At 54.3% G+C, this 52626-nt stretch carries 56 protein-coding genes (1 of these 56 only partly in view); 31 read left to right on the forward strand and 25 right to left on the reverse strand.

Translation table 11 applies throughout. The features are described from left to right. On the reverse strand, window positions 1-1006 hold the 5' portion of the coding sequence (locus tag ACYVHB_RS09540; RefSeq protein ID WP_461051479.1) for a glycoside hydrolase family 13 protein. It extends 869 nt beyond the left edge of the window; only the first 1006 of its 1875 coding nucleotides appear in the window; the start codon lies at window positions 1004-1006; the stop codon falls past the left edge of the window. A gap of 150 nt (window positions 1007-1156) precedes the next feature. Between ACYVHB_RS09540 and ACYVHB_RS09545 the strand changes: the two genes are divergently transcribed. The 3 genes from ACYVHB_RS09545 (at window position 1157) to ACYVHB_RS09555 (ending at window position 4653) form a co-directional block, all read left to right on the forward strand. Continuing rightward, window positions 1157-2935, forward strand: a complete 1779-nt coding sequence (locus ACYVHB_RS09545) for an alpha-amylase family glycosyl hydrolase (protein ID WP_461051480.1) — start codon at window positions 1157-1159, stop codon at window positions 2933-2935. A gap of 65 nt (window positions 2936-3000) precedes the next feature. Then, window positions 3001-3861 (forward strand): N-acetylmuramoyl-L-alanine amidase-like domain-containing protein, encoded by an 861-nt coding sequence (locus tag ACYVHB_RS09550; RefSeq protein ID WP_461051481.1) that lies wholly within the window; start codon window positions 3001-3003, stop codon window positions 3859-3861. 162 nt (window positions 3862-4023) lie between these two features. Next, the gene (locus tag ACYVHB_RS09555) at window positions 4024-4653 is read left to right on the forward strand and encodes a mycothiol transferase (RefSeq protein ID WP_461051482.1); all 630 of its coding nucleotides are present in this window, start codon (window positions 4024-4026) and stop codon (window positions 4651-4653) included. 48 nt (window positions 4654-4701) lie between these two features. On the opposite strand, the gene ACYVHB_RS09560 is transcribed toward ACYVHB_RS09555, so the two are convergent. After that, window positions 4702-4965 (reverse strand): hypothetical protein, encoded by a 264-nt coding sequence (locus tag ACYVHB_RS09560; RefSeq protein WP_461051483.1) that lies wholly within the window; start codon window positions 4963-4965, stop codon window positions 4702-4704. Between the two features lie 382 nt (window positions 4966-5347). On the opposite strand from ACYVHB_RS09560, the gene dinB reads away from it, so the two are divergent. Together dinB and ACYVHB_RS09570 are read left to right on the forward strand one after the other, a co-directional pair. Further along, a complete protein-coding gene (gene dinB / locus ACYVHB_RS09565; RefSeq protein WP_461051484.1) occupies window positions 5348-6427 on the forward strand; it encodes a DNA polymerase IV in 1080 nt (359 codons plus the stop codon). Window positions 6428-6602: 175 nt separating this feature from the next. Further along, window positions 6603-6836 (forward strand): hypothetical protein, encoded by a 234-nt coding sequence (locus ACYVHB_RS09570; RefSeq protein ID WP_461051485.1) that lies wholly within the window; start codon window positions 6603-6605, stop codon window positions 6834-6836. A 189-nt stretch (window positions 6837-7025) separates the two neighbouring features. Here the strand turns inward: ACYVHB_RS09570 and ACYVHB_RS09575 are convergent, their stop codons facing one another. The 14 genes from ACYVHB_RS09575 to ACYVHB_RS09640 form a co-directional block, all read right to left on the reverse strand. After that, the gene (locus ACYVHB_RS09575) at window positions 7026-9269 is read right to left on the reverse strand and encodes a tetratricopeptide repeat protein (RefSeq protein ID WP_461051486.1); all 2244 of its coding nucleotides are present in this window, start codon (window positions 9267-9269) and stop codon (window positions 7026-7028) included. Between the two features lie 247 nt (window positions 9270-9516). Beyond that, window positions 9517-10338 (reverse strand): hypothetical protein, encoded by an 822-nt coding sequence (locus ACYVHB_RS09580; RefSeq protein ID WP_461051487.1) that lies wholly within the window; start codon window positions 10336-10338, stop codon window positions 9517-9519. Further along, complete coding sequence (locus ACYVHB_RS09585) at window positions 10335-11009, reverse strand: Crp/Fnr family transcriptional regulator (RefSeq protein WP_461051488.1); 675 nt, start codon at window positions 11007-11009, stop codon at window positions 10335-10337. Before ACYVHB_RS09585 ends, ACYVHB_RS09580 begins: the two co-directional genes overlap by 4 nt. A gap of 36 nt (window positions 11010-11045) precedes the next feature. Beyond that, complete coding sequence (msrA, locus tag ACYVHB_RS09590) at window positions 11046-11702, reverse strand: peptide-methionine (S)-S-oxide reductase MsrA (protein WP_461051489.1); 657 nt, start codon at window positions 11700-11702, stop codon at window positions 11046-11048. Between the two features lie 12 nt (window positions 11703-11714). Continuing rightward, window positions 11715-12224, reverse strand: a complete 510-nt coding sequence (gene msrB / locus ACYVHB_RS09595; RefSeq protein WP_461051490.1) for a peptide-methionine (R)-S-oxide reductase MsrB — start codon at window positions 12222-12224, stop codon at window positions 11715-11717. Window positions 12225-12248: 24 nt separating this feature from the next. Next, on the reverse strand, window positions 12249-12944 hold the full coding sequence (locus ACYVHB_RS09600) for a phosphopantothenoylcysteine decarboxylase domain-containing protein (RefSeq protein ID WP_461051491.1): 696 nt from the start codon (window positions 12942-12944) through the stop codon (window positions 12249-12251). A 26-nt stretch (window positions 12945-12970) separates the two neighbouring features. Then, window positions 12971-14089, reverse strand: coding sequence for a hypothetical protein (locus ACYVHB_RS09605; protein WP_461051492.1), 1119 nt, complete (start codon window positions 14087-14089; stop codon window positions 12971-12973). Beyond that, window positions 14076-14810 carry an NRDE family protein gene (locus ACYVHB_RS09610; protein ID WP_461051493.1) on the reverse strand — a complete coding sequence of 245 codons (735 nt, stop codon included), beginning with the start codon at window positions 14808-14810 and terminating at the stop codon, window positions 14076-14078. Before ACYVHB_RS09610 ends, ACYVHB_RS09605 begins: the two co-directional genes overlap by 14 nt. 258 nt (window positions 14811-15068) lie before the next feature. Beyond that, on the reverse strand, window positions 15069-16019 hold the full coding sequence (locus ACYVHB_RS09615) for a carbon-nitrogen hydrolase family protein (RefSeq protein ID WP_461051494.1): 951 nt from the start codon (window positions 16017-16019) through the stop codon (window positions 15069-15071). Window positions 16020-16110: 91 nt separating this feature from the next. Further along, a complete protein-coding gene (locus tag ACYVHB_RS09620) occupies window positions 16111-17181 on the reverse strand; it encodes an NADH:flavin oxidoreductase/NADH oxidase (protein WP_461051495.1) in 1071 nt (356 codons plus the stop codon). Next, window positions 17165-17419 carry a hypothetical protein gene (locus ACYVHB_RS09625; protein ID WP_461051496.1) on the reverse strand — a complete coding sequence of 85 codons (255 nt, stop codon included), beginning with the start codon at window positions 17417-17419 and terminating at the stop codon, window positions 17165-17167. Before ACYVHB_RS09625 ends, ACYVHB_RS09620 begins: the two co-directional genes overlap by 17 nt. Before the next feature lie 79 nt (window positions 17420-17498). Then, complete coding sequence (locus ACYVHB_RS09630) at window positions 17499-18050, reverse strand: carboxymuconolactone decarboxylase family protein (protein WP_461051497.1); 552 nt, start codon at window positions 18048-18050, stop codon at window positions 17499-17501. A 391-nt stretch (window positions 18051-18441) separates the two neighbouring features. Further along, window positions 18442-18840: a VOC family protein gene (locus tag ACYVHB_RS09635; RefSeq protein ID WP_461051498.1), complete on the reverse strand. Its 399-nt coding sequence runs from the start codon at window positions 18838-18840 to the stop codon at window positions 18442-18444. A gap of 158 nt (window positions 18841-18998) precedes the next feature. Then, window positions 18999-19748, reverse strand: coding sequence for an AraC family transcriptional regulator (locus ACYVHB_RS09640; protein WP_461051499.1), 750 nt, complete (start codon window positions 19746-19748; stop codon window positions 18999-19001). 402 nt (window positions 19749-20150) lie between these two features. Between ACYVHB_RS09640 and ACYVHB_RS09645 the strand changes: the two genes are divergently transcribed. Continuing rightward, window positions 20151-20996: a DUF1206 domain-containing protein gene (locus ACYVHB_RS09645; RefSeq protein ID WP_461051500.1), complete on the forward strand. Its 846-nt coding sequence runs from the start codon at window positions 20151-20153 to the stop codon at window positions 20994-20996. 398 nt (window positions 20997-21394) lie between these two features. Here the strand turns inward: ACYVHB_RS09645 and ACYVHB_RS09650 are convergent, their stop codons facing one another. Then, on the reverse strand, window positions 21395-22909 hold the full coding sequence (locus tag ACYVHB_RS09650; RefSeq protein WP_461051501.1) for a sigma-54-dependent transcriptional regulator: 1515 nt from the start codon (window positions 22907-22909) through the stop codon (window positions 21395-21397). Beyond that, the gene (locus ACYVHB_RS09655) at window positions 22906-25254 is read right to left on the reverse strand and encodes a PAS domain-containing hybrid sensor histidine kinase/response regulator (RefSeq protein WP_461051502.1); all 2349 of its coding nucleotides are present in this window, start codon (window positions 25252-25254) and stop codon (window positions 22906-22908) included. The genes ACYVHB_RS09650 and ACYVHB_RS09655 overlap by 4 nt, the downstream gene beginning before the upstream one ends. A gap of 393 nt (window positions 25255-25647) precedes the next feature. On the opposite strand from ACYVHB_RS09655, the gene ACYVHB_RS09660 reads away from it, so the two are divergent. The 14 genes from ACYVHB_RS09660 (at window position 25648) to ACYVHB_RS09725 (ending at window position 35460) form a co-directional block, all read left to right on the forward strand. After that, window positions 25648-26121, forward strand: coding sequence for a YHS domain-containing (seleno)protein (locus ACYVHB_RS09660; RefSeq protein WP_461051503.1), 474 nt, complete (start codon window positions 25648-25650; stop codon window positions 26119-26121). 55 nt (window positions 26122-26176) lie between these two features. Further along, the gene (locus tag ACYVHB_RS09665) at window positions 26177-26611 is read left to right on the forward strand and encodes a DoxX family protein (protein WP_461051504.1); all 435 of its coding nucleotides are present in this window, start codon (window positions 26177-26179) and stop codon (window positions 26609-26611) included. An 89-nt stretch (window positions 26612-26700) separates the two neighbouring features. Then, on the forward strand, window positions 26701-27168 hold the full coding sequence (locus ACYVHB_RS09670) for a DinB family protein (RefSeq protein ID WP_461051505.1): 468 nt from the start codon (window positions 26701-26703) through the stop codon (window positions 27166-27168). Between the two features lie 13 nt (window positions 27169-27181). Next, complete coding sequence (locus ACYVHB_RS09675) at window positions 27182-27796, forward strand: LysE family translocator (protein ID WP_461051506.1); 615 nt, start codon at window positions 27182-27184, stop codon at window positions 27794-27796. A 12-nt stretch (window positions 27797-27808) separates the two neighbouring features. Continuing rightward, on the forward strand, window positions 27809-28705 hold the full coding sequence (locus ACYVHB_RS09680; RefSeq protein WP_461051507.1) for an alpha/beta fold hydrolase: 897 nt from the start codon (window positions 27809-27811) through the stop codon (window positions 28703-28705). Window positions 28706-28724: 19 nt separating this feature from the next. After that, on the forward strand, window positions 28725-29171 hold the full coding sequence (locus ACYVHB_RS09685) for a YHS domain-containing (seleno)protein (RefSeq protein ID WP_461051508.1): 447 nt from the start codon (window positions 28725-28727) through the stop codon (window positions 29169-29171). A 12-nt stretch (window positions 29172-29183) separates the two neighbouring features. After that, complete coding sequence (locus ACYVHB_RS09690) at window positions 29184-30026, forward strand: hypothetical protein (protein WP_461051509.1); 843 nt, start codon at window positions 29184-29186, stop codon at window positions 30024-30026. Between the two features lie 29 nt (window positions 30027-30055). Next, window positions 30056-30529 carry a DM13 domain-containing protein gene (locus tag ACYVHB_RS09695; RefSeq protein WP_461051510.1) on the forward strand — a complete coding sequence of 158 codons (474 nt, stop codon included), beginning with the start codon at window positions 30056-30058 and terminating at the stop codon, window positions 30527-30529. Between the two features lie 4 nt (window positions 30530-30533). Then, window positions 30534-31082, forward strand: a complete 549-nt coding sequence (locus ACYVHB_RS09700; RefSeq protein ID WP_461051511.1) for a chlorite dismutase family protein — start codon at window positions 30534-30536, stop codon at window positions 31080-31082. 33 nt (window positions 31083-31115) lie between these two features. Next, a complete protein-coding gene (locus ACYVHB_RS09705; protein ID WP_461051512.1) occupies window positions 31116-31625 on the forward strand; it encodes a GNAT family N-acetyltransferase in 510 nt (169 codons plus the stop codon). 20 nt (window positions 31626-31645) lie between these two features. Further along, entirely contained in the window at window positions 31646-32530 is an 885-nt protein-coding gene (locus ACYVHB_RS09710; protein WP_461051513.1) for an AraC family transcriptional regulator, read from the forward strand. Between the two features lie 183 nt (window positions 32531-32713). Next, window positions 32714-33076 carry a hypothetical protein gene (locus tag ACYVHB_RS09715; protein ID WP_461051514.1) on the forward strand — a complete coding sequence of 121 codons (363 nt, stop codon included), beginning with the start codon at window positions 32714-32716 and terminating at the stop codon, window positions 33074-33076. Between the two features lie 226 nt (window positions 33077-33302). After that, window positions 33303-34601: a lactonase family protein gene (locus tag ACYVHB_RS09720; RefSeq protein WP_461051515.1), complete on the forward strand. Its 1299-nt coding sequence runs from the start codon at window positions 33303-33305 to the stop codon at window positions 34599-34601. 232 nt (window positions 34602-34833) lie between these two features. Then, on the forward strand, window positions 34834-35460 hold the full coding sequence (locus ACYVHB_RS09725) for a DUF3455 domain-containing protein (protein ID WP_461051516.1): 627 nt from the start codon (window positions 34834-34836) through the stop codon (window positions 35458-35460). Between the two features lie 234 nt (window positions 35461-35694). On the opposite strand, the gene ACYVHB_RS09730 is transcribed toward ACYVHB_RS09725, so the two are convergent. Beyond that, window positions 35695-36075 carry a transposase gene (locus tag ACYVHB_RS09730; RefSeq protein ID WP_461051517.1) on the reverse strand — a complete coding sequence of 127 codons (381 nt, stop codon included), beginning with the start codon at window positions 36073-36075 and terminating at the stop codon, window positions 35695-35697. Between the two features lie 263 nt (window positions 36076-36338). Between ACYVHB_RS09730 and rbsK the strand changes: the two genes are divergently transcribed. From rbsK to ACYVHB_RS09745, 3 genes are all read left to right on the forward strand, one after another. Then, on the forward strand, window positions 36339-37259 hold the full coding sequence (gene rbsK / locus ACYVHB_RS09735) for a ribokinase (RefSeq protein WP_461051518.1): 921 nt from the start codon (window positions 36339-36341) through the stop codon (window positions 37257-37259). A gap of 123 nt (window positions 37260-37382) precedes the next feature. Then, a complete protein-coding gene (locus ACYVHB_RS09740) occupies window positions 37383-38942 on the forward strand; it encodes an ADP-ribosylglycohydrolase family protein (protein ID WP_461051519.1) in 1560 nt (519 codons plus the stop codon). A gap of 8 nt (window positions 38943-38950) precedes the next feature. After that, window positions 38951-40252: a hypothetical protein gene (locus ACYVHB_RS09745; RefSeq protein WP_461051520.1), complete on the forward strand. Its 1302-nt coding sequence runs from the start codon at window positions 38951-38953 to the stop codon at window positions 40250-40252. A gap of 100 nt (window positions 40253-40352) precedes the next feature. Here the strand turns inward: ACYVHB_RS09745 and ACYVHB_RS09750 are convergent, their stop codons facing one another. Next, window positions 40353-41345, reverse strand: coding sequence for a GRP family sugar transporter (locus ACYVHB_RS09750; protein ID WP_461051521.1), 993 nt, complete (start codon window positions 41343-41345; stop codon window positions 40353-40355). Between the two features lie 158 nt (window positions 41346-41503). On the opposite strand from ACYVHB_RS09750, the gene ACYVHB_RS09755 reads away from it, so the two are divergent. The 5 genes from ACYVHB_RS09755 (at window position 41504) to argH (ending at window position 45735) form a co-directional block, all read left to right on the forward strand. Then, window positions 41504-41947, forward strand: a complete 444-nt coding sequence (locus ACYVHB_RS09755; protein ID WP_461051522.1) for a DMT family transporter — start codon at window positions 41504-41506, stop codon at window positions 41945-41947. Between the two features lie 79 nt (window positions 41948-42026). Then, window positions 42027-42632: a PD-(D/E)XK nuclease family protein gene (locus tag ACYVHB_RS09760; protein ID WP_461051523.1), complete on the forward strand. Its 606-nt coding sequence runs from the start codon at window positions 42027-42029 to the stop codon at window positions 42630-42632. A 26-nt stretch (window positions 42633-42658) separates the two neighbouring features. Further along, window positions 42659-43918, forward strand: a complete 1260-nt coding sequence (locus tag ACYVHB_RS09765) for an MFS transporter (protein WP_461051524.1) — start codon at window positions 42659-42661, stop codon at window positions 43916-43918. 15 nt (window positions 43919-43933) lie between these two features. Then, entirely contained in the window at window positions 43934-44338 is a 405-nt protein-coding gene (locus tag ACYVHB_RS09770; RefSeq protein WP_461051525.1) for a hypothetical protein, read from the forward strand. 62 nt (window positions 44339-44400) lie between these two features. Further along, the gene (gene argH, locus ACYVHB_RS09775; protein ID WP_461051526.1) at window positions 44401-45735 is read left to right on the forward strand and encodes an argininosuccinate lyase; all 1335 of its coding nucleotides are present in this window, start codon (window positions 44401-44403) and stop codon (window positions 45733-45735) included. 25 nt (window positions 45736-45760) lie between these two features. Here argH and ACYVHB_RS09780 read toward each other — a convergent pair whose 3' ends face one another. Next, a complete protein-coding gene (locus ACYVHB_RS09780; protein WP_461051527.1) occupies window positions 45761-46630 on the reverse strand; it encodes an SMP-30/gluconolactonase/LRE family protein in 870 nt (289 codons plus the stop codon). Window positions 46631-46838: 208 nt separating this feature from the next. Here ACYVHB_RS09780 and ACYVHB_RS09785 point away from each other — a divergent pair, with 208 nt between their 5' ends. Then, window positions 46839-47048: a hypothetical protein gene (locus ACYVHB_RS09785; RefSeq protein WP_461051528.1), complete on the forward strand. Its 210-nt coding sequence runs from the start codon at window positions 46839-46841 to the stop codon at window positions 47046-47048. Window positions 47049-47104: 56 nt separating this feature from the next. Here the strand turns inward: ACYVHB_RS09785 and ACYVHB_RS09790 are convergent, their stop codons facing one another. Next, entirely contained in the window at window positions 47105-48355 is a 1251-nt protein-coding gene (locus tag ACYVHB_RS09790; protein ID WP_461051529.1) for an MFS transporter, read from the reverse strand. 31 nt (window positions 48356-48386) lie between these two features. On the opposite strand from ACYVHB_RS09790, the gene ACYVHB_RS09795 reads away from it, so the two are divergent. Further along, entirely contained in the window at window positions 48387-49106 is a 720-nt protein-coding gene (locus tag ACYVHB_RS09795; RefSeq protein ID WP_461051530.1) for a phosphoribosylanthranilate isomerase, read from the forward strand. 102 nt (window positions 49107-49208) lie between these two features. Here ACYVHB_RS09795 and ACYVHB_RS09800 read toward each other — a convergent pair whose 3' ends face one another. Beyond that, on the reverse strand, window positions 49209-49637 hold the full coding sequence (locus ACYVHB_RS09800; RefSeq protein ID WP_461051531.1) for an Hsp20/alpha crystallin family protein: 429 nt from the start codon (window positions 49635-49637) through the stop codon (window positions 49209-49211). A 342-nt stretch (window positions 49638-49979) separates the two neighbouring features. Here ACYVHB_RS09800 and ACYVHB_RS09805 point away from each other — a divergent pair, with 342 nt between their 5' ends. Then, window positions 49980-51314 (forward strand): tetratricopeptide repeat protein, encoded by a 1335-nt coding sequence (locus ACYVHB_RS09805; RefSeq protein ID WP_461051532.1) that lies wholly within the window; start codon window positions 49980-49982, stop codon window positions 51312-51314. Between the two features lie 125 nt (window positions 51315-51439). On the opposite strand, the gene ACYVHB_RS09810 is transcribed toward ACYVHB_RS09805, so the two are convergent. Together ACYVHB_RS09810 and ACYVHB_RS09815 are read right to left on the reverse strand one after the other, a co-directional pair. Continuing rightward, the gene (locus ACYVHB_RS09810) at window positions 51440-51868 is read right to left on the reverse strand and encodes a UPF0158 family protein (RefSeq protein ID WP_461051533.1); all 429 of its coding nucleotides are present in this window, start codon (window positions 51866-51868) and stop codon (window positions 51440-51442) included. A gap of 342 nt (window positions 51869-52210) precedes the next feature. After that, window positions 52211-52626, reverse strand: a 416-nt coding sequence (locus ACYVHB_RS09815; protein ID WP_461051534.1) for a transposase, incomplete at its 5' end; no start/stop codon positions are given.

Here is a 52626-nt window from a genome sequence, read left to right on the forward strand (position 1 = left end):
AGGCATCAACGCCAAACTCCTCGACCGTCCACAGCGCGTGCTGAATCAGGAAGTTGGCCACGAATGGATTACCTTGGTTCAGGTCAGGCAGAAACGGCACAAACCACCCGTCGAGCGTGACGCGCCGGTCGCTTTCGGCTCCGTGCGGGTCGGTGATGGGCTGGTATTTGTAGGAGGTATTGGTGTAAGTTGGCCACTGGTGAAGCCAGCTTTTCATGGGTATGTCTTTCAAAAACCAGTGGTTAATGCCGCAGTGATTGTAGACCGCATCCTGCACCACTTTCATCCCGGCCGCGTGCGCTTTCTGCACAAACGCTTTGTAAGCGTCGTTGCCGCCCATGCGCCGGTCAACGGCGTAGTGATCGGTGAATCCGTAGCCGTGGTAGGCTGAGCGCATAACCCCACCTTCGTTGGTGAGCGGCTGGTTATTTTCGAGAACCGGCGTAAACCAGATGGCCGTTACGCCAAGGTCTTTGAGATAATCTAAGCGCTGCCCGGCTCCGGCTAAATCGCCCCCGTGCCGGTAGAACGGATTAGCCCGGTCGGCGTTAGGATCGGCCATGTCGGCGAATTTGTCGTTGCTTTCATCACCATTAACGAAGCGGTCGGGCATGGCTAAGTAGATGAAGTCGGCGGCCGTAACGCCCTGTCCCTTCGGCGATTTGTCGCGTGCCCGCAGCGCAAACGGCTGCGTGAGGGTCTGACTGCCGCGCTTGCCCACGAGTTGGAGCGTGCCGGGCCGGGCGGTGGGCGCAATAGTGAGGTCCAGAAACGCGTAGTTCGGATTTTCGGCTTTGTGCGCCTTCACTAATTTCACGCCCGGATAATTGACCGAGTACGTCAGCGTTCCTGCATTGGGGCCGTAAACGAGCAACTGCACGGCAGGGTTTTTCATGCCCACCCACCAGTTCGTAGGATTCACCCGCTGAATTTGGGCATTTTGGGCAAAAGCCGCCTGACCGGCAACACACAGTAAAACTAAAAGGCAAAAACAGATTCGTCTCATGGCATTCGTTTTGGTTTAGTCAACCCTGACCGCTTGGGGCTAAGCCGGTTAAACCGGTAGATTAAGGCCAAGATTGACAAAAATAGCCTAAGTTTTTCGTTGGGAAAGCACCTAATTTTGCGCCACCACCAGCGCGTACGCCCTCAAGCAATGAATACAACTTCCGTTGTTCCAGTGATGGATAAATTAATTATCTACCAGATTTTTACCCGGCTTTTCGGTAACCAGAATACGACGAACAAACAAAGCGGCTCCCGCGACGAAAACGGCGTGGGCACGTTCGACGACATCAATAACGAAGCGCTACAGTCCATCCGGCAGTTTGGCGCATCGCACGTTTGGTACACGGGCGTTATCGAACACGCGACCCAAACCGACTATTCTGAATTTAGTATCCGCCCCGATGACCCAGCGGTGGTGAAAGGCCGTGCCGGGTCGCCCTACGCCATCAAAGATTATTACGACGTCAACCCCGACTTCGCCGTCAGCGTACCCAATCGCATGGCGGAGCTCGACGCGCTCGTGCAGCGCACCCACGCGCACGGTCTGAAGGTCATCATCGACTTTGTTCCCAACCACGTGGCCCGACAGTATAGCTCCGACGTTAAACCCGCCGGTGTTGTGGACTTAGGCGAACACGACGACACGACGGTAAACTTCGCCCCGAACAACAATTTCTATTACCTGCCGGGCCAGGAGTTTGTTGCGCCCAAAGTCCGGGGCAGCATCCCTGCTGTGCCAGCCGCGACAGCGGCTAATTCCGCCGATGCGGTCGGGACAGCAGGGATGCTGCCCCGGACACTGCGCGAATTTCCCGCTAAAATTACCGGCTCCGGCTCGCTTACCGCATCGCCCGATGTGAATGACTGGTACGAGACGGTTAAGCTTAACTACGGCATCAACGTGTTCGACGGAAGCCGCCAGTTCGACCCCGTTCCGGCTACGTGGCAGCAAATGCTCGACATACTGCTGTTCTGGGCCGACAAAGACATCGATGGCTTTCGATGCGACATGGCTCAACTGGTGCCGGTTGAGTTCTGGCGGTGGGCCATCAGCCGGACGAAACAACGCTACCCGCAACTGATTTTTATCGCCGAGATTTACGAGCCTGCTCTTTACCGGTCCTACATTTTTGACGGTGGTTTCGATTACCTGTACGACAAAGTGGGGTTGTATGATGCCGTTCGGCGGCTGATGGAGGGACACGGTTCCTGCTACGAGCTGACGCAGGTCTGGCAGCGTGAATCCGGCGATTTCGCGCAGCACATGCTCCGCTTTCTGGAAACCCACGACGAGCAGCGCATTGCCTCGCGCTTTTTCACCAACGACCCCTGGGCGGCCGTACCGGCCATGACGTTGACCGCCACCATGCATACCGGCCCGTTTTTGCTGTATTTCGGGCAGGAAATTGGAGTGCGCGAAGAAGGCAGCGAAGGATTCAGTGGCGACGACGGCCGCACGACCATTTTCGACTACTGGGGTCTGCCCGACTGGCAAAACTGGATCAACGCGGGGAAGTACGACGGGGCAAACCTGACCGACGATCAGCGGAACCTGCGGGCATTTTATCAGCAACTGAATCACCTCGTCAACGGGTCCGACGCGATTCAGAATGGCTACTTCTACGACCTTCAGTATGCCAACGATGTAGATCAGAGCGACGGGTATGACCCGCATCAGCTATACAGTTACCTGCGCCATACCGACCGTCAGAAACTGCTGATCGTTTGTAATTTTTCAGGCCACGTAACCTACGAAACCACCGTTCGGATTCCACGCCACGCATTCGACGCCATGCGGCTGGACCCCGCCCGAACGTATCAGTTCACCGATATTTTCCTGAGCGATGGCCAGGTCGAAGCCGTTGGACGCGAGGGCGTTGCGGTGACGCTGCCGCCCCGCAGTGTTCGGGTGCTGGAAATTAAGTAGTAGCTTAGCGATACATTTCAATCGCTGCCCCGTCATAAGTCAGGATCGAAAATGACCACCGGCGCATGACAAAACTGTTCACTCTGCTCTTCTTCTTGTTTACCGCGCTGGTGGGGCTGGCCCAGGAGTTCACAAGTCCCGATTTGCGTCAGGTGACCATCACTGGTGGCAAAACGCCCGCTCAAACGGCCGTTAACATTGGCAGGCAGTTCCTTGGTGCGCCCTATGTACCCCGTACCCTTGACGCCGACCCAACCGAGAAGCTGGTCGTTAACGTTCGCGCATTCGACTGTACGACGTACATTGAGACGGTACTGGCCCTCGCGCTGGCCCATCATCGGGTAGCCAGTGGCAATGCCCTGCCCTTCGAGGCCGCGTTTCGCAGTTACCTGACTCTACTCCGCTACCGCGCCGGTCGGATTGATGGCTACGCCAGCCGCCTGCATTACTTCTCAGACTGGCTCCGCGACAACGAGCGCAAGGGGCTTCTGGCCGACGTGACGGGCGAATTGCCCGGCAGCATGTCCGTTGCCAAGTCGGTTTCGTACATGACCAGGGCAGTTTATAAATACCCCCACCTGAGCGATCCCACCACGTTGAAACAGATGCTCCTGACTGAAGCTGCCCTGAACCAGCGGTCGTTTTCGTTTATCCCTAAAAAGAACATCCGGCTTGCCGAAGCCCAACTTCGGGAGGGCGACATCGTGATGCTCACGGCCGCCCAGCCCGGCTTGGACATGAAGCACGTGGGCTTAGCGGTGCGGCAACCCAGCGGCCGGATTCACCTCTTACATGCATCCTCCGACCAGCGCAAAGTAGTCATCACGCGTTACCCGCTGAGCAACTACCTCCTGTATCACAAACACCTGTCGGGTATCCGGGTGGCGCGGCTGCGGGGTGGTGGCATGCTGACGGCGGGGAAGTAGGGGCGAGCGTGATGGTACACGCTTGTAATGACTCAATTCAGTGAGATACCAACAGGCGTTGTCAGCCTCGGCCTATAACCGCTTAATCAAAACGTTGGCGTGTGACAGCCGCCTACATGCCATGTAGAATGCCTTAGCAGGCAATCTCAAAAACAAACAGAAATGGAAAGCAAACGATACGACCGAAGGAAATTTGTTAGCGATTTGGCCACATACGGCATTGGAGCCGGTGCTTTATTGTTGCCACGTAACGGGCTTGCAAATGGTACGGTAGTCGATGAAAACATCAACCACGTAGGTCCCAAGGTAGGCTTTACCCCCCAGATTGGCACGTTGATATCCATGCTGGACTGGGTAAGCGACAGCGTGATAAAGTATAATTCAAAGTTAACCGTCGAGCAACTGGATTACCTGCATGATAAAGATTCTAACACGATAGGATCGTTGATGATGCATTTAGCGGCTACCGAAGTTATTTACCAGGACCTTACGTATCATGATCTCAAGGATTTTTCTGAGGCTAATAAAAGTAAATGGAACGTGGCCATGAAACTGGAAGAAAATGCCAGAGAGCAGATCAAAGGAAATCCATTGAGTTATTATAAGGATGCAATTGACGAAGTGAGGGCCACTACCAAAACGGAAATGAAAAAAAGGGATGATGCCTGGCTTTTATCTGGCGAAACCAAGGATTGGGACTGGAACAATTACTGTAAATGGTTTCACGTCACTGAGCATTACGCAAATCACCGTGGACAGATGACCTGGTACGCCAAAAGGATGCCCAAGTGATAGGCGAATAGCCTATCACTTGGGCATCCTTTTGCTTATGAACGAAGATCAGAGCGACGAAAGCACAACTGAAACGTAGTTAGCGGGCATCATCAGCACGGTTAAATCACTGTCATCTGCAGTTGTATCCTGTTTATACCACGTAGCGCGGACGGCATCAAGATAGCTTTCTACATCAACCTTGCACAGACACGCATCTTTTGTGTCAATTAACCCTTCGTGGAACGCATTGACGGATAAGCCAAAGGTAATCTCCAACTCGTCCATACATCTGATGTCTCCTCCGTCGGGCAGGAATACGACTCTACACATTGCGGTGCGTTTTGTTGAGTAAATTGTGTTCTGATCCTCACTGCACTCGATTTGGCCGACTTCGCTTACTCGTTTTGCGACGGGTTTGCGTGAACTGGTAGTGTGGATAAACAGAGAACACTAAACCAGAATTTACGAAGAATCTCAGATTCTGGATTGGCAAATGCGAGATGATGTATGAATGCCCGACTGTTGACTGAGCGGACAATTCAGTGACCAAACGGGCAACGTGCGTCTGAAAATGAGCGGTTCCGTTTTCTGCGCCAACCGACTTTCCACCTGTTTGCGGGTCTAACTCATACAAAGCCTGGCTACTCAAAGCCGGGCTTTTTGTATTGTACTTGTGTTCTATATAGCAAATGCATAATATAGCGTTCTCTGTATGGAGCAACTTACTACCAGAAAGATTATTCACGTCGACATGGACGCTTTCTTCGCGTCCGTCGAGCAGCGGGACAACCCCCAGCTTCGGGGCAAACCGGTAGCGGTGGGTGGTTCCCGGCAGCGGGGCGTGGTGGCTGCGGCCAGTTACGAAGCCCGGCAGTTTGGTGTCCGTTCGGCGATGGCCTCGCTGGTCGCCATTCGCAAGTGTCCCGAACTAATCTTCGTTAAGCCTCGCTTTGAGGTATACAAAGCCGTATCTGAGCAGATACGGGCTGTGTTCGCCGAATACACCGACCTCATCGAGCCGCTATCGCTGGATGAAGCGTACTTAGATGTAACGGACAAATTAACGCCGGGGGAGTCGGCAACCCGGATTGCTCAGGCCATCAAAGAACGCATCAGGCAGGAGACGGGGCTAACGGCATCGGCGGGAGTGTCCTACAACAAGTTCCTGTCCAAGCTCGCTTCCGACTACCGCAAACCAGATGGGCTGTTCGTCATCAAACCGCATCAGGGACTATCGTTTGTCGAATCCTTAGCCGTAGGGCAGTTTCATGGTATTGGCCGGGTCACAGCCGAAAAGATGAACCAACTCGGCATTTTCACCGGTCTGGATTTACGCCAGCAGAGTGAAGCGTTTTTAACCAGGCACTTTGGCAAAGTAGGTCACCATTACTACTCCATTGCCCGCGCAATTGACGAGCGGCCCGTCACGGCGAATCGGGTCAGAAAGTCGGTCGGATCGGAGAACACTTTTGAAGAGGACCTGACCGACGAGCCAGCCCTGATCGCCGGTCTTAGTCCGCTGCTGGACGATGTGTGGGCCTATTGCCAGCGCACAGGAGTACAGGGCCGCACCGTTACGTTGAAAGTAAAATACGCCGACTTCCAGCAGATTACCCGCAGCCACACTACCCTCAGCCCTGTCACGGACAAGGCCATCCTCGAACGAATCATTCGGGAGTTACTGCACTCAGTCCTGCCCTCAGCTAAGGGCATTCGCCTGCTTGGGGTGTCGCTGTCGAGCCTGCAACCGCCCGATGGGTCGGCCAGCGGGCAGCTACGGCTGGACTTGTGAGAGGCCACTTCTGCTTGACCTGTGAGCTAGTGCGGAGTTAATTAACCGAACCAGCGTGGGTGAGAATTATACTCAAAAATCACCAATAAATAGTCGCGAAACAACGCATTTTTGAGAGGAAATCAGCGCTCATTTTGTTCTATTTGTAGACAACAAATAACCGAAAATAGCCTTAATGGAATCAACGTATATTGCCAATAAACTATCTTCTTTACCGCCCACAGCCACCACCCGTTCCCCTCGTCGCAAAGCAAATGGCTCAGCTACGGCGGCTTTGCTCATTCAGATTGCCAGTGAGTTATTAACCGCTTCGCCAACGATGCGTCACCGGGCAAACATCACGCTGACGGACTTGGCGGCTGCCGACAAGGTTCGGAAAAGCTTGCTCAAGACTAAGACAGAGTCTTGAGCATAAGCAGTTTTGGTATTTTTTTAGACTACCCGATTAAACAAAAATCCCGGATACAAATCCGGGATTTTTGTTTATACATTATTCACTATCATCTATCCAATGCATCTACGCTTAGCCATAGGAGCGCGGATGCATTGGTCGGTTCGGGTCACGAATCCAACAGGGCCAGTAATTTGCCAAAGGTTTCTAAGCTGAATAACCAACCCTTGCCGTTGGTAACTCAACCGTAAACTCGGTTCCTTGTCCGTCCTCACTCGCCACTCGTAAAGAACCGCCATGTCCTTTAGTAATAATGTCATAACTTAGCGACAAGCCTAAACCGGTCCCCTCCCCTGTGGGCTTAGTGGTGAAGAAGGGCTGGAAGATTTTCTGCTGTACGCTCTGGGGCATACCCACCCCATTGTCAGTTACCCGAATTTCAACGCCTGCCTTCGTCTTTACCGTACTCACTGTAACCGCAGGCTGGTAATCGGCCTGACCTCGCTTCTGCCGCTCCCGCACCGCGTAAAAAGCATTGCTGAACAGATTCAGCAGCACGCGGCCTATCTCCTGGGGCATGATCGTTACCTGACCAATTGCAGGGTCAAAGTGAGTTGTTAATTCACAGGTAAAGTTTTTCTCTTTGGCCCGCTGGCCATGATAGGCTAAACGAAGGTACTCATCAGCTAAAGCGTTGAGGTTAGTAGGTTGGACGTCGCCACTGCTGTTGCGGGCGTGTTCGAGCATACCCTTGACGATGTTGGAGGCCCGCTGACCATGAAGAGTGATCTTGTGCAGATTGCCTTTAAGGTCGGTCAGTAGTTCGGTTTCCAGGTCAGCGTCGCGCTGGGGCTTTTGGTGTTCATCGGCCAGTTCTGCGACCATCTCGGCACTCACTTCCGAGAAGTTGTTGACGAAGTTGAGGGGATTCTGAATTTCGTGGGCGATGCCCGCCGTCAGTTCGCCCAGCGAGGCCATCTTCTCTTTCTGAATGAGCTGAGTTTGGGTATTCCTAAGTTGCGTTAACGTCTGTTCGATCTGCTCTTTTTGCGACTGTAGCCGGAGGTTGGCTCGTTGCTTGGAACGGTAGCCGACAAAAGCCATAGCCATCAGCAGCAGGGCAACAACCAAGCCTCCCCCTAATGCCCACTGCCGCAGGCGCGACTCGGATTCAGCCGCCTGTGCCTTCGCGCTGGCAGCGGCCTGTGTTTTGGCAAATTCAAACGTCAGGTTTTGCTCGGTCACTTTGCGGATGCTTTCCCGGTTGCGGAGCGAGTCATTGAGGGTGGCCGAACGACGGAAAGCACTCAGAGCTTTTTGATACTGCCCCGTTTTTTCGTAGCAGAGAGCCATGTTGGCATACACAATGGCAGTCTTGGGATTATATAATTTAATTCCTCCCAAGCTACTGAATGCCCGCTCGTAGTAGGGCAGAGCAAGGGCGTATTTTCCCTGCTCTGTAAAGATAGATCCCATTGTCGTATACACATCATAGATGATATACGACTCCTGAAGCGAGTCGGCAATGGTCATCGCCCGTCGGTTGAGGGCTTCGGCGCGGCCATATTGTTTCTGTTCGGACAACATCCACGCGGCCGACATTAGGTATGTGACGTAGGGGCCGGTTGCGCCGATCTGCTTCGCTATACTCGCTGACCGCAGGCAATATTGGTACGCCCGGGTGTACTGCTTCATTACCTCATAGACCCTGGCCAGATTGTTACTGGCGAGCATTTCGATGTAGCGGTTACCGGCCTGTTTGGCAAAACGCATGGCGCTGAACGTATTACGCTCGGCGCGCACCGTGTCGCCGGTCTCCAGCAGAACTGTACCAATGTTTAGGTAGATACCCGCCTGGTTTTTGAGGTCCTGGCGTTGCTGCGCCATTTGCAGGGCTTTCTGAAGATAAGCCAACGCCTGCGGATAATTCGTTTGACTTTTGTAGACGGTTGACAGGTTTATATACAAACCCTGTAACAGTTCGCGGTCCTTGCTGCGTTGGGCGATGGGAATCGCTTTTCTGAAAAAGAAAGCAGCGCTGTCGGTCTGGTTCTGCTTGAGGTACAACACGCCGTAGTTTATATATAAGCGACCGAAGCGCACCGTCTCGTTCTGGGATGACAAAATCGCTCCTGCCCGGTCCAGAGCCTGGCGGGCCTGGGCAAAATTGCCCTTAAATGTATACGCCCTACCGGCCATCATGAGCGCTTTGGCCTCGCCGATTGGATAGGCGATTCGCCGGGCAAAGGCCTGGGTCCGCACAGCAAACGTAAGACAGGAGTCGTAACTAATCGCAAACAGCTCTTCGGCTATGTCAAGGCTTCTGTTTACCCGGGCCGTGTCCGTGTTGGCCTTGGCGAGCAAGTGGTTGAGCGAATCAATTTTGGGGTTCTGGGCGAAGACGGGACCCGCCAACAGGCCTATTAATGTGGCTATGCAGACGTTCTTCATATCGAAAATGGAGAGCTAAGGCATAGGCAGCAAATTCAGTACAAGCCGATGCATTGTCAGGACCTGAGAGCAACGATAAGCTAATGTACCAAACAAAAGCCAATTAGAGTCTATCAACGCGTGTCCAGTTCTACGTACTTTACCGGGCGGCACAGCCGAACCAACTAACCTGGGAGCACATTCGGTTGTTGCAGGGCGATGGCGGTAGGTATACGCTGACGTATGTAAGGCATAACCGATGGCTGAACTACGTGGTGCGAATGGCTTGCCGGATCGTGTTGTCGAGCCAGGTGTAGCTTTCCCGAAAAAAAGGCGTGATCCTATCCGTTTCGCCAATGATCGAGACGGGCAACAGGGCTCCTTTCCAGTCCGGCGCATTCCGCCACTCACCGCTTGAGAGAGCTGGGGCCGCCGAAAAATCAATGGCCTGACTGCTTTGGTAACCCGACAGGTAAAAGTACGGTTCGTCACAAACTGAATCGGCAATGGCATAGCCTGCCCAAATGGCGGCTGTCTCCTGTCCGTCGGCATTGGCCAGGGAATAATAAACGCCCGTGTCGAAGTGATGCGGCCAAATGCTGACCTCACTCGCCCGGCCGCTCCACTCATTCAGGGTGCTCAGGGCGGTGTTGGCAATGGTCCGCCAGCGGCCCCAGGTCTTCAGACCAACCGGGCGTTCGTAGGCCGTCCGGGGACTGATGGGGTCGTGGGATAACTGGTAATTCAGCCCCCGGCTGTCGGTCCGGCCCCAGGCCTGCATCTGAACGTTCCACCAGACGTGGGCATCGGCGGGGGTTCGGTTATGGGGTGAAAATGAAGCGGATACGTGCTCCCGGTCGTCAACGAAGTACAACGTAAATGTTTCCGTGTTAATGACTAACCGAACCTGTCGGCCACCGTGCCCGAACGGGCGGCCTTCCAGCCGATGCCGGTCGCTGTTCCAAGTTAGGTTGGTTTGGCTGTCGTCGGCCCGAAGCGGCAACCACTGCATGCCCGTCAAGGCAATCAACTGGGCCAGACTATGCAGGGTCTGGTCGGCTTGATTGAGTATGTTTGGGTCGTTCATCATACGTCCAGCAGGGCCGGATTGGTGATTTTGATCTGGCTTCGATCATATTCCAGCATACCAGCCTGCCGAAACTCGTTGAAGAGTTCGGTAACCGTTTGTCGGTTACTACAAATGATCTGAGAGATATCCTTGTGAGAAAGGTAATTGTTGAGGACGTTCGGTCGGCCCGGTTTGGCGTCCTTTTCCAGCCAGTCTTTCAGAAACAGCCGCAAACGGGTTCGCACGTCTTTGTACATCAGGTTGGCGTAGCTGTTTTTGAGCCGCTTAAAGTGCAGACCTACCAGTTTGGTAAACCGAACGCCCAGCGATGGATACCGCTTCATAATCTGCTCAAAGTCAGAGACCAGAAAACTACAGAAGATTACGTTATCCGACAGCACCACGGCGTACTGACTGCTGGTGTGTCGGGTCAGGGTGAACTGGCCGAACAGATCGCCCGGCCGCAACACCTCAATCAATTGCTGGTTTCCGTCGGCATCAACGTCGACGATTTTAAGCATACCGGCCTTGAGGGTAAATACCCGGTCTTCGTTAGGCGATAAATCAATGATCTGTCCTCTTAGACCGGTGCGAAAATGACTGAGGTAGCCAATTTCATTGATCTCGTTGCGCGACAATTCATCAAACAACTGATGGTTATGAAGATACCAATATTTAGTTTCGATGTTCATAGCAAGATGGGAGTTAGGGTAAAAAGACAAACGCGATCAACCTTCCCGTTTTAGCTTGCCGTGCATGGCATGGCGCAGCTTTTCGACTTTAGGCAGCGATACCTGCCGGATGTACGCTTGGTCGGGATGCAGGCGGCAGTAATTCTGGTGATAGTTCTCGGCCGCATAAAACACGCCGAAAGGCGCCACCTCCGTAACCACGGGACCGGCATACTGCTTTTGGGCGTTAACCCGTTGAATAGCAGCCACAATCGCCTGCTTTTCGGCGGGTGTGCGGTAAAACGCCACCGACCGGTAATCGCGCCCGACGTCGGGACCCTGCCGGTTGAGCGTCGTTGGGTCGTGACCGGCGAAGAACGCATCGAGCAACTCGCGGTAGCTAATTACGGCCGGGTCGTAATAAATCTGAACTGACTCCGCATGGCCGGTCTGGTCGGTGGTGACCTGCTGATAAGTGGGACGGGCAATCTGACCACCGGCGTAGCCCGAAATCACCTCCCGAACGCCCCGGATCTGGTCAAAACCTTCTTCCTGCGCCCAAAAGCAGCCTCCAGCGAAGGTGGCCACGGCCTCGCCGGGTTTGGGCCTGGGCAGGCGGGCGGGCGCGGTATCGTACTGTTGAGCCTGCGCGGTGCCCACGGGGAGCCACACGCTCAGGGTAATAATCAGGGTAATGCATTGAATGAATCGCATGATGTTTGTCGTTTACGGTTTTTTGATAAATTCTAAAGCCACGCCGTTCATGCAGTAGCGGAGACCGGTTGGTGCCGGGCCATCGCGAAAAACGTGGCCCAGGTGGGCGTCGCACACGTTGCACTGGATTTCCGTCCGCACCATCCCGTGATCGGTATCCGTTACCTCTTTCAGCACATTCCGGCGGAGCGGGGCGCTGAAGCTCGGCCAGCCCGTTCCCGACTCGAACTTGGCGGTGGAACCAAACAGGGGTTCGTGGCAGCCAACGCAGCGGTACGTACCCCGCTCGTGGTTGTGGGTCAGCGGACTACTGTTCGGGCGCTCGGTTCCCTGTTGGCGGGTCACCGCGAACTGGTCCGGCGTGAGCAGCTTTTTCCAGTCGGCCGGGGTCTTCTCCACGCGCCGGGGTGGTTTCTCGTTGTCGATGTAGTGGGCGGTCGGCCCAAAGGCGGATGCGGCCAGCAGGATGGCGCTGTAGAGTAGCAGGCCACTGATGCGCCGAAGAAATGCGGGTTTGTTCATGTTATTTAAGCGTTTATGGATGAATTAATGAGAAACAGGGGTGGCTAAAAGGGCGCTCACCTGATCGGCGATGTCGCGGGCCACGGCCCGCTTGGATTTCAGCCCGAAGCGATGAATGGCCCCATTGCGGTGAATGAGCGTTACCTGGTTTGTATCGTGACCAAAGGCGGCACCTTCGTCCCGGAGGGAGTTGAGCACGATCAGGTCCAGGTTCTTGCTGACTAATTTAGCCTGCGCGTTGGCCAGTTCGTTGTCGGTTTCCAGCGCGAAGCCCACCATGAACTGGTCCTCGTGTTTCCGTCCGCCCAGACTGGCCGCGATGTCGACGGTCTTGACAAGTTGTAGGCTAAACTCCGCTTCTTTCTTTTTGATCTTGCGGTCGGCCACCACCTTCGGGGTGTAGTCGGCCACGGCAGCGGCCAGCACCGTGAGCGTAGCCGTCGGGAAGTGGTCCAGACAGGCCGCGTACATCTCGGCCGCCGAGCGAACAGGCACGACCGTAATCGCTGGGTGCTGGGCCGTCTGGTTGGTGGGACCGCTAACGAGCGTCACCCGCGCTCCGCGTTCGGCCAGTACCTCGGCGAGGGCGTAGCCCATTTTGCCCGTTGAGTGATTGCTGATGTAGCGCACGGGGTCAATGGCCTCGTGGGTTGGGCCAGCCGTCAGCAGGACGTTCAGGCCGGTTAAATCGGTACTAATGGAGGCAAATAACGAGTTCATGTGTGCGGGGTTGATGCGTTGGTGTATCACTCTTTTTTGTCCTTCTGAATCCGTTGCCAGACGTGAACGACTTCACGTAAGCTCATGTAGGCCACCCCGCGCCGGTGATTTTCGCGGCTGATCTCATACAATACGCGCCAGTGGTGAAGCAGCACCCGCCAGGCTTCCCAGATCGAAAAGCCAGGTTGGTAGATGTGCGCCGGTTCGGCCCCCGCGCCGTTGAGTTCGAGGATGCTGATGTGCCGACCGGCGTACAGATCGGCCACACTCCGGCAGCGCAGGTCGTAGCGACCGTAGTAAAAGCCGTCAATCGGTTTGCTAATTCGGTCGAATACACGGGTCAGTTCGGGGGTAATGAGGTGGTTGGCATTCAGAAACTTGGTGCCCTTGCTGTGGTTGCCGATGCTGACCAATGTAATCGTCTCGCCCGCAGCCGGTATTTCGTGAAAACGGTGACCGTACTTCGCTGTCAGAGCCGGTAGCTGTAGAACAGCCCGCTCATTCTGCAGGATGAGTTCTTCGATGCAGTTGCGGCCGTTGCCCCGGATGGTCAGAAACTCTTTCTGAACGATGGACGAAATCACACCCCGCTCCTGACCGGGAAATCGGTAGTAAAACACGCCTAATTCGAGTGGCTCATCGACGTATTTCTGAATCAGAAAATCGACCGGACTGCTCTGCGCGTAGTTCACCAAATCTTCCCAATACTCCAGTTTCCCAACCCGCCAACCACGCTCGCCCACGTTGGGTTTGGCAATGAGCGGAAAGGTTAGATTGTGTTGGTCAAGCTGCGCAAATACGGTGTCGATGTGCGTTGGTACGGTCACGAACAGCGTTTGGGGCTTGTACTCGTCGCTGATGCGGTTGAGAATGTCCACTTTCGATTCGCCCAGCAGACCACCCGTTTCGATGGATGGGTTAGCCGCCGAAAAGAAAAACAATGAACGAGCTTTGATCGACAGATAGAGGTGATAGATGAAAACGGGGAAGTAGACGACCGCAAAAGGCCAATATTCCCACGATCGCAGCCGGATGAAGAAGGTACTGTTGAGCCGCAGCCGGGGTAGCCGGGCCAGCAGCGTTTCCCGAAGAGAAGTCGGCGGGCTGACGTTGGAACGGCGGTCGAGTGTGCTAAGCGATTGCATAAGCAGGGCGAATAGTTTGTTGGCTGAAGGTATGCTGCGTGAAATCTTCGTAGATAAAATCCACAACGTCATCTTGCCGGACAACGCTGGTTAGGCTGATGGTTAGCAGGCCGTTCCGGCGGTTCATCAGCAGGCTGTTGGCCGTGTCGCCGTCTCCACCAACCCGGTGAAACTGCCGAATATCGTTGACGGACGGACGTGGATTATGACGTACCCAGTCCCGAAACCAGCCTTTGCGCTTTTCGACCACGTCGGGCGTATAAAGCGTTACCGACGACCAGATGTGTGGCTGGTACGGGTCTTTTTCGTCGGTAAATACCTGAATGCCATTCCACTTCAACTCGATCAGCCGCCCCTTTTCAATGATAAGCAGCGTGAACGGTTCAATGCCGTTGAAATCGTAGAACTCTGTGAAGGCATCGACCGACGGATACTCAAAAAAATGAGGAATGACCAAACCCCGGCTGTGTTTGTAGGGGGGCTGGTGCTGGTGAAGGGCAAATGCCCCGTTGAGCAGACAGGCCGTCGTTTGTGCCGTTCCGAATCGGCCGACAGCTATCCACGTACCCTGACTCTGCGGGTCCTGCGGGAACGTAACGTCCTGTTCGCCAATGCGGAAAGCCTGCGGGGGCCAGGCCGCCGGACGAATCGCTTTTTCGTCACGGCTGTGGGTCAGCATAAAGCCAGTTGCGCGAAGGGGTAGGTAGGTTGCGGTACACATAAGTCGTTCACTTGATTACTTTTCTACAATCAAGGCTCGTACCAATGCTCACAAAGAACATAAAATGTTGATTTTCAATATTTTATGCTCTGATTTATGAAGACAGTCAGAAACGTATTTACGATATATCGTACTATTTCCGTTAGATCGTGATCAGTAGCGGCAATGCCATTAAGCGAGCTAATGAAATAGCCACCAGTGTACCTTGAAAAAAAGGTCGTATTTTCGGAGAACGCTGGCTTCCTGGCCCGGCCGCTTTCAAGGCTGAAAACGCACTAATTGCTGCCGTTGGGTAGTTACCGTCAGCGAAAACACATCGGGCCGGGCGTAATGACCGGAAGGGTCGAAGTTCTGCCGTTCCCGGCGTACTTCGTTGAGGTCGATGGTCGCCGTGACGATTGCTTCCCGGCCCACAATCGGTTCAATCAGCCAACGGCCATCCGGGGCGGCCAAACACGAACCACCGTCGGCCAGCACATCGGGTGCCTGCTCCCGGATGAGTTCGTGGTGCGGCAGGTCGGTGGGGATGTCTATTTTTCGCATCAGCCCCGACACCGACAGTACATACATCCGGTTTTCGAGGGCCATGTGCCGGGTTAGGTCGACGGTGTTGCGCTGATTGCCGGGCCACACCGCGACGTGCAGGTTTTCGCCCTGGGCGTACAGGGCTGTGCGGGCGAGGGGCATCCAGTTTTCCCAGCAGTTTAATCCGCCCACGGTAAAGGCCCCCAGTTCGTGTACCCGCAGGCCATTGCCGTCGCCGATGCTCCAGACTAGCCGTTCTTCGTAGGTCGGCATCAGTTTTCGGTGGCTGGACTGGATCGTGCCGCCCGCATCGATGTACACCAAGCTACAATAGATACTGTGTCCGGCGCGGTCGGTAGCCCGTTCGGCGCAGCCCACGTACACGGCGATGCGGAACTGATTGGCCAACTGGCAGAGCGTGGTCAGATCGCCCGCTTCAATGTTGACGGCCTGCGCCAGATAGTGGGCAAACAGGTCTTTCTGACGCGGGGCGTTGAAGCGGGCACCATCGGTCAGGTCGGGCCAGAAGGGGTAGCCGGGCAGCAGCGTTTCGCCAAAGCAAACCAGTTGGGCCTGCTGGGCAGCGGCCTGCCGAATAGCCTCTTCGAGTTTGGTCAGGGTCGCCCTCTTGTTGAGCCACACCGGGGCGAGCTGGGCAATCGCAATAGTTAGGGTATCGGTCATCGGGTTCGGGAACGGGCAGTAGCGGAATTAACGTTTTGTTCTGCTACAAACGTAACGGATTGTTGGGAGACCGATATAGAGTGAGCAGTCACTAACCATACGCCCGCCGGTATTGAAACGGCACGTTCGGCTCCTGACCGAGCGCAATAGCTGCGTGCGTAGCAAAATACGGATCGCGCAGGTATTCGCGGGCCACGACAACCAAGTCTGCTTTGCCCTGCCCAATTATGGCGTTGGCCAACTGGGGCGTGGTAATCATACCGACCGCGCCGGTAGGCAGGCCGGTTTGGTTTCTGATTTCGGTGGCAAACGGGGTCTGGTAGCCCGGCGAGACCTTCGACTTATCCAGAAATACGAATCCACCGGCCGAGGCCGTGATAAAGTCAACGCCCCCGGCTTTGAGTTGCTGCGCCAGTTCGACCGACTGGGTCAGCGTCCAGCCTTTCGGCTCGTCGACGTAATCGACAGCGGAGAGCCGCACCAGCAGCGGCATCCGGTCGGGGATCACGCGCCGGACTTCGGCCACGACTTCGCGGGCAAAACGGGTCCGGTTGGCGAAGCTGCCCCCGTAGTCGTCGGGGCGTTGATTGATGAGTTCGGAATAAAACTGGTGAATCAGGTAGCCGTGCGCACCGTGCAGATCAATGGCATCAAAACCGGCGGCAACGGCGCGTTGGGCGGCTTGGCCAAACTGCGTAACGATCCCCTCAATTTCGGCGACCGTCAGGGCGTGGGGTACTGACATACCCGAAAACGGGGCCACCGCCGACGAACTGACCGTTTGCCAGCCGCCGTCATCGGGCGAAAGGTATTTCAGGCCTTCGTTGGGATGCGACCGGCTGCCTTTACTGCCAAAATGCCCTAACTGCACGGCAATTTTTGCGTCCTGCGCGTGTACGAAGGCGTTAATTCGCTGCCAGGGTTCAACCTGCGCGTCGTCCCAAAGCCCCATGTCGTGGTGCGTACTGCGGCCATTGGGCGTTATGGCAGTCGATTCGGTAATAAGGAGGCCCGCGCCCCCCACCGCCCGGCTACCCAGATGCACCAGATGCCAGTCGTCGGCTCGTCCGTCGTCGCTGCTGTACTGCTGCATCGGCGACAGTACGATGCGGTTGCGAAGGGTTAGGTCGCGAAGTTGCAGGGTATCAAATAAGGTGGCCATCGGTCTGTGGTTTTTTCCAGTTTACGTACCCCCGGACGTTCATAGCCAGAAATACCAGGTTACCCAGCACAATGCCGAGGCTGTGCATCAGCCAGATACCCACCACAATCCACGTAATATTGGCCAGGGCGAAGGCCGCAAAGCCAACCCGGTTCTTGTTGCCGATCAGCCACAGGGCCAGCAGGCTCAAGACCATCGCCAGCCAGTCGAGTCCGTAGTAATTCAGGAAGACGTTCATGGAATTAATGGATAATGAACAATGGATAATGTAGAATAATCTGCACGTGTCAGTTCAGTGTACATTATCCATTGTTCATTTAAGCAGCTACCGTTTCCAATTCGACCGCTACGGGGAAGTCGATGGCGATACCGGTGATGTTATGCAGGTAGTTGGAGATGATTTTGTCGCCGATGAGCGACACCAGGTCCACCAAGGCGGCTTCGCCGAAGCCTTGGGCGGCAAACGCCTGGAGACTGTCGGTCGAGGGGTTTCCCTGGGTCCGGATGATTTCGGCGGCCAGCGTAACGATGGCCTGCAACCGGGCGTTGGTCGAGCGACCGGCGCGCAGGTCCATGATTTCCTCGTCGGTGAAGCCGTTTATTTTACCCAGCGCGGTGTGGGCACTCTGGCAGTAGCGGCAGCCGTTGATCTGACTCACGATCAGGTTGATCGCTTCGCGTTCTTTGGCTTGGAAGGTTCCTTTACTCTGTCCCTGCTGGAACGCTAAGTAGCTACCCAACGCGTTGGGCGAGTGGCCAATGTAGGCGTACAGATTCGGGACGAAGCCGAGGCCTTTTTCGAGGGTGTTGAACATGGCAACACTCTCAGGTGCTGCCGTTTCTTTAGTTGGGACTGTGAATTGAGTCATGATCGTTGTGTTTGTCGGTGATTGATTGACATGACAAAGGTATGGCGACCCTGCCCCCTTGAAAATGGCACTTTCGCCCGGTGTAATACCAATTCTGCCCGGCCCGGCATAAATTACACCCGATTGACTAATCTCATCCGCTGATGAACTACGACCCGTAACGGTTGATCTGTACGCCCGGCCCACCGTGGCGACGGACAATGCCCGAACCCAGAATGAGTTTACTATACGGTTTGGGTCAGTATGAAAACCGGGCGGGTATGATGGGAGATCACAGGCGTTGAACATCTCACGTTCCAGAGAAAACCATTCGGTGGCGGGCCACCCATTCGCCAATACTGGTCATGCACACGGGTAGGATGAGACCGTGGCATGTAACTAACCCGCTTTGCTACTGCCCGGCCTCGCTGAAGGTCAGGATGTAGCCGTTGTTATCCTGAACGGCGAATTCGGTGGCTCCGTAGAAGGTCTTGTGCGGCTCCCTGATGATCGTCGCCACTTTTTTGGCCCGTTCGTAGAAACCCTCTACATCTGTCACGGTCAGGTACAGCGTGAGACCGCCCCCAACCGATTGTGTTTTCAGCGTCGGATATTCCGCCTTCAGGTTCGTTTCTTCCTGAAACATGAGCGTAACCCCACCCGTCTGCACCATCGCCCATTGCAGCAGCTCGTCGCCTTTGTCGCTGGGTACGGAACTGACTACGGTAACGTTGAGCAGATCCTGGTAGAAGTCGACGGTTTCTTGAACATTTTTCACCATTAAGTTCGGCGATAGCGATTTTGCTTCCATTGGTTTTGGGGATTTACGGGTTTGCGAATAGGCCTGTTCGCTGGATAGTACCACCAACAGAGCAGCCAATACTGTTCGTTTGACTTGGTTAAACATGACGATTTTTTGACAAAGCTACAGGCCGATTCTGGTAGCCATTTTGTAAAAAAGCGACATGGTTAACGCGTCAGATAAGCCGTCGGTGTCAGGCCTGTAAACTCCTTGAACTCTTTGGTCAGATGCGCGTGGTCCGTGTAGCCATTGTCAAAGGCAATTCCCATCAGGCTATCGTTTTGGCCCGTTCGTAGCATCGCTTTAAGGTGCCGAAATCGCAGAATCCGGGCAAGCAACTTAGGTGAAACGCCTATATACTGCCGAAAAAGCCGTTCTAACTGACGTCGGCTTACATTGGCCTGATCGCTTACGTGATCAATGGAAATCTGACCGTTGTATTTGATCAAGTGTTGCACAACCGGCATAATCAACGGCGCTGAGTAATTTACGCGTTGTAATCGTTCGTAGAGATAGCGCTCCAGTGCCTGAAAACGGCCCGGCCAATCGTCAATTTCCAGAAGGTTGTTTTGAAGTTGAGTACCTAAGTCGGCCACTACCTCATTCATGTCGAGTTGTGCGTCGGTAAACAAATGCAAGGGAATCTTCAGAAATGGGTAAATACCACCTGGCCGAAAACGGATACCCAGCAGATCAGTAGCCGGAACGGTTGTGCTCAGTGTCCAATGGGTCATTGTGCCGACAAGTAATGGAGCAGTAAGGGTGCCGGTTAGAGCAGGTAACGGATAGATCAGGTCGCAGCAACCGTCCGGTGTAATACGTTTGGGCACCTGGTTGACGCCGGGTGAAGTAATCCAGAAGCATTCAATAAACGGCCTGAGTGCATCATTAATTGGCGTTAGCTCCTGATATGACATCGTTAAACTTCTCGTGTTGTGTTAATTATGTGATTTGATCCTCTCCTATTTTGCCGCTTGAGCAGGCGCTATAAACCGGCGTCCGTTGAGGGCAACATTATTAGCTCATCGGTTCTGGCGAACACAGTACCTTCTGTTAGTTCCTTTACTTTTTTGCTTACGGGCAGGCGGGCAGGGTAAAGTTTCCGTTGCTGGCCGGAGAACGGATGGCAAAACCGCCGATGTCAGTCCAGCCGTTGACTAAGCATCTGCCCGCTTATGGCTTTCATCACCGCATGTCTACCGTCAGCGGCTTATTCCGCAGCAAACACACAAAACATTTGTCGTTCTAAATCTATTCTATTGTTGTCAGAAGGCCAATTACGCTGAAAGCGACCTGTACTATACAAAACGATTTAGCTGATGAACTTATCCGGCATCTCCTCCCACATACCCTCGCCCCAGCCTCAATGGGTGAAGCGTTTTGCCAAGTTTGGTTTAGCGGCCAAAGGAGTTGTTTACTGCCTGGTTGGTATGCTGGCGTTTATGGCTGCTTTTGAAATCGGCGGTAGTTCAGAACGTAATCTCAATAAGCAGGGGGTCTTTCGGTTTATACTGGATCAACCGTTTGGGCAGGTTCTGCTGGCACTGGTAGCCGTAGGTCTGGTCTGCTACGCCCTCTGGCGGCTCACGCAGGCTTTTCTCGATACAGAGCATAAAGGAACCGACGCCAAAGGCATCGGTCGTCGGATAGGTTATGCCTTTAGCGGGTTGGTCTATGGGTCCCTGGCTTATGGTTCTTTCCGGATGATGCTGGGTAGCCAGAATAATCAGGGCGGGGATAGTTCGCGCCAGACCCTCGTTCGGGAAATACTGCAGAAACCGTTTGGCCAGTGGCTCGTCGGCCTGATTGGCCTGGCTATCATTGGCATCGGGTTATACCAGATCTACCGGGCCTTGTCTGGTAAATACCTGAAAAATGTTCAAACTTCCTCCATCAAAACGGAACTGAAGGAGATGATCATCCGGTCCGGAAAAATTGGTTATATCGCACGGGGAATCGTATGGGGGGTGATTGGCTACCTGTTTATAAAAGCGGCCGTGAGGGCGAATGCCAGCGAAGCCGGGGGCAGTAGCAGTGCGTTTGCTTTTCTGGAGGAAGCCAGTTACGGCTCGTTTTTGCTTGGCGCCGTAGCGCTGGGCCTAATTGGCTATGGTATATTCATGTTTGTACGCGCCCGGTACGAAGTCATTAACACCAGTAGCTAAGTCACCCAGACGAGCAAATCACGCAGACCGTCTAACAACTAATTTTGCCGATTTGTAGCGTTCAAATCGCTCTCTTCAGCATGGCTACTCCATTGGCGATTTTTCCCGCTACCTGCCTGCACACCGGGTTCAGGTGATGCTGGGTAATGTTCAACGGGTCTGTAAAGGTGCTGACCAGTCAGTTTTTGGCAAAATGCCCATCGAGCAGGCTAATCCCCAATTCATGTTCTGACAAAGAATTACAGACTTCTTCGCGGGCGGTTGGCCTTCCCGGCTGTCAATGCACCGCTATACACGGCTCCTCCATCCGGTCAAAGATCGTTATTTCAATCGCCGTCCGGTAGTCGGACTGGTTGATAAGGTGGCAATGGATTAAATAGGAAATGGATACATACTGCTTACGGCCGCTGAATGCCCAGCTTTTTCATCCGCGAATCGAGCGTGGTGGGGATCATATCCAGAATTTCGGCCGCTCCGTTTTTGCCGCTTACTTTCCAGCGGGTGTGCTCCAGAACAGCAATGATGTGGCTGCGTTCGGCCTCTTCCATCGTAATCAGGCCGGTAGGTTTGGGCGTTGAGTTCTTCCGTCTTAGCCAGTCGCCGACTTCCAGCTTTCGGCCCGATGAGATGATGAGTGAGCGTTCAACGACGTTTTCTAATTCGCGGATGTTGCCCGGCCAGTGATAATCCAGCAGGGTATCAATCACGTCCTGCGGAATGACGTCGATCTGGCGGCCGATGCCGGGGCCGTGCTTCGTACAAAAATGACGCACTAAGAGCGGGATGTCTTCTTTTCGCTCCCGCAGGGGCAGACTCATGATCGGAAACACGTTGAGCCGGTAGTACAGATCCTCCCGGAAGCGGCCTTCGCCGATTTCTTTTTCGAGGTCGCGGTTGGTGGCCGCAATCACCCGCACGTTGACTTTGAGCGTTTTAGTGCTGCCGACCCGTTCAAACTCGCCTTCCTGCAACACCCGCAATAGCTTGGATTGCAACTCAATCGGCATCTCACCAATTTCGTCTAAGAAAATCGTGCCGCCGTCGGCCAGTTCAAAGCGACCTATTTTCTGAGCCGTTGCGCCGGTGAACGCGCCTTTCTCGTGGCCGAACAATTCACTTTCGATGAGCGTGGCGGGCAGCGCTGCGCAGTTGATTTTCACCAGCGTTTTGTTTTTCCGACCGCTCCGGTTATGCACCGCCCGCGCCAGCAGTTCCTTTCCCGTACCCGATTCGCCCAGGATCAGCACCGAGGTATTCGTTGGGGCCACCTGTTCGACCTGCCGGAGTACTTTCCCAAAGGCCCGGCTCTGACTAATGATCTCCTCGAAGTTGCTGGTCTGTTTGATCTCTTCGCGCAGGTACGTATTCTCGGCCTGTAGTTTATTTTTAAGCTGCTCCACTTCGGCCAGCGCCTTGGCCAGCGATTCAGTCCGTTCGGCAACGCGGGTTTCGAGCAGGGCATTGGCGTCTTCCAGCTCGCATTGCAGGTGGCGTAACGTCAGGTGGGTATTAATACGGGCCAGGACCTCCTGTAACTGGAATGGCTTGGTGATGTAATCCACCGCGCCCATGTTGAAGCCGTTGACCTTGTCGATGGTTTCGGCCAGGGCCGTCATGAACAGCACCGGAATCGCCCGCGTCGCTTCCAGATGCTTGAGTCGTCGGCAGGTCTCAAAGCCGTCCATACCGGGCATCATCACGTCGAGCAGAATCAGATCGGGCTGGGCCAACGCGGCTTGTTCGATGGCGCTTTTGCCGTCACGGGCTACGAGCACCTTGTAGTTAAACCGGGTCAGCGTTTCGTACAACACACTGATGTTGTTGGGCATATCGTCCACAATCAGGATCGTACGGCCGGTGCCAATGCTGTCTATGTCGTCAACATCAGGGTGGTTACTGGAAAAGGCGCTCATACCGTTTTTAAGCAAGCTTGAAGGTATTTTTTGATCTTGCGCGTGTCGAACTCACCGGCGGCCTGCCGAATGTCGTCCACGAAGGGCTGGTATGCCGGATTAGCCCGCTCCACACGGGCTGTCTGGACCAGAATGCCCTGAATATCACCCAAGCGGGCCAGTTCGTACAAGGCTTCGAGTTGCGACGGCTCCGGCAGTTGAGCCGGAACCGTGTTTGTTCGGGCCAGGTTAGATTTGGGGGGAACTGAGGAATCAGTAACCGGTCGGGTTTGCCACGTCAGGTTTAAATGGGTGCCAATCTTGATCAACAGCGCGTCTAAGTTGACGGGTTTGGGGACGAAATCATCGAAACCCGCCTGTCGACTGCGTTGCTTGTCCTGCTCGAACACCCTGGCTGAGAACGCAAATACCTTAGCCACGTTCGTTGCCGGATTGGCCCGAATCTGTTTCAATGCGCCGTAGCCGTCTAAGTATGGCATCACCAAATCCAGCAGAATCAGATCCGGTTTGTGCAAAATGGCTTGTTCCACCGCTTCGCGGCCGTTGCGGGCTTCGATCACCGTGAAGCCCAGCGGCTGGAGCAGGTTGGTCAGCACCGAGCAGTTTTCCCAGCCGTCGTCGGCCACCAGGATAGTTTTGTGGATTCCGTCGTAGCCGACAATCGGCTGATCCGGTTGGGTGCCCGGAAGCATGGCCGGTAGTAGCGTTGCCTCGGGTAACGCCAATGAAAGCCGGAATTGCGTTCCCCGGCCCGCCTGACTGGATACGTATAAGTCGCCGTTCATGAGCCGCACCAACTGGTCGGTGATGGACAAGCCTAAACCGGTGCCCTCTACAAAATCATTCGATTCGCGGATTTGCTGGAACGGCTGGAAGATACTGGCTAACTGCTCATTGGCGATGCCAACGCCCGTATCTTCGATCATGAAGCGAATGGTGGGCGATGGCGTGCCTTTATCGTCATTTCCGGCGTTCCACTCGGCCCGGAACGTAATGGTGCCGGTCGGCGTAAATTTTACGGCGTTGCCCAGCAGGTTGAGCAGCACCTGCCGGAGTTTGCGTTCGTCGCCCACGACCCAGTCGGGCAGGTTCCCGGCCAGATGCGTCTCGAACAGCAAACCCTTTTGTTCGGCCCGGATTTGAGTCTGCTGGGCAATGTTGTGCAGCAGTTCGGGTAGGTAAAACACCTCCTGGAGCACTTCCATCTTGCGGGCTTCGATCTTCGAGAGGTCCAGCACGTCGTTGATGAGCGAGAGCAGACTTTCGGCGCAGTCGTGCATAATCCTGATACCTTTTTGCTGACTATCGGACAGCAGCGGGTCGCGTTTGAATAACTGGGTGTAGCCCAGAATACCGTTGAGTGGGGTGCGCAGTTCGTGGCTCATGGTGGCCAGAAAATCGCTTTTGGCCCCGTTGGCGGCTTCGGCTTCTTCTTTAGCCTCGGCCAGTTCGTGGGTCCGTTCGATGACGGTCGCTTCCAGATGCTCCTGAATTTTCAGCAGCCGTTCTTCGGCCACTTTACGCCCGATTTCCGCACCCGACCGGGCCGCCAGCACCCGCAGGATGCCAGTGTACTTGTGATGATTGGTCATGGGGCGGGTGTCGCTCACCGACAAATGACCAATCACTTCGCCCGCTTTGTCGTGAATCGGTACGCCGAGGTAGGACTCGGTGCCGGTTGCCTGGCTGAAATTCCCGGCGACGTCGGTGGGGTAGTAAAAATCGCGGTCCTTCATCACGATGTCGCAGGGCGTACCGGCCAGGTCATACTCGATGTTTTCGTGCAGGGTGTCGTTCACGCTGAAAGCCAGTGTTCGGACGCGGGTTTTCTCGACGTTGGTGCATTCGGTCACCATCGCGAACTGCACGTGCAGCGTGGCCGTCAGTTGCTGCACCAATGACTGGAAAAAGTCGATCCCAATGTCGGCGGCTGTACCTTCCGAAATCCGGCGGAGCGTATCGTCCAACTGCGAGCGTTCGGTGACGTCGCGCACGAAACAGCACAGGTAGTACTGCCCGTCGAGCCGGACAAAATTCATCCCGATCTCCGCTTGCCGAATGGTCCCGTCCTGCCGCATCTGGGGTACTTCAAGCGTCAGGGTGTGTTGCTGTTCCACGGTCTGCCAGAGTTGTTCGTACCGGGCCGGGTCATATTCAGGATGAATGTCGGGGAAGTTCAGACGGTTCATCTGCGCCGGTTCATAGCCAAGCTGCCGACCGGCCGCAGCGTTAGCTCGCTCAACCCGGCCCTGCTGGTCAAAGAGCAGGATCGGCTCCAGCGCGGTTTCGACGGTGAAGTGCGACAGGCGAAGCGTTTGTTCAGGAATGACGGCGGTTGCGTTCATCAGATCAATTAGTAATGGATTATCCGGTCGGTTGAGAACCGGCTACTATGCACAACATCATCCTGCAATTTCGGGTCCGAACCGGCTAATCTGCTTTGTTTGGGTCGATACGACCGGCATCTGGCGATTCTGTCCGTTTGCCGACACCGACTTGACTGTCAACTCCGTAGTTTTCCCCGGTTATTTCGTAAAGGTCACGAAATATCGTAACTAAATCCAGATCGTCGTTTGGCATTGGCACGGTTTGATTACCGATTTTTCGCCTTTTTTCAGCCGCTGACTGCGTTTTCGTCTGATCTGGCCCGGCTGGAACGGTATTTGGCAATTGAGTTGGCAACGGGCTGCCCGGATTTAGCAGCGTCAACGACAACGAACAACCAAACAAACTGTATCATGAAAACCCTTTCATTTTTATTCATTGCCCTTGCATTAACGCAACTGACAACTGCCACAGCCCAGCAGAACCCGGCGGTTCGGAAACAACAGTTCAACCTTGATAAAGGAATTGCCATTCAGGGCTACGACGCCGTTGCCTACTTCACCCAGAACAAAGCCGTGAAGGGATCGGCCGCCAACACGGTCAACTACAAGAACGTAACGTACCGCTTCGCTTCGGCCGCTAACCTGAAGGCGTTCCAGGAGAATCCCGACAAATACGAACCGCAGTACGGCGGCTGGTGTGCCTACGCGATGGGGGCTAACGGCGAAAAAGTGGAGGTTGACCCCGAAACCTTCAAGATCAAAGACGGCAAGCTGTTTTTGTTTTACCACACCTTCATCAACAACACGCTGACCAAGTGGAACAAGGACGAGCCGAATCTGCACAAGAAAGCCGATGCCAGTTGGAACAAGTTCACGCAATCCTAATCTTCATTTTCAACCTTTTTAAACTTCTTAATCACCCCAAAACCTCGTGTCAATCATGAATAAGCCAACGATTTATCTCCTTTGGGCCGCTCGTATTGTAGCCGCCGTCATCATGCTCCAGACCTTATTTTTTAAGTTCACCGGGGCTTCTGAATCCGTCTATATCTTTTCCACGCTGGGTGTGGAACCCTGGGGCCGCATCGGTTCGGGCATTGTCGAACTGATTGCTTCGTCGCTCATCCTGATCCCGCGCACAAGCTGGATCGGGGCCGGTTTGGCCCTCGGCGTTATGTCGGGTGCGATTCTGGCTCACCTGACCATCCTGGGTATCCCCGTTCAGGGCGATGGTGGTTACCTGTTCTTTCTGGCTTTAGCCGTAGCCGCCAGCAGTTCGACCATTCTGTTCCTGACCCGCAACCAGTGGTTGCCGGTGGTGACGGGATTGCTCGGGTCTGTCTTCGGCAAGAAACCCGTCCGCGCCAACGCCTGACCGGGTCACGCCTGACATTATTCATTACCCATTATTCATTTTTCATTAGTCGCGCCATGTCGTTGAAATCCGTTAGTACCGATAGTTTGATGCAACTCGCCGAGGTCGTCGGCCAGCTAACCGATTCCGAGTACGCCCGCCCACTGGATGTACTTTCGGGTAACACCATCGGCAAGCACGTTCGCCACATCTTAGAATTCTACGAATTGCTGGTCAACAGCGCCCAAACCGCCCAACTAAACTACGACCGGCGGCAACGCGACCTCCGGCTCGAAGCCGACACCGACGAAGCGCTCCGGCGCATCGGCACCATCGACCGGGCCATCCACCACCTCGACCTGAACCAGCCCCTGCACCTCGAAGCCGACTTGTCGGTGGCGGGTGCCGAGACGATTCAGATTCCGTCGTCGTTCGCCCGCGAGTTGCTTTACAACGTCGAACACGCCATCCACCACATGGCCTTGATTCAGGTCGCGGTTCAGAACGCCTTTCCAGCGGTCGAGTTACCATCACACTTCGGCGTTGCTTACTCAACGGTTCAGCACCAATCGCATTAACTACCCAATAGCCATGCTTCTCTTATTCGTCATCGTCAGTGTCATCAGTTTTGCCGGGTCGATTCACCCCGGTACGGTCAATCTGGCGGTGGTCCAAACGACGCTCAACCAGAGCCGTCGCGCCGGGTTGTGGCTGGCACTGGGCGGCAGTCTGCCCGAAATTGGGTACAGTGCGCTGGCGGCCGGTGGTCTGATGCTGCTGCCGATGGGGTCAATCTGGACGGTTGTGCTGTCGTACATCTCCATTCCGGTGCTGCTGGGCGCAGGCGTCGCTTCCCTTCGGCAGAAACCCGTCGTGCTGAACGCCCTGACGACGGCGGGCGCTGCCTTTCCGTTTTGGAAAGGCGTGGCGCTGGGTGGTACGAATCCGCAACTGCTGCCCTTCTGGTCGGCGGTGTGGCTCTACCTGAGTGCGCACATGCTGGTGCCGAATGGCCAGCCGGGTAGTCAGTGGGTATTCGCGCTGGGGACGGCAGCGGGGGCGTTTGGGTTACTGGTTGGGGTCGTCTGGCTGGCCGACTGGCAACGGCAGCGCGTCGTGCAGTACCTGAACGGTCCGTGGCTGAATCGCCTGACGGGTGGAATGTTTATCGGCATGGCGTTGTGGCAGATGGTGCGGGTCCTGTAAAAAATAACATTCATGCGGTCATTTTTTCTTCGCTGGCGGATGTTACTGCTCGTTTTTGTGCTGCTTGTCGTCCTGCTTCCGCAGTGTGTTTCGGTGCGGATGTCGGACGAAAAAGTGGCCGCCTACTTCGCCAACCGGCCGGTAAAGCCCACGTTTGTCACCCTTGAGGTGAATGGTCGTCTGATTCATTACGCCCGCATTCGGCATACACAAGCTGGTTCCGATACGCTGCCAACGGTGCTGTTCATTCACGGGTCGCCGGGGTCGTGGGATGCGTTTATCGGCTTTTTTGCTGATTCGTCGCTCTACAACCGGGCGCAGTTGATTTCGGCAGATCGGCCGGGTTTTGGCAAGTCGGGGTTCGGAACACCCGAACGATCCCTGAAAATGCAGGCCGCCGATCTGGCCCCGCTGCTCCGGCTGAGTGGCTCCCGACCGAAGCCGATTTTGGTCGGGCATTCGCTGGGTGGACCGGTAGCGGCCCGGATGGCGATGGATTACCCCGACGAAGTGGGCGGCCTGATTTTAGTGGCCCCGTCGATTGCACCTGAACTGGAAAAAAAGGAATGGTACCGGCCGATTGGCAACGTGTTTCCCATCCGGCACTGGTTGCCTACGGAATTAAGGGTTAGCAACCAGGAGATTCTACCGCTGAAAGGCGAATTGGAGCAGATGATGCCGCTGTGGGCGGGTATCCGGGTGCCGGTGATCGTAATTCAGGGCGAAGACGACCCGCTGGTGCCGCCGGGCAATGCGGCCTTCGCCAAACGGATGCTCGTCAACGCGCCCGTCACAATTCAGATGATTCCGAAGATGAATCATTTCATTCCCTGGAGCCGCCCCGACCTGATTCGGGATGCTATCCTTCATCAACTGACTAATCAACCAAGCAATTTGTCAACCAAGTAAACCTAACAAGTCAACAATCATGAAACTGCACATTCTGCGTCTGACCATTCTCGTCTTGTTTTCCATCACCACGGCCTTTGCTCAAAAGTCAGCCCTGTTCGCGCCAGACGGCAAAGCCATAAAAGGCTATGATCCGGTTGCTTATTTTACGGAGAGTAAACCCGTACCGGGCGATCCAAAAATTTCGTATAACTACGAGGGTGCTGACTGGTATTTTGCCAGCGAGAAGAACCGCGATGCTTTCAAAGCCGACCCCGTAAAGTACGCGCCCCAGTACGGCGGTTATTGCGCCTTTGGTGCATCGAAAGGCTACAAAGCCCCCACCGAAGCCGATGCCTGGACCATTGTGGATGGTAAGTTGTACCTCAACTACAACACCAAAGTCCGCACCGAGTGGAACAAAGACCAGCCGGGCTATATCCAGAAAGCCGATAAAAACTGGGTTGAAATCAAAAACACCAAATAACCGAACCACTCCATGAAAACCCGCCTGATCCCTACCCTACTGATGCTGAGTTTTTTATCAACGACTGTTGAAGCTGGCCCCTGGTTGCCAGGCCGCAAAAAAGGGTTTGTCCAGATTGGCTATTCGGGCCTGTATTACAACGCCGTGTATGGCTCAACCGGCACCGAGCAACCTTCGTTTCGCAACACCAGCGACGTAACCCTGCAACTCTACGCGGAGTACGGTATTTCCCAGAAGTGGGCTATCCGGGGCGTGCTACCCTACAAACTGCTGCGAACCAGCACCAGCACCGACCGAGCGGCTAATCCGGTTCCGGCGGGTACGCTGACGGGGATCGGCAACATTGGGCTGGGTCTCAAACGCGCCCTTGCCGACGGTCCCGTTAAACTTAGCGTGGGCGTCGATGCGCTGGCCAACACCTTTAGCAATAACGACCGGCTGGGCCTGCGCACGGGCTACGAAGGCTGGACGGTGCTGCCTTACCTATCGGTGGGGTCGGGCGGTAAACGCACGTATTTTTTCGCCGAAGCGGGCTATGGATTTATGACTCAGAATTATAGTAACTTTCTGAAACTAAACGGCGAACTGGGGTATAAGTTGCATCCCCGGTTGTGGGTTGCGGGGACGCTCGATTTCCGGTTACCGGCCAAAAACGGGCCGTTTTTCAACACCGAAGCCTACCAGTTCACGGGCACGTACCTCAACGATCAGATGTTCCTCGGAGCGGGTTTAAAAGGGTCGTATGACATCGTACCGGATAAAGTTGGCCTGACGGCGAGTGTCATCGGGGCGTTGGCCGGGGAGAACGTACCGTTTTCGCGGTCCTACAACGCCGGTATTTTCATCAAATGGTAATCAATTCATCACAGTAAACAATAAACACTATGAAAACGCTTGTTCCCTTTGCCTTTTTGCTCATGCTGAGCGTACTGGTCGGCTGTACGACCACATCCGAAGAAACTATCGAACCCGCTCCCACGACTGGTACGGCACCCATTTCCGGCACAACTACGGTCGGCACAACGCCACCAGTCTCAACGACCAGCCCAGCCGGACTCTTGCAGGGTATGTTCATGAGTAACGTTCATGCCACCAGCGGGACCGTAAATGTGGTCGAAACCGGCGGGAAGCGAACCTTAGTGTTCACGAACTTCCGCACGGACGGTGGTCCTGATCTGCGCATTTATTTAGCCGAAAACACGGGCCTGCGCAACTTCATCGAAGTGTCGAGACTGACCAGCACCAGTGGCAATTTTTCGGTCGAGTTACCCGCCGGGGCCGACCCTGCCCGGCAACGGTATGTCATCATTTGGTGCAAGGCCTTCTCGGTGCTGTTCGGGAATGCCGAATTGAAATAGGCGAATGGCAAACATCCCGTTTGAATTTGTTGGCGGCCACAGTGGGCAGTGGAAGGTGGTCAGCATGAGCCCAGTGGCTGGAGATGCTCTGGACCGGGTTTCGCACGTAACGATAAGGTCAGGAAGCCTGTCCGGGGCGAAAGCGGGCGTGTGGACATTGCAGGGGGTGGTGAGCAACCTGCGCTACACGGAGCGGACTGAGAAAGACGCGCTGACGACGGTTCAGGCGAATCTGGGCCGACCCGAAGCCACCTGCGCAGCCCTGATCCCAATCGGCAAAAGCGAAGCCTGGTGGAACCTGACGCAGGACGAACGCCGGAACCTGTTCGAGAACCAGTCGCACCACATCCATACGGGTCTTCATTACCTGCCCGCCATTGCCCGTAAGTTATACCACTGCCGGGACCTCGGCGGACCGTTCGATTTTCTGACCTGGTTTGAATATGCGCCCCATCACGCCGACGCGTTTGAGGAACTGGTGGCGGCTTTGCGGATCACGGAAGAATGGAAATACGTCAACCGTGAAATCGACATTCGCTTAGTACGAGCGTAAAATAAACTTCATTAACACGATAAGTAGCATACCGTGCAAAACAATATAACCGAAAACCAGGAACCGGACCCGCGTCCGATCAACGCGGCCACAATTCGACCCGTTACGTCGGGCGACGTCCCCGCCCTGAAGGCCCTGATCGACGCGCTCGGTCTGTTCCCCGGTGAAATGCTGGACGATATGATGGCTGACTATTTTACGAATCCAGACAGTAGCGATTGCTGGCTGATTGACGATGAGAATGGCCCGGTAGGGGTTGCTTACTACGCACCCGAACGACTGACCGAGGGAACGTGGAACCTGTATCTGATTGCTGTTCAGGCCGACCAGCAGGGAAAAGGGCGCGGAGCGGCTATGATGCGTTACGTTGAACAGGCGTTGCGGGAACGGGGTGAACGGCTGTTGCTGGTCGAAACGTCAGGTTTGCCAAGTTATGAGTACCAGCGGGCGTTTTACCGGCGGTGCGGCTACACCGAAGAAGCCCGGATTCGTGATTTTTACCAGGCCGGTGAAGACAAGGTTGTCTTTTGGAAAACGCTATGACCGCTTAAATTACGTATTCAATGAAAGCCTTGATTGTTCCTCAGCAATTAGAGCCACAACCGAATAATCACCGTACCCTTGATCTGAACGGTTGTTCGGTGGTCGAATCCTGTTACCATGGCGATACGATGCAGGGCAGTATCTACGTAGCCGAGCATGAACTGATCTACGTGCTTTCGGGCGAGATACACGTGCGGACAGCTTTGGGAAATGTCGTGAAAGCCGTGGCGAATGAGGCTGTCTTTTTGAAGCGAGGCAGTTATGCCGACTTCGCTAAATTGGGACGTGTTGTTGGTGCCGATTATGAAAGCGTGTTATTTTTCTTAAAAGACACCTTCGTCGAGGAGTTTATCAGCCGATACCGGCCAGCCATTCCGTGCGCGAGTGATCTGCCTTCAATCATCCACATACCCGCACACTCGCTGCTGGATAATTTTGTCCGGTCGTTGGTCCCTTACTTTAGCTCACCATTAGCCGCTAACAAAGAACTGTTACGCCTGAAAACGTTTGAGTTTCTGCTGAATCTGTCGGCCTTTGATCCCCAGCTACTGGCTTATCTATTCCATTTGACCCAACCCCAACGTACCGATTTGGTGCAGATCATGGAACTGCATTATGCCAAGAACTTGCCCCTCAGCGAGTTTGCGTATCTAACAGGTCGTAGTTTATCGACGTTCAAACGAGATTTTAACCGGACGTTTGGTACGTCACCGCACCGCTGGCTATTCGTCAAACGGCTGGCACTGGGTCATTATCTGTTAGAAAACACGGATAAATCCGTGCTCGATATCTGTTTGGAAGCAGGATTTGAGGATGTTTCGCATTTTTCAAAATCGTTTCGTCGGCACTACGGCTATCCGCCAACGGGGGTTCGGACAGGGCAATTGATTGCGAAGTCAGTATAGCCTAATCCACTTACAGCACAGCAAGGCCGAGCACATGACTCGGCCTTGCTTTTACCTGATAGTTGACTATTCGGGCAGCAAACAGTGGTAGGTTGACCCGTTTATCCAACGAACCTGAGCTATTTAGCCCCGGTCCCCATTCATGGCTCCCTATACCTTTGCTCATCAAAAAACAGCAACGGTATGAAGCGTGTAACAATTCTGTTAATTCCTGTCAGTGTCTGGATTGGCTTATTGTCCATCGTTGGCTGTCAGGACGAGTCCGGGGTCGGGGTGTCCATTGAGTTACCATCGGACTCCATCCATGTGCCTGCTCCCGGCACGAATGCGCCCACAGATACAATTCAGCGTTACGGTCGGCAATGGGTCTTCTACGCTCAGGTTGACAAAGCGGACGACTATTTCCGGCGCATGTTCATTGAACCCGCCGTGGCCGCCCAAATTGGCCCTAACGGTGACCTGCCCGATGGTGCTTTGCTACTGATGGAAACCTGGTTTGGGGCTAATCAATCAACTGTTTTTATTCGTCAGAAACGAAATGGTTAGTGGCTAAGCGGTTCGTTTTCTCCTGATGCTCCCAACTTCGCCGTTACGGTACAAAACTCGTGCAATACCTGTCATACGCGGGCGCAATCAACCGATTTGACCTACACTCGCCCACTACTGCTACGGGCGATCCGGCGGGGTGCATTTCAGCGCATCGAGTGCGATGAGCGAGGCTTTACCCCCTGCGATCTATCTGTTTATCAAGGAAATTAACCCCGAAAGACGTATGAATCGACTACCCTATTTCATCCTGATCGGTTATAGCCTGCTGACGGCTACGGTCAATGGTCAACCTAACACGGCCTATCTAAATTTCAAGGCCCGACACCTATTGGTGTTGTCCGATGCGGACATGCTGGCCTCGGCTTACGTTACCGGTGATGCTGGTCCGAAACCAGGCGGATTGCACGATGCGCTGACTATTTTGCCAATGGTTAACCAAGGCGTAACGGAGCAACGTGTCGTCTTGCCAGTTAGCAATTCGGTTAAAGCCTGGCCCAACAACCTGGCTGTTACGCCCGACGGTCGTTTTGCCTTTGTAACGGAACTGTACGGTCCGGCCCCGGCTGGGCAAACGGCCATCGGTGCAACGCCAGACGGTCATCTGGTAACGATGATTGCGCTTACGCCAAAGCCGTTTATTCGACAGCAGATACGGTTGGGCGCTCGGATTGGCGCCATTGACGTCCGGCCACAAGGGGATCTCATTGCGGTAACTTCCGGCGAAACAGGTAAAGAACTGGCCCTTATTCCGCTCAGGAACGGGCAACTGAAACAACCCCGTTACATTCGATTGAGCAACACAAATGCAGCTAATTCTAAGCTGTCGCATATCGTCTGGCATCCCTCGGGCGACTATTTTGCGGTCACGCTGAGCGACGAGCAGCAGGTTTGTTTCTTTCGCTACCAGTCGAACGGTCAGATAGAGCCGTGGGGTACGGCCGTCAGTCCGGGTAAGCTACCCGGTGTTGGTTACTTCACCCCCGATGGTAATCATTACGTCGTCACCAATTTATTCTGGGGGGAGGATGTAGCGGGTAGTTATGGAGGTTCCCAACAGGGAATGCTAACCGTTATCCGGTTTGCCGCCCAAGCGGAACCGGAAGGCCAGCCTCGTCATACAATTGTATCCACGGCCGCCACGGGTGGTAGTCCCGAAAACTTTGCCATCAGCCCCGACGGCCGTTGGGTGGTTAGCTTAGATATGGAGCAGAGCTATTTTCCGCCGAATTCTCCGTTTTATACGCCGTACAGCGCCCTGACTTTGTACCAATTCAGTCCAACTACGGGACGGTTGCGCATCGCTGATCGGGCTCGTTTCGACGGCATTCTGCCTGAGGGTATCACTTTCGACGCGGCCAGCAACTACTTAGCCGTTGCCGTTTTTGATCATCACAATCCGCAACGGGCCGGTGGCACGGTTGATTTCTGGCAACTATTCAAAGGAGATGAGCCTAAACTGCTCAAGCTCGATTACACCCTGCCGGTCATGCGGGGAGCGCACATCATTAAGCGGATTGATTAATTAAACCATCCCATGAATCGACATAGATTTCTCAAGAGTTTAGCAATAAGCAGTGGCGCATTGATGGTTATCTACTGCATGGGAAGCCTGACAGCCTGTTCCTAGAAAGCTGAACTTAGGAGAACTTTGACCTATCTGTGGCAAATGCCCAGGCAATGTCGGCTTTTCGACTTTTCCATAGTTCTCCCATAGCTAATCTTGGGTGTTCATCTAACCATAACCTAATTAACAAATGAATACTGCAAGAAAGTTACCTGTAAACAAACCGATGCTCAACCGCTTTGGCGGGTTAATCAGCCTACTGATTTTAGTAGGTGCATTAGGCTCCTGTAAACAAAAGTTCGACGCGCTGGTCGAACCCGTACCCCAGCAAAGCGACCTTTCTGCCAACGCCCGTCAATACTTTGTGCCCGATACGTTAAATCCGCCGACTGGGAATGCATTGGTTGCCACCTTTTTTGCGAAAGGAGTGCAAATCTACGAAGCAAGGCGCGGCACCACTGATCCTAACACGCTTGAGTGGGCCTTTGTCGCTCCCAGTGCCATACTGTATAACGGTCGTGGTGTTCGCGTGGGTGACCACGGTGCCGGGCCGATCTGGACGTATAAGGATGGAAGTGCCGTAATTGGCCGGGTAGTAACCCGCATTGATGCCCCGAACGCTACCCGCGACATTCCCTGGCTTTTGCTAATGGCCAGTTCCAACACGGGTACTGGCCTATTTAGTAACGTAACATTTATCCAGCGAATTTTTACGTTTCGGGGTTCAGCCCCTACAACCCCTCCTGAGGTAAGTCAGCTTGGGAAGCAGGTTAGAATACCATATACCACTATTTACCGATTCTACTCAGCCAGGTAGTGAACCAACTTTCTGTTAAGGCCAAACTGCCCTGTGATATGATCATATCACAGGGCAGTTTGATTTTATCTACCTGGCCTACGACCGCACTAAAACGCAGTTTTGCTCTCAATAGAATCACCATTGGCTCGGTCAGTCGGGTGCAATTTGAGCCGTTTAAGCATGTTAGCTGCCCGAAGAACGGACAATATCCTCACCCTGCTAATGCGCCCAGCGAACACCGATTCTGCAAGACTAAGTACATTCAAGAAAGACTTGTCGGGTTGCACCAATAATTGACAGCACTTTTTCAGGCATTTGATTGTAGCGGGCAAAGAAGGAATGCGTTGCATCAATCAGCTTTTTGATGGATTCGAATAATTCACAATGGGTCACTTCTCGTCGCCAATGCCGCCACAACATTTCTATCGGGTTGAGCCAGGGACTATAGGTTGGTGGATATAATAATACTAAACGACCAGCGGCTCCTCGGACTACGGCCTCAATTTCTCCGCCACTATGGGTATCGGCGTTGTCCCAAGCCAGGTAAATGGTTTGCACTGGATGCCTCAGCAGAAGCTGCTCGGCAATCTGCTGCTTCGGCAGTCCGATCGCGTCGCTTTCGGTTACGAACAATGACCACCGTTTCGCCTGTATGATAATTGACTGCCCCGATGCCGAACCGTTTATTGGTCTGTCCCGGCGTGGGAATCATCACCTGCTGACCTACGGGAGTTAGACAACCAAACTCCTGTTTCTGTTTATCGACGCGACTATCCGCTACATGCTGCCAGTCGTTACACAACCTAATCACTCAATACAGTTTATGTGCCAGGCGTGGTTAGTAAAATAGCCACCCGACTCCCTTTTGTAGGCATCCCCAAACCGCTCACCACCGAATGCCCGCTCAAATTCTCGTCATCGGCAGTTCCAATACCGACATGGTCGTGAAGACCAGCAAACTGCCCGCACCGGGCGAAACCGTCATGGGTGGCACGTTCCTGATGAACCCCGGCGGCAAGGGAGCCAATCAGGCGGTGGGAGCGGCCCGACTCCAGGGTGCTGTTACGTTCGCGGCAAAAGTTGGCAACGATGTATTTGGGCAGCAGGCCATTGACGGATTTCGGCGGGAAGGCATTGACACAACCTATGTTCTGACCGACGCTAATCAGCCGTCGGGCGTGGCGCTCATCAACGTCGATGCCCAGGGCGAAAACTGCATCACCGTCGCGCCCGGTGCCAACGGCTATCTCCAGCCCGCCGACGTCGACGCAGCGCTGCAATCCGCTTCATCCGATACGATTGTGCTGCTCCAGCTCGAAATACCGCTGCCAACGGTCGAACACGCCGTTCGGCAGGCGGCTGAACGCGGGCTGCGGGTCATCTTGAACCCAGCCCCGGCGCAGGAACTCCCGGCGGACCTGTTCCCAAACCTTTTTCTGATTACGCCCAACGAAACCGAAGCGGAAATTCTGACCGGCATCCGCGTAACCAATGAAGCCACCGCCGAACAGGCCGCGCTGAAATTTCACCAGATGGGCGTCGCAAACGTCATCATTACCTTAGGCGCAAAAGGGGCGTACCTGCACACCGCAACGGGCGCAACACTAATTTCAACCCCGCCCGTAACGCCGGTGGATACGACGGCTGCGGGCGACTGTTTCAACGGAGCGTTGGCCGTAGCCCTTTCGGAAGAGCAGTCGTTGCCCGAAGCCGTAGCGTTTGCGTGCCGGGCCGCGTCGGTTTCGGTCACGCGCATGGGGGCGCAGGCGTCTATGCCGACCCGCAACGAGGTAAACGACCGGATGGCAACGGCTTAATCAAACCCAATTGCCAACCGCTGGAACCGTTCCGTTGCTCATCGCCCTCCGTTAATGTATCGGTTGAACCGGGAAAAATGGCAGTCGGCGGTGTTTCGCTATATGGTCTTAAACGTACTGATTATGAAAATCCTGTTTGTCCTGCTGTTCACGCTGCTATCGGCCGCGATGCCCCCCACCAAGCCGTCCCGGACGGCTCCCAAAGCGGTTACAATGTCGAAAACGGCCCTCCAGAATAAAATCAAAGGCGGTTGGGCGGGGCAGGTTATCGGCTGCACGTTCGGTGGCCCCACGGAGTTTAAATTCAACGGCACGATGATTAACGATTACCAGCCGATTCCGTGGTACGACGGCTACATCAAAAAAACGATGCTTGAGATTCCGGGGCTGTACGACGATCTATACATGGACCTGACGTTTGTGGACGTGTTTGAGCGCAAAGGTCTCGACGCACCGGTTAGCGAACACGCCAACGCCTACGCCACGGCCGAGTACATGCTTTGGCACGCTAATCAGGTGGGCCGTTATAACATTCTCAATGGTATGAAAGCACCTGAATCGGGCCACTGGGTCAATAATCCCCACGCCGACGACATCGACTTTCAAATTGAAGCTGATTTTTCGGGGCTGATGGCCCCCGGAATGCCCAACACGGCGGTGCAGATCGGCGACCCCATCGGCCATATCATGAACTACGGCGACGGCTGGTACGGCGGGGCGTACGTAGGGGCCATGTATGCGCTGGCCTTTACGTCGAACGACGTCAACTACATCGTGAACGAATCACTCAAAACCATTCCGCAGCAGAGTACCTTCTACCAGTGCATTGCCGACGTAATTAAGTGGCACGGGCAGTACCCAACCGACTGGAAACGCAACTGGTTCGAGATTCAGAAGAAATGGTCTGACGAGGTGGGCTGCTCCGACGGCGTGTTTCGCGCCTATAACATCGACGCTAAAATCAACTCGGCCTACATCGTGCTGGGGCTGCTTTACGGCGGGGGTGACTTCACGAAAACGATGGAGATCAGCACCCGCGCCGGGCAGGACTCAGACTGCAATCCGGCGTCGGCGGGCGGCATTCTCGGTACCATGCTCGGCTACGACAAGATTCCGGCCTACTGGAAAATGGGCTTAGCCGAAGCCGAAGATATTGACTTCAAATACACGACCATATCGCTCAACGACGTGTATGCAATGGGGATGAAACACGCGCTGCAAGTGGTGGAACGCAACGGCGGCAAAGTTACCGGCGATCAGGTCATGATTGCCGTGCAGGCACCCAAAGCGGTGCGGTTAGAGCAGGCATTCACGGGTCACTACCCGGTGTTGGTGAAGGGCGTCCACAAAGATTTAGACAACGAATACACGTTCGATTTTGAGGGTATCGGCTTTGTGCTGAAAGGCGAAGCAAAGCCGAAGAATACGACGGCTGCGATGGCTTACACCTACCAGGGAACCCACACGTTCAGCGTCGAACTGTACATTGATGATAAAAAGGTTGAAACGGCGAAACTACCGGCTAACTTCACCCAGCGCCGGTACGATCTGTTCTGGAAATACCAGCTTCCGAAGGGTAAGCACACGGCCCGCATCAAACTGCTTAACCCCGATGCCGACCACGCTGTCCGAATGACTGACCTGCTGGTGTACAACGACCAGCCGGTGAAGTCGAAATTATAGCGAACATTATGAATAAACGCTGCCTGTTCTTTTTGCTCCTTCCGCTCATAGCAACCGCGCAGCGACCCGTTCCGCCCGTGCTTCACCCCGATCCGGCCGGGGCACTGACTGCCTACCGCGCCAATTTAACAGCCTGGCGGGAGGAGCACCCCAACCGGCGCACGTTACCCGATCTGAAGTTCTTCCTCTTCGGGATGGGCGACCGGCTGAAGCTCATCTACCGCGACGGGCGGTTAATCAACGCGCTGACGGGCAATATTGAAGAGCAATGGAATGTGAAACAGGCCGTGATTGTGCCATCGGAGTACTTGGTGGCTCTCGAACTGACGGGTGCCTCAATTGGCCAGCCCCAGACAGTACAGATTCGCGAAGATGAAAACGGCGTTTGGATTTTGCAGCCGGGAAAACGACCGAAACTAATTCCGGGCACCCGGAGCGCGCTGAAGCTGCCCCGTTTTACTCAAAACGCCTACGGGCCAGTGCTGCGGGTACTGCATCAGGAAGTGCTGATCAATGTCATCAACGGCCGACCCGTCCCCAACTTCATGGTGTATGCCAAACCGTGGTACCGCGATGCCGCGCTGATGGCGATGGTCCTGCGCGAAACGGGTAACCTGCGGCTGATCCGCGACTGGATTTTGGCCATTCGGGACCCGTTCGACCGCAATAATCGCGGCATTGCCGAGGCCGATAATCCAGGACAGGTGTTGTTTTTAGTCTCGCTGGTGTCGAACAAAACTCACCCGGTGGTGCCGATAGCGCTGGATTCGGTGAAACGCTACCTCTCCGCAACGGCGGTGATGCGCGGTTCCCAGCCAGGACATTCCGACCGCCCCCTGCCCCCTCTCCTTAGACAAGGCGGTCCGCCGGTGCGGGAGGGGGTATACGTCCTCGGCAAAACTGACTACGCCGAACACCCCGTTTTTCAGACCAAATGGCTTAAGTACGGCTTAAAGTCGCTCGGCCTGCCCGACCCGTACGTCATTCCTGAGCAATATGACAGCTACTCGTCGCTGTTTTGGTGGGATTACCAAAAAGAGCATGTAGTGGGCAAACTCTTCGTGGAGAAAGACAGTGATAATTACCCATACTTAATTTGGGCCGAGGATCACTTTTACAACTGGATAGGCGTTGCACAGAAGCGCGGTATCCTCGGAAACCTGGATTATCCGTTGAGTTGGGAACAGAACGCCAGCGATGCCCATTACCCCGGCATGACCGTGCTGGACAAGGGGTTAGTTAAGCAAAAGTTGGCCTTCCCCCACACCTGGCACGCAGCAGAAATGTTTTTGATGTTAACGGGTCTGTAGAGACCGCACCGGCGGACCGGCAATATTTTGCATCTCCTATACGTCAGCAAAACCATCCGGTCAGGAGACGCAAAGTGTTGCCGGTCCGCCGGTGCGGTCTCTACTTCGCCGAGATAATCAGTCCTAACCCCAGCACGTAGCACAGGCTCATGATGATCAGATAGCGACTCGACGTGGCGGGTGCTCCCCGAAATTCGTGCCAGATGAAAATGCCCCACAGCACTGCCACAATGGTAGCGCCCTGCCCGAGGCCGTAGCTAATGGCGAAACCGGCCGCGCCCGAAGCCAACAAACTCGACGCCATGCCCAAACACCACACCACACCGCCCAACACCCCGATGATGTGATTCCGGCGGCTCACATCGCTGTACCAGATGTCGTCGTCGGCGGGCTTACTGGCGAACCGGCGCAGAATCGGCAGAAACAACGGCGTGCTGATGAGGACACCAACGGCGAACAGTACCAGGGCCGTGTAGGGCGTGAGCATACCCGGTGCCGGATTGACGAAATCGGGAGACATTGCCGTGGCCACGAAGTAAAAAAAGAAACTCATCAGAAAGCCACCAATCAGCGAGATAACGATGCCGCGCCTGTCGACCGATTCGTCGGTTTGGGCCTTGGCCCGGTAGGCCAGTGCGCTGAACACAACAGCGAGGAAGATAGCAATGACGCCCCCGGCCAGCAACAGTACATTGCCCACCGGCGAACGAACGTAGTTGACGATGACGCCCAGAATCAGGGCCAGCCCAATACCCACCGGCATCGCCACCGACAGACCCGCCAGTTCGATGCCAACGACAATCAGGATGTTGGCAATATTAAACACAAAACCACCCGCCAGCGCGTAGAGCAGGTTTTGCGTATCGGCCTGCCTGAAGTCGGTGATGAACGAGCGGCCGTCTGATCCGATGCTGCCCAGCGTGAACGCCAGTACTATACTCAGCAGCAGAATGCCGTAGGTATAGTCCCGGTAGAAAATAGTGGTTGGTACTGATTGAGTAGCGAGTTTCTGCGTGTTAGCCCACGATCCCCAACAGAGCATGGTTAGGAAACAGACGACTACCGCCAGTGGGTACTGCGTGATAACAAACATGTACGTTACTTGAGGTTAAGAATATTAGAGCAAGTTATATAATTGTAGTTACATGAGAAAGTCGGAATATATAAAAAGCGAATTCCGGGCTAACGGTCTGCGGTTACGTTGGCTACCTTTGCCGGTTTCCAACCGGGCAATCACGCCTGTTATTCTGTATGAACTACGTTTATATTCTACTTGCTTTCCTGACTGGCATCGCCATTTCTGTTCAGGCGGGCGTCAACGCTAACCTCCGGCAGTCGCTGAGTAATCCCGTGCTGGCGGCTGCCATTTCGTTCGGCACCGGCCTTATAGCTCTTATTGTTATGCTGTTTGTATCGGGCGTATCCGCCCCCTCAATCGACGCAGTCAGGCAGGTAAGCTGGTGGAAATGGACGGGGGGCATTATTGGTGCGGTATATGTGACAACGGTTATTGTCAGCGTTCCCAAGATTGGCACGGCTAACTTAGTGAGTCTGAGCGTGGCGGGGCAGTTGCTGGCGGCCGTTGTGCTGGATCATTACGGCCTGCTGGGTTTTGCACTGCATCCGGCCAATGGCTGGCGAATCCTCGGCATGGTCGTGATTTTGGTCGGCGTACTGCTGGTGGTGAGAAACTAAGTTTGTGGTTTGTAGTTTGTGGTTAGCTGACGCACGGGTGCTTACGCGTCAGTCAACCACAAACTACGAACTACAAACCATGATACAGTACCGCTTTTACCCCTCGCTGCTGAATACATTCTCGCGCTATGTGAACGGGGGGCATCCCGACGCGCAGCAACTCATCGACAGCATCAACCGCGTGCCCGCGCCAACGACGGCGGCTCAGGAACGGGGCACTTCGTTTGAGGAAGCGATTGTGAAGGGCACTAATGAGGATCGGTTCGACCCGGATATTATCAAACGCGTTCGTAAACTCCTCCCCCGCCCCATTGTCGACACGCAGGTGTATTGCCAGTGGGAAATTGAGGACGTGCTGTTTTACGGCTACGTCGATTTAATTGGCACCTACAAAGCGGTCGATCTGAAAACGACAGGGTCGTACCAGAAAGACCGGTATCTGTTCAACCACCAGAATTTGTACCTGCATGCGCTCAAACGCAAAGGCATCAAACTGATGGAGTACGTCATTACCGATTTTAGCGACGTGTACGTCGAAAGCTACACCCTGACGCACCCCATCGACAAGCAGTTGGAAGAGATCCGGCAGTTCAAAGCATTTCTGGAGGAACACCGACCGTTGATTACCGATAAAAAGATATTTGTGGCGGCTGGTGAGGATGCGGATGCCCGGCGTAAAGTCTAACAAGGCGTAAGTTGTACCTTCGCGCCATGTTCCAGGGTGTTATCCGTCTGTACCAAAACGCGTACCAGGGCCTGTCGCCGTCGGTGTGGCTGCTGGCGGGCGTCATGCTCATCAACCGGTGCGGCACGATGGTACTGCCGTTTCTGACGCTTTACCTCACCCAGCATCTCCACTACTCCGTCACCGACGCGGGCATCGTTATGGCCGTTTTCGGGGCGGGGGCGTTCGTCGGTACGTTTCTCGGCGGGCGGCTCACCGACCGCTTCGGGTTCTACTACGTTCAGTTGGTGAGTCTGCTGTTCGGTGGGGCTTTTCTGCTCGTTCTCCAGTTCGTAACCGATTTTTACGCACTCTGCGGCAGCGTATTCATTTTTACGCTCCTCGGCGACTCGTTCCGGCCCGCCAACCAGGTCGCCATTGCGTTCTACTCCGACGCCGACACCCGCACCCGTGCGTTCTCGCTCAACCGGTTAGCCATCAACCTCGGCTGGGCCGTTGGCGGGGGACTCGGCGGCTGGCTGGCCGGGGTCAACTACAGCCTGTTGTTCTGGGCCGACGGGCTGACGTGCATCATGGCCGGATTAGTTCTGTGGCGTTACCTGCCGGTTCCTGTAGCACCACCCATTCAAGGTCCTGATTTATCGGTCACTCAGCAGTCTGTAAACTTAACCGAACCAATCACGTCGCCCTACCGCGACACCCTGTTCATCGCCTTCGTCGTGTGCTCATCGCTGTATTTTACGGTGTTCATGCAGTTGTTCAGCATCGTTCCGCTTTATTTCAAGCAGGTACTGCGCCTGACTGAAGGCCGCATCGGTGCGTTGATGGCCCTGAACGGCCTCTTGATCGTCATTATCGAGATGGCTCTGGTCTACCGGCTTGAGCAGCAAAAACGGGCAAAAACAAGCCTGATTGCAGTCGGGGTTTTGCTAACGGCCGCTTCGTACGTCGTGCTGGCGTCCACCACGGCATTCGCTTCGGCGCTACTTTTCATTCTGCTTATCACGCTCAGCGAGATGCTGGCCATTCCCTTCATTCAGTCGTTTACCGTTGAGCGATCCAGCCCGGCCACGCGGGGACAGTACTTGGCGCTCTACGCTATGGGCGGGGCGCTGTCCCAAACAGCCGCCCCGGCGTTTGGTTCGCAAATGGTGGCCCACTTCGGCTACCCGGCGCACTGGCTCACTGTAATGGGCATCAGTTTAGTATCGGCGGGCGGGTTTTGGTGGGTGGGACGAAGGCTCAGAACCAAGTCAATTATGAAGCAAGAGGTCAGCATAGTGTAACAATCGGATTGGTACATGATTAAAATAACCGCGAGCATCCATTTCTGGGGAGAGTCCTTTCTGCCGGGCAAGGCCGAACAGCTAACCGGCCTGGTGTTCACTGAACAGATTGAAGTGGGTGATACTGCAAAGACAGGACGATACAAGAATAAACCTACACCTTACGGCGCGGCTTCGTTTAACGCTCCTAACGAAATAGAGGGACCAGACCGGATATTATGGCTGGCTCATCAATGGTCTGGCAGGATTGAATTGGCAAAACAGTGTGGAGCCGAAGAGATTCATTTTTGGGTGGGCTATTTTTACGACGATCAATGCAATTGCGATTTGTCAGTCGAAGCGATTAAGGCGATCAATGCGTTGTCGATTCCCTATTTGTTTTCAGTTTATCAGGTGGATGACCTGAATACCATTTCGTAATATGCTGCTATAATCAGCGACCATCACTCTTTCGCTCATTCACTTTTTCACTCATTACTATATTGAAACTCTGGCAAAAAGAAGGCGTCACGACCTCCCAACAAATTGAACGTTTCACCGTTGGGCGCGACCGCGAAATGGACCTCCACCTCGCGCCTTTCGACGTGCTGGGTAACCTCGCCCACGCCCACATGCTCCAAACTATCGGCCTGATTTCCAATGATGAATTAGGAATGATGAATGATGAATTAAAAGGAATTTACCGGCAAATTCAGGCCGGGCAGTTCGTGATTGAGGACGGGGTGGAGGACGTTCACTCGCAGGTTGAGCTGATGCTGACGCGGGCGCTGGGCGACGTGGGCAAGAAAATTCACGCCGGTCGGTCGCGCAACGATCAGGTGCTGGTCGATCTGAAGCTCTTCACCCGCGACCGGCTTTGGCGCGTGGCCGACGCTACCAAACGCGTGTTCGACCGGCTCATCGACCGCTCAGAAGCGCATAAGGCCGATCTGCTGCCGGGCTATACGCACCTGCAAATCGCTATGCCGTCGTCGTTCGGCTTGTGGTTTGGGGCCTACGCCGAAGCGCTCGCCGACGATATGCTCATGCTGCAGACTGCTTACCGGCTGGCTAACCGCAATCCGCTGGGGTCGGGAGCGGGCTACGGCTCGTCGTTTCCGCTCAACCGCACGCTCACTACTGAACTGCTGGGTTTCGAGGGAATGCACGTCAACGTAGTGTACGCCCAGATGAGCCGGGGCAAAACCGAACAAACGGCCCTCACCGCCCTATCGGCTGTGGCGGCAACCCTTTCGCGAATGGCGATGGATATTTGCCTGTACAACAGTCAGAATTTCGGGTTTCTGACCCTGCCCGACGCCCTTACAACGGGCAGCAGCATTATGCCGCATAAGAAAAATCCCGACGTGGCCGAACTGCTGCGGGCCAAAACCAACCGCCTGAAAGCGCTGCCGATGGAAGTGACATTGGTGATGAGCAACCTGCCTTCCGGCTACCACCGCGACATGCAGTTGCTCAAAGAAATCCTGATGCCCGCCTTCGACGAAATCCTCGATTGCTTAGCCATTACGGATTTTATGCTTGAACATCTTCAGGTGAAATCCAACCTTTTAGACGATTCCAAATACGATCTACTATTCAGCGTGGAGCGCGTCAATGAACTGGTATTGCAGGGCGTACCCTTCCGCGAAGCCTATCAAACGGTTGGCAAAGAGATTGCGGACCATTCGTACAGTCCACCGCGTGTGTTGCACCATACCCACGAAGGCAGCATCGGCAACCTCGGCAACGACCTCATTGTGGCGCATATGGAGCAGGCCATAGCGGGTTTCGGAGTTGAACGGGCACAGCAGGCCATCGACCGGCTGCTGTCGTGAATAATTTGTTCCCAACACCGACAAATCACTCCCAACGGTACGCGACCAGCTTGTTTTTAAAAAACGTCGGTACAATTAGCAGATTTCGCTTGCTTACGTAGTCAATGTCGGCCGCGTTGATCTTGTCGGTGCGGGTATCTAACAATTGTTTCTTGGTACCGTCGGCGTTAACGTGAAACACCTGCCCGTTCCAGTCCGAAACGAAATAGTTGCCCTTCCCTTCCGGTACAATTCCATCCGTCACGGTCATCCCATCGGCAATGGTCATCATCGTTTTCGTGGTAACGTCCACCGACCGCAATGCGCCGGTTTTGGTGCAGCCAATCATCAGTTGATTCTTGCCCACGGCCAGTAACCCGTTTGGTTTGTTAAGCTGCTCGCCCTCCATCCAGACTTCCCATTTGTCGTCTTTCAGCCGGTATATTTTGTCGGCCCGGCTGTCAGACACGTACACGGTACCATCTTTTGCCACGGTTACGTCGTTCAGAAACGCACCCTTCTGACCAATGGCATCCCAGGTTTTTTCGGCCTGACCATTCTCCGTGTTGATCGCGACTAACCGATACACGTCCGTCACGTAGAGCCGGTTTTTGTACAACCCCATGCCTTTGGGTGCATTGAGTCCCGACGTCCAGCGCAGGTTTTCGATCTTACCGTCGAGCGATACTTTTGAAATGAAGCCACTACCGTCGAGCGAGTCAGATTTGCCGTCGATGTTAGCCACGTACAAGACATCCGTTCGGTCGTCGTACAACACGGATTCGGGCGTTCGCAGAGTGGTGTCCGTTTCCCAGGCTTTCACCAATTTGCCGGGTTTCGGTCGGTCGGCGGGTGGGGTGGCGGCTAAACCAAGGGCGAGCAGCGGAATGAACAGCGTAAGTGATTGTATTTTCATACGAGAAGCTGATAACCAGCGGAGTTTTGTTTTTCTAAATAAAAAATAATTGACACTTGCCGGGTCTGAATTTGTTTCCCCACGTAGAAAAGGCAGAAACGATATAATTTTTCCAATTACCGGTTTATCGACGCGAAATTTATCGAAAACATTCTGAAAATGAGTTCGTTTAAAACCTCGCACGCTTAAAATAAAACCTTCTCCCCTTATGGAAAATCAGCACCCCTCACCCGCCTGGTCATCGACCCAGGCACCCCATCTCAAAGACAGCATCCGCGATATGATCCGGCTGCAGCAGGACCATTTAGTCCCGGATGAGCTGTTCTGGGAGATTTTCAACGCCCGCGTTTTGCTGAATCAGCCGATTGACGTGAATGCGTTTTTCAGTGCCCAGAACATTATGTCCGGTCGGGCCTGAACCCCGTAGCAGGCAGGCACCACTTGTGGCTCCCACCAGCCACATTACCTCAGTCTTTACATCAGTTTAACGGCTAATAACGCCTTCGTTTTGATGTAGATATACGTCAGAACGATGAGGGTCACGGCCCCGCCCAGCAACACCGACGGCACCGTACCGAATAGCCGGGCGGCCAGCCCCGACTCGAACGCGCCAATTTCGTTCGACGAGCTGACGAAAATGCCGTTCACGGCCGCCACGCGCCCACGCAGGTGGTCCGGCGGAAAAATTTGCAGAATTGTTTGGCGAATAATCACGCTGACGCTGTCGAACGCCCCGGTTAGCCCCAGCATAATGAGCGATAGGTAGAAATTAGTCGACAGTGCGAAAATAATGGTGGTTACACCGAAACCGGCCACCGCCAGCAGCATATTCCGCCAGGCGTTGGTGGTTGGCGGGTAGCGGGTCATGAACGCCAGCGTCAGCACGGCCCCTATAGCCGGAGCCGCCCGCAGAAAGCCCAGGCCCTCAGCGCCCACCTTTAAAATGTCTTCGGCAAAGATGGGCAGAATGGCCACCACGCCCCCGAACAATACGGAAAACAGGTCGAGCGAGATCGCGTAGAGCACGATTGGCGTCTGGAACACAAACCGGAAACCTTCCTGAAGACTTTCCCGAAATCGCAGCACCGGCGCGTCGCTGACCGGCACGGGTTTGCGCCCAACCAGCGTAATCAGCACAAAACACACGACCAGCAGCCCAATAACAACCAGCAGCGTGTTGTCGAATCCGAGTCCGCTGTATAGAAAACCCGCCACGCCCGGCCCAATAATCGCCCCTGTTTGCCAAAAAGAAGTGCTCCACGTGGCCGAATTGGTATATAGTTCGCGGGGCACCAAAAACGGCTTCAGCGATGAACTGGCAGGTGAGTAAAATCCTTTGGCCGTGCCAATAAGCATCAGTACGCCGTAGATGGTAGCAAGCTGCACCGTTTGCGATAGCCCACCGACGATGGACGGTTGAAAAACAGCGTACAGAATGACCGAACCTAATGTGATGACCAGCAAACTCCACTGGAGAATTCGTTTTTTATCGCGCCGGTCGGCTAAGTGCCCCCCAAACAGCGACAAGGCAATGAAAGGCAGGGCTTCGGCCAGCCCAACCAAACCCAGCGACAGCGGATCGCGGGTAATCTTGTAGAGTTCGTAGCCGAGCACCACCTCCTGAATCAGCAGCGTTGCCGTAATCAGGAAACTGTTCATCACAAAATAGCGGAAGTCGGGGATGCGCAGGGACGCGTAGGTATCAATTCGGGTGTCCGTTGTCATAAAAGCATAAAGCGCAAATCGGGCGCGACCGATGCGCAAAGTTCGGCAAGAAACCGTTGCGTTACCGGCCTATTTATCGCTACTTCGCGGCACGATGATGAGAACACGGATAAAAATCTGCTGCATCAGCAGCCCCGACGAAGCGCGGCTGGCCATCCGGCTCGGGGCCGACGCCCTTGGTTTGGTAGGCCAAATGCCCAGCGGTCCCGGCGTTGTTGGCGACACGATGGCCGCCCAAATCGTTCGGGCCACGCCCCCGCCCATTGCCACGTTCATGCTCACCAGCGAAACAACCGTTGCCGGAATACTGGCCCACCAACGGCGCGTGGGAGCTAACACCATCCAACTTGTCGACGCCGTGTTGCCCGAAACCTACGCGCAACTTCACACCACGCTGCCCACCGTTAAGCTGGTGCAGGTAATCCACGTTCTCGACGATACAAACATAGCCGAGGCTTTATTAGCCGTTCAGCATGGGGCAGATGCGCTGCTGCTCGATTCGGGCAACCCGACCTTGACCGTGAAGGAGCTGGGGGGTACGGGTCGGGTGCACAACTGGCTCATCAGTCGGCAAATTGTGGAGCAGTCGCCGGTGCCGGTGTTTTTGGCGGGTGGACTGAACCCCGGCAACGCCCGCGAAGCCATTGACACCGTGCAACCATTCGGACTGGATATTTGCAGTGGCGTTCGCACAAACGGGCATCTGGACGAACAGAAGCTCAACGCGTTTATCACCACGATTTGCGCGTAACGCAGTAACCAGAACGCTGGTTAGCGCTTACGAATCCGAACAGGATAGGCACAAAAAAACCCGTGCCAATTGGCACGGGTTTCTCTACGTTGCCGGAAGCAATTAGGCGATGGCGATTTCTTTCACCACTTTCTCTTCGCTCACTACCACTTTCGGTAGCGTTACGGTTAGAATACCATCCGTGTAAGCGGCCGTGATTTGGTCGATGTTTACGTGCTTGGGCAACCGGAAGCTACGCGTGAAGGTTGTAACACCAAACTCGTGGCGGGTGAAGGTCTCCGCCGTTTGGTCACCCGTTTCGGGTTGGTACGCGATTGTCAGCGTGCTGGCTTCGACGGTAAGTTTGAGCGCGTCCTTTTTCAAACCCGGAGCGGCTACTTCCAACTGGAATGCCGTTTCGGTATCACGAACGTTCACCGCTGGAACGGTTGATTTCTGGGCATAAACCCGATTAACAGCCGGACGACCGTACGCACTATAAAAGGGATTAACGAAAGCCGGAACGCGATTATATTGAACTAAAGTTGCCATGTTGATCTGTGTTTCGATGGATTGTTCATTGTTGAACACATACTCCAATCTACAAATGGCGTACCAGTCGGTTTGTTGAACTTCGTACCAGCCATTATGGCATAAATGTGTGTACATGTGCGCAATTCTATGACATTCTGTCAAAATCCAAATTATCTTTTGGCACTGATCTGATTAAAATGACTGTCTTATGCTTTTTAAGTTACTGTTAATGGATTTCTTTTTTCTTAAATGTGTCGACAAAGAAAAATTTAACATCACCGTGATATTGTCCTTCGCGAGGTAAGTCTTACTTTTAGCTGTAAAACGTTCTACCTCCCACTGTACCCGTGTTAACCACCCATGAAACCACATTTCCTACCGCTGGTCGTGCTGACCTTGTGCCTGCTCGAACGAGCTACTGCCCAAACTGCTGCCGTTGATTTTTTTGAGAATGGCGTCACTAAAAGTAAAACCGGCGATTTTACGGGTGCACTACAGGCTTTCAGTATGGCCATTACGATGAACCCCGAAAATTCGGCGAGTTATTACAACCGGGGACTTGCCAAAGCCAATCTTAAAGATCACCGGGGTGCTGTGCTCGACTACGACCGGGCCATTGAGATCAATGCCAAAGACGCGCTGGCCTACCTCAGCCGGGGGCTTAGCAAAAGTAAGCAGGACGACCACCGGGGAGCCTTGCTCGACTATGGTCGGGCCATTGAACTCAACCCCGACGATGCACAAGCTTACTTCAATCGGGGCATCAGCCGCAATCGAGCTGAGCAACACCGGGGTGCGCTGACCGACTTCAACAAAGCAATTGAACTGGACCCCGCCAACGTGCAGACGTATTACGTACGGGGTATTACGAAACAGAAATTGAATGATTATTCGGGTAGCCTGCCCGACTTTACTAAAATGATTGAAATAGCTCCCAAACGTCCGTCGGCTTATGCGGGCCGGGGGGTGTCGAAGGTTGAGTTGAGCGATTACACCGGGGCCATTGCCGACCTTTCCAAAGCCATCGAATTCAGCCCCGAAGACGGTGAATCCTACTACTACCGGGGCTACGCCAAAAGTAAGCTCGAAGACTACAAGGGAGCCTTAACCGACTACGACCGCACCATTCAACTCGTGCCCGGTAACTATTCCGCCTATTATGGGCGCGGATTTTGCCGCAGCAAACTCAGCGATCAGAAAGGGGCTATTCAGGATTTTAATCAGGCCATTGAAATCGACAATGCCAACACGGAATCAAAAGTGGTTTACAGTGGCCGCATCACCCGCGCCATTCTCGACAACCTGCGTAACGTGGTTCAGGAACGTAATAAGATCAACGAGTTGGGCAATGAGCGGGCCGAAGCGTATTTTAGTCGGGCTATTAGTAAAAATAAGCAGGGCGATCAGAAAACCGCCATCGCCGACCTCAACAAATCCATCGAACTTAACCCGACCTACGCCGAAGCTTACTTCACGCGTGGCATGATTAAGTCGGGGCAGGGCGACCAGAAAGCGGCCATCATGGACTGCAACAGCGCCGTTAAACTCAACCCGCGCTACGCCGAAGCCTACTATGTACGCGGTATTATCAAACACAGCCTCGGCGACGAAAACGGCGGGTGCTTAGACCTGTCCAAAGCCGGTGAGTTAGGCTACAACCCGTCGTACAAAGTGATTAGTGATTATTGCAATTGACAACAGAGCCGCGAATCAGTCCGTCGCTGACCGGCAGGATTAAACTCGGCCTGTCCCCTATCAGCCGGAATTTGAAAATGGAAGCCAAACTTGACCTTTGGAACGGGCACTCTGTCGCCCGACGCTTATCCTTGTTGATTGGCTTCTATCTGTCGGCTTACCCAATTAACATATCGCTCACTTTTGAAAGCGAACCACTGCTCCCGAAAATCCCCTGAGTCATCAATTACAAACTTAAATTCCCGAAATGGGCCGCGTTTGTTCAAAGCGCGAAAAAGTTTCTCCTGTAACGAGGTGTTAGTCAGTTGCTCGGTAAAGTCTACCATAACGCGGTAAGAATCGTTTGACCGCATCGCTTCAACCTTAACATAGTCGTCACCATTCGCTTCCAATTCCTGCTGTTCTTCCTCAAATGCATCAACGTCGAATGTTGGGAATTTCAGCACATCGGGGATAAAAATAAGTTCACCGGTTGATTTGTGGTAAAAGGCCCGAAATCCACAGTCTAACTGCTCGGCAATTTCCTTAATTTGCTGCTCGTCGAGTGTCACCATATTTTTTTAGGTTAACAGGCGAATTTACTCAAAATAGGCATATCTGCTTCTGTCAGGCCACCACCAGCGGACGGTTAGTTTGTTGGTGGAAAGTTAGAAACCCACTTTTGCAGTTTGACCACCCAATGCGTTCGCGCAGTCAGACGAAACTCAGAAATAGAAGCTTAAGCTTGCAAACCTGAACGGCAACCTGTCGACCGAACCTGAACGTTAAAGCACATTCTGGACCATCACCCAACGCCCGTGAGAGCTGATGGACAACGAGTTAGCTTCCTGAACACGAGTACTTCCAACCTTTACACCCTCACCTTGATGTACGCATGCTTACTAACTCCCTCATTATCAAGCCGCCCCTAAGGTAGTCAAAAGCCCCAAATCTTGCCCCGTAATCTCAAATTTGGCCAGCTTTTTCCTGATCTGACGGATCTGTTGCTGCTTCACCTGGGCTACATCCCGCACCAATTTGGTCGGTTCATAAGCCTCGCCCGTCGTCAGCATCTTATAGACTACCACCGCCAGTTTCCGCGCCGTGGCGGTGATAGCCTTGATACGGCCCGCCCGGTAAGCAATCCGCTGGAAGAACGCGGTCATCGGGTTGGGCTTCTTCATGTTGCCCAATGAGTTAGCCACCATCCGAAACGTGTTGGGTAAGGACGACTTATTCTTCAACGTCTTCTTCGACAACACTTTACCGCCCGATGCTTTGTTGTTGGGGGTAAACCCCAACCACTTGGCAAACGCTTTGGCCGAGTTAAATT

This window comes from Spirosoma arcticum (assembly GCF_054779955.1).

Bases quoted from the DNA above. Each gene is read 5' to 3' on its own strand.
- ACYVHB_RS09545 (WP_461051480.1), top strand. From the start codon at position 1,157: ATGAATACAACTTCCGTTGTTCCAGTGATGGATAAATTAATTATCTAC.
- ACYVHB_RS09550 (WP_461051481.1), top strand. From the start codon at position 3,001: ATGACAAAACTGTTCACTCTGCTCTTCTTCTTGTTTACCGCGCTGGTG.
- ACYVHB_RS09555 (WP_461051482.1), top strand. From the start codon at position 4,024: ATGGAAAGCAAACGATACGACCGAAGGAAATTTGTTAGCGATTTGGCC.
- ACYVHB_RS09560 (WP_461051483.1), bottom strand. From the start codon at position 4,965: ATGTGTAGAGTCGTATTCCTGCCCGACGGAGGAGACATCAGATGTATG.
- dinB (WP_461051484.1), top strand. From the start codon at position 5,348: ATGGAGCAACTTACTACCAGAAAGATTATTCACGTCGACATGGACGCT.
- ACYVHB_RS09570 (WP_461051485.1), top strand. From the start codon at position 6,603: ATGGAATCAACGTATATTGCCAATAAACTATCTTCTTTACCGCCCACA.
- ACYVHB_RS09575 (WP_461051486.1), bottom strand. From the start codon at position 9,269: ATGAAGAACGTCTGCATAGCCACATTAATAGGCCTGTTGGCGGGTCCC.
- ACYVHB_RS09580 (WP_461051487.1), bottom strand. From the start codon at position 10,338: ATGATGAACGACCCAAACATACTCAATCAAGCCGACCAGACCCTGCAT.
- ACYVHB_RS09585 (WP_461051488.1), bottom strand. From the start codon at position 11,009: ATGAACATCGAAACTAAATATTGGTATCTTCATAACCATCAGTTGTTT.
- msrA (WP_461051489.1), bottom strand. From the start codon at position 11,702: ATGCGATTCATTCAATGCATTACCCTGATTATTACCCTGAGCGTGTGG.
- msrB (WP_461051490.1), bottom strand. From the start codon at position 12,224: ATGAACAAACCCGCATTTCTTCGGCGCATCAGTGGCCTGCTACTCTAC.
- ACYVHB_RS09600 (WP_461051491.1), bottom strand. From the start codon at position 12,944: ATGAACTCGTTATTTGCCTCCATTAGTACCGATTTAACCGGCCTGAAC.
- ACYVHB_RS09605 (WP_461051492.1), bottom strand. From the start codon at position 14,089: ATGCAATCGCTTAGCACACTCGACCGCCGTTCCAACGTCAGCCCGCCG.
- ACYVHB_RS09610 (WP_461051493.1), bottom strand. From the start codon at position 14,810: ATGTGTACCGCAACCTACCTACCCCTTCGCGCAACTGGCTTTATGCTG.
- ACYVHB_RS09615 (WP_461051494.1), bottom strand. From the start codon at position 16,019: ATGACCGATACCCTAACTATTGCGATTGCCCAGCTCGCCCCGGTGTGG.
- ACYVHB_RS09620 (WP_461051495.1), bottom strand. From the start codon at position 17,181: ATGGCCACCTTATTTGATACCCTGCAACTTCGCGACCTAACCCTTCGC.
- ACYVHB_RS09625 (WP_461051496.1), bottom strand. From the start codon at position 17,419: ATGAACGTCTTCCTGAATTACTACGGACTCGACTGGCTGGCGATGGTC.
- ACYVHB_RS09630 (WP_461051497.1), bottom strand. From the start codon at position 18,050: ATGACTCAATTCACAGTCCCAACTAAAGAAACGGCAGCACCTGAGAGT.
- ACYVHB_RS09635 (WP_461051498.1), bottom strand. From the start codon at position 18,840: ATGGAAGCAAAATCGCTATCGCCGAACTTAATGGTGAAAAATGTTCAA.
- ACYVHB_RS09640 (WP_461051499.1), bottom strand. From the start codon at position 19,748: ATGTCATATCAGGAGCTAACGCCAATTAATGATGCACTCAGGCCGTTT.
- ACYVHB_RS09645 (WP_461051500.1), top strand. From the start codon at position 20,151: ATGAACTTATCCGGCATCTCCTCCCACATACCCTCGCCCCAGCCTCAA.
- ACYVHB_RS09650 (WP_461051501.1), bottom strand. From the start codon at position 22,909: ATGAGCGCCTTTTCCAGTAACCACCCTGATGTTGACGACATAGACAGC.
- ACYVHB_RS09655 (WP_461051502.1), bottom strand. From the start codon at position 25,254: ATGAACGCAACCGCCGTCATTCCTGAACAAACGCTTCGCCTGTCGCAC.
- ACYVHB_RS09660 (WP_461051503.1), top strand. From the start codon at position 25,648: ATGAAAACCCTTTCATTTTTATTCATTGCCCTTGCATTAACGCAACTG.
- ACYVHB_RS09665 (WP_461051504.1), top strand. From the start codon at position 26,177: ATGAATAAGCCAACGATTTATCTCCTTTGGGCCGCTCGTATTGTAGCC.
- ACYVHB_RS09670 (WP_461051505.1), top strand. From the start codon at position 26,701: ATGCAACTCGCCGAGGTCGTCGGCCAGCTAACCGATTCCGAGTACGCC.
- ACYVHB_RS09675 (WP_461051506.1), top strand. From the start codon at position 27,182: ATGCTTCTCTTATTCGTCATCGTCAGTGTCATCAGTTTTGCCGGGTCG.
- ACYVHB_RS09680 (WP_461051507.1), top strand. From the start codon at position 27,809: ATGCGGTCATTTTTTCTTCGCTGGCGGATGTTACTGCTCGTTTTTGTG.
- ACYVHB_RS09685 (WP_461051508.1), top strand. From the start codon at position 28,725: ATGAAACTGCACATTCTGCGTCTGACCATTCTCGTCTTGTTTTCCATC.
- ACYVHB_RS09690 (WP_461051509.1), top strand. From the start codon at position 29,184: ATGAAAACCCGCCTGATCCCTACCCTACTGATGCTGAGTTTTTTATCA.
- ACYVHB_RS09695 (WP_461051510.1), top strand. From the start codon at position 30,056: ATGAAAACGCTTGTTCCCTTTGCCTTTTTGCTCATGCTGAGCGTACTG.
- ACYVHB_RS09700 (WP_461051511.1), top strand. From the start codon at position 30,534: ATGGCAAACATCCCGTTTGAATTTGTTGGCGGCCACAGTGGGCAGTGG.
- ACYVHB_RS09710 (WP_461051513.1), top strand. From the start codon at position 31,646: ATGAAAGCCTTGATTGTTCCTCAGCAATTAGAGCCACAACCGAATAAT.
- ACYVHB_RS09715 (WP_461051514.1), top strand. From the start codon at position 32,714: ATGAAGCGTGTAACAATTCTGTTAATTCCTGTCAGTGTCTGGATTGGC.
- ACYVHB_RS09720 (WP_461051515.1), top strand. From the start codon at position 33,303: ATGAATCGACTACCCTATTTCATCCTGATCGGTTATAGCCTGCTGACG.
- ACYVHB_RS09725 (WP_461051516.1), top strand. From the start codon at position 34,834: ATGAATACTGCAAGAAAGTTACCTGTAAACAAACCGATGCTCAACCGC.
- rbsK (WP_461051518.1), top strand. From the start codon at position 36,339: ATGCCCGCTCAAATTCTCGTCATCGGCAGTTCCAATACCGACATGGTC.
- ACYVHB_RS09740 (WP_461051519.1), top strand. From the start codon at position 37,383: ATGAAAATCCTGTTTGTCCTGCTGTTCACGCTGCTATCGGCCGCGATG.
- ACYVHB_RS09745 (WP_461051520.1), top strand. From the start codon at position 38,951: ATGAATAAACGCTGCCTGTTCTTTTTGCTCCTTCCGCTCATAGCAACC.
- ACYVHB_RS09750 (WP_461051521.1), bottom strand. From the start codon at position 41,345: ATGTTTGTTATCACGCAGTACCCACTGGCGGTAGTCGTCTGTTTCCTA.
- ACYVHB_RS09755 (WP_461051522.1), top strand. From the start codon at position 41,504: ATGAACTACGTTTATATTCTACTTGCTTTCCTGACTGGCATCGCCATT.
- ACYVHB_RS09760 (WP_461051523.1), top strand. From the start codon at position 42,027: ATGATACAGTACCGCTTTTACCCCTCGCTGCTGAATACATTCTCGCGC.
- ACYVHB_RS09765 (WP_461051524.1), top strand. From the start codon at position 42,659: ATGTTCCAGGGTGTTATCCGTCTGTACCAAAACGCGTACCAGGGCCTG.
- ACYVHB_RS09770 (WP_461051525.1), top strand. From the start codon at position 43,934: ATGATTAAAATAACCGCGAGCATCCATTTCTGGGGAGAGTCCTTTCTG.
- ACYVHB_RS09780 (WP_461051527.1), bottom strand. From the start codon at position 46,630: ATGAAAATACAATCACTTACGCTGTTCATTCCGCTGCTCGCCCTTGGT.
- ACYVHB_RS09785 (WP_461051528.1), top strand. From the start codon at position 46,839: ATGGAAAATCAGCACCCCTCACCCGCCTGGTCATCGACCCAGGCACCC.
- ACYVHB_RS09790 (WP_461051529.1), bottom strand. From the start codon at position 48,355: ATGACAACGGACACCCGAATTGATACCTACGCGTCCCTGCGCATCCCC.
- ACYVHB_RS09795 (WP_461051530.1), top strand. From the start codon at position 48,387: ATGCGCAAAGTTCGGCAAGAAACCGTTGCGTTACCGGCCTATTTATCG.
- ACYVHB_RS09800 (WP_461051531.1), bottom strand. From the start codon at position 49,637: ATGGCAACTTTAGTTCAATATAATCGCGTTCCGGCTTTCGTTAATCCC.
- ACYVHB_RS09805 (WP_461051532.1), top strand. From the start codon at position 49,980: ATGAAACCACATTTCCTACCGCTGGTCGTGCTGACCTTGTGCCTGCTC.
- ACYVHB_RS09810 (WP_461051533.1), bottom strand. From the start codon at position 51,868: ATGGTGACACTCGACGAGCAGCAAATTAAGGAAATTGCCGAGCAGTTA.